This window comes from Pseudoalteromonas nanhaiensis (assembly GCF_051235485.1).
GTDB lineage: Bacteria > Pseudomonadota > Gammaproteobacteria > Enterobacterales > Alteromonadaceae > Pseudoalteromonas > Pseudoalteromonas lipolytica_C.
On sequence record NZ_JBPNYQ010000001.1, the window covers coordinates 467,358 to 512,336 of the forward strand.

38 protein-coding genes and 1 tRNA gene are annotated in these 44,979 nt (G+C 41.6%); 26 read left to right on the forward strand and 13 right to left on the reverse strand.

All coding sequences use genetic code 11. The features are described 5' to 3' along the window. Positions 1 to 265 precede the first annotated feature (265 nt). From ACSFVZ_RS02110 to ACSFVZ_RS02120, 3 genes are all read left to right on the forward strand, one after another. The gene (locus tag ACSFVZ_RS02110; RefSeq protein WP_435557975.1) at positions 266 to 967 is read left to right on the forward strand and encodes a DUF3581 domain-containing protein; all 702 of its coding nucleotides are present in this window, start codon (positions 266 to 268) and stop codon (positions 965 to 967) included. Positions 968 to 1,061: 94 nt separating this feature from the next. Beyond that, positions 1,062 to 2,297, forward strand: coding sequence for a DEAD/DEAH box helicase (locus ACSFVZ_RS02115; protein ID WP_253038337.1), 1,236 nt, complete (start codon positions 1,062 to 1,064; stop codon positions 2,295 to 2,297). Between the two features lie 48 nt (positions 2,298 to 2,345). Beyond that, complete coding sequence (locus tag ACSFVZ_RS02120; protein WP_435557976.1) at positions 2,346 to 3,314, forward strand: sensor domain-containing diguanylate cyclase; 969 nt, start codon at positions 2,346 to 2,348, stop codon at positions 3,312 to 3,314. Here ACSFVZ_RS02120 and ACSFVZ_RS02125 read toward each other — a convergent pair. Next, positions 3,311 to 4,267, reverse strand: a complete 957-nt coding sequence (locus tag ACSFVZ_RS02125) for a methylenetetrahydrofolate reductase (protein WP_138558361.1) — start codon at positions 4,265 to 4,267, stop codon at positions 3,311 to 3,313. The genes ACSFVZ_RS02120 and ACSFVZ_RS02125 overlap by 4 nt on opposite strands. Before the next feature lie 247 nt (positions 4,268 to 4,514). Here ACSFVZ_RS02125 and ACSFVZ_RS02130 point away from each other — a divergent pair, with 247 nt between their 5' ends. Then, positions 4,515 to 7,400, forward strand: a complete 2,886-nt coding sequence (locus ACSFVZ_RS02130; protein WP_435557977.1) for a M16 family metallopeptidase — start codon at positions 4,515 to 4,517, stop codon at positions 7,398 to 7,400. Positions 7,401 to 7,403: 3 nt separating this feature from the next. Here the strand turns inward: ACSFVZ_RS02130 and ACSFVZ_RS02135 are convergent, their stop codons facing one another. The 3 genes from ACSFVZ_RS02135 to ACSFVZ_RS02145 form a co-directional block, all read right to left on the reverse strand. After that, complete coding sequence (locus ACSFVZ_RS02135) at positions 7,404 to 8,360, reverse strand: sensor domain-containing diguanylate cyclase (protein ID WP_135926309.1); 957 nt, start codon at positions 8,358 to 8,360, stop codon at positions 7,404 to 7,406. A 346-nt stretch (positions 8,361 to 8,706) separates the two neighbouring features. Next, positions 8,707 to 9,024 (reverse strand): helix-turn-helix transcriptional regulator, encoded by a 318-nt coding sequence (locus ACSFVZ_RS02140; protein WP_135925951.1) that lies wholly within the window; start codon positions 9,022 to 9,024, stop codon positions 8,707 to 8,709. 3 nt (positions 9,025 to 9,027) lie between these two features. Next, on the reverse strand, positions 9,028 to 9,429 hold the full coding sequence (locus ACSFVZ_RS02145; RefSeq protein WP_435557978.1) for a hypothetical protein: 402 nt from the start codon (positions 9,427 to 9,429) through the stop codon (positions 9,028 to 9,030). A 341-nt stretch (positions 9,430 to 9,770) separates the two neighbouring features. Here ACSFVZ_RS02145 and cysE point away from each other — a divergent pair, with 341 nt between their 5' ends. Together cysE and ACSFVZ_RS02155 are read left to right on the forward strand one after the other, a co-directional pair. Then, positions 9,771 to 10,595 carry a serine O-acetyltransferase gene (gene cysE / locus ACSFVZ_RS02150; protein WP_135925949.1) on the forward strand — a complete coding sequence of 275 codons (825 nt, stop codon included), beginning with the start codon at positions 9,771 to 9,773 and terminating at the stop codon, positions 10,593 to 10,595. 86 nt (positions 10,596 to 10,681) lie between these two features. After that, positions 10,682 to 11,263 carry a hypothetical protein gene (locus ACSFVZ_RS02155; protein WP_435557979.1) on the forward strand — a complete coding sequence of 194 codons (582 nt, stop codon included), beginning with the start codon at positions 10,682 to 10,684 and terminating at the stop codon, positions 11,261 to 11,263. A 2-nt stretch (positions 11,264 to 11,265) separates the two neighbouring features. On the opposite strand, the gene xseA is transcribed toward ACSFVZ_RS02155, so the two are convergent. Beyond that, positions 11,266 to 12,600, reverse strand: coding sequence for an exodeoxyribonuclease VII large subunit (gene xseA, locus ACSFVZ_RS02160; protein ID WP_138558358.1), 1,335 nt, complete (start codon positions 12,598 to 12,600; stop codon positions 11,266 to 11,268). A gap of 134 nt (positions 12,601 to 12,734) precedes the next feature. On the opposite strand from xseA, the gene guaB reads away from it, so the two are divergent. Both guaB and guaA read left to right on the forward strand, forming a co-directional pair. Then, complete coding sequence (guaB, locus tag ACSFVZ_RS02165) at positions 12,735 to 14,204, forward strand: IMP dehydrogenase (protein WP_235383282.1); 1,470 nt, start codon at positions 12,735 to 12,737, stop codon at positions 14,202 to 14,204. Positions 14,205 to 14,304: 100 nt separating this feature from the next. After that, complete coding sequence (guaA, locus tag ACSFVZ_RS02170) at positions 14,305 to 15,882, forward strand: glutamine-hydrolyzing GMP synthase (RefSeq protein WP_135925945.1); 1,578 nt, start codon at positions 14,305 to 14,307, stop codon at positions 15,880 to 15,882. 480 nt (positions 15,883 to 16,362) lie between these two features. Here the strand turns inward: guaA and ACSFVZ_RS02175 are convergent, their stop codons facing one another. Beyond that, complete coding sequence (locus ACSFVZ_RS02175; RefSeq protein ID WP_235383283.1) at positions 16,363 to 17,454, reverse strand: NADH:flavin oxidoreductase/NADH oxidase; 1,092 nt, start codon at positions 17,452 to 17,454, stop codon at positions 16,363 to 16,365. 464 nt (positions 17,455 to 17,918) lie between these two features. On the opposite strand from ACSFVZ_RS02175, the gene ACSFVZ_RS02180 reads away from it, so the two are divergent. From ACSFVZ_RS02180 to rimI, 3 genes are all read left to right on the forward strand, one after another. Then, positions 17,919 to 17,995 (forward strand) — tRNA-Trp (locus ACSFVZ_RS02180). Between the two features lie 68 nt (positions 17,996 to 18,063). Beyond that, entirely contained in the window at positions 18,064 to 18,366 is a 303-nt protein-coding gene (locus tag ACSFVZ_RS02185) for a hypothetical protein (RefSeq protein WP_135925943.1), read from the forward strand. After that, positions 18,353 to 18,799 (forward strand): ribosomal protein S18-alanine N-acetyltransferase, encoded by a 447-nt coding sequence (gene rimI, locus ACSFVZ_RS02190; RefSeq protein WP_171040450.1) that lies wholly within the window; start codon positions 18,353 to 18,355, stop codon positions 18,797 to 18,799. The genes ACSFVZ_RS02185 and rimI overlap by 14 nt, the downstream gene beginning before the upstream one ends. On the opposite strand, the gene ACSFVZ_RS02195 is transcribed toward rimI, so the two are convergent. Continuing rightward, complete coding sequence (locus ACSFVZ_RS02195) at positions 18,800 to 21,454, reverse strand: ATP-binding protein (protein ID WP_435557980.1); 2,655 nt, start codon at positions 21,452 to 21,454, stop codon at positions 18,800 to 18,802. It abuts the gene before it with no gap. Between the two features lie 250 nt (positions 21,455 to 21,704). On the opposite strand from ACSFVZ_RS02195, the gene prfC reads away from it, so the two are divergent. The 4 genes from prfC to ACSFVZ_RS02215 all read left to right on the forward strand — a co-directional run bounded on the left by prfC (position 21,705) and on the right by ACSFVZ_RS02215 (position 26,841). Further along, positions 21,705 to 23,288: a peptide chain release factor 3 gene (gene prfC, locus ACSFVZ_RS02200; protein WP_199526275.1), complete on the forward strand. Its 1,584-nt coding sequence runs from the start codon at positions 21,705 to 21,707 to the stop codon at positions 23,286 to 23,288. A 61-nt stretch (positions 23,289 to 23,349) separates the two neighbouring features. Further along, positions 23,350 to 25,092, forward strand: coding sequence for an arginine--tRNA ligase (gene argS, locus ACSFVZ_RS02205; RefSeq protein WP_435557981.1), 1,743 nt, complete (start codon positions 23,350 to 23,352; stop codon positions 25,090 to 25,092). Between the two features lie 336 nt (positions 25,093 to 25,428). After that, positions 25,429 to 26,067: a pyridoxamine 5'-phosphate oxidase gene (gene pdxH, locus ACSFVZ_RS02210; protein WP_135925887.1), complete on the forward strand. Its 639-nt coding sequence runs from the start codon at positions 25,429 to 25,431 to the stop codon at positions 26,065 to 26,067. Next, positions 26,068 to 26,841, forward strand: a complete 774-nt coding sequence (locus tag ACSFVZ_RS02215; protein WP_435557982.1) for a TatD family hydrolase — start codon at positions 26,068 to 26,070, stop codon at positions 26,839 to 26,841. Here the strand turns inward: ACSFVZ_RS02215 and ACSFVZ_RS02220 are convergent. Continuing rightward, complete coding sequence (locus tag ACSFVZ_RS02220) at positions 26,808 to 27,428, reverse strand: AhpA/YtjB family protein (RefSeq protein ID WP_135925885.1); 621 nt, start codon at positions 27,426 to 27,428, stop codon at positions 26,808 to 26,810. The genes ACSFVZ_RS02215 and ACSFVZ_RS02220 overlap by 34 nt on opposite strands. 134 nt (positions 27,429 to 27,562) lie before the next feature. On the opposite strand from ACSFVZ_RS02220, the gene serB reads away from it, so the two are divergent. Then, positions 27,563 to 28,582 carry a phosphoserine phosphatase SerB gene (gene serB / locus ACSFVZ_RS02225; protein ID WP_135925884.1) on the forward strand — a complete coding sequence of 340 codons (1,020 nt, stop codon included), beginning with the start codon at positions 27,563 to 27,565 and terminating at the stop codon, positions 28,580 to 28,582. Here the strand turns inward: serB and ACSFVZ_RS02230 are convergent. After that, positions 28,565 to 31,045 carry a PilZ domain-containing protein gene (locus tag ACSFVZ_RS02230; RefSeq protein WP_435557983.1) on the reverse strand — a complete coding sequence of 827 codons (2,481 nt, stop codon included), beginning with the start codon at positions 31,043 to 31,045 and terminating at the stop codon, positions 28,565 to 28,567. The genes serB and ACSFVZ_RS02230 overlap by 18 nt on opposite strands. A 354-nt stretch (positions 31,046 to 31,399) precedes the next feature. Between ACSFVZ_RS02230 and radA the strand changes: the two genes are divergently transcribed. Together radA and ACSFVZ_RS02240 are read left to right on the forward strand one after the other, a co-directional pair. Continuing rightward, complete coding sequence (gene radA, locus ACSFVZ_RS02235) at positions 31,400 to 32,785, forward strand: DNA repair protein RadA (RefSeq protein ID WP_235383290.1); 1,386 nt, start codon at positions 31,400 to 31,402, stop codon at positions 32,783 to 32,785. A 50-nt stretch (positions 32,786 to 32,835) separates the two neighbouring features. Then, the gene (locus ACSFVZ_RS02240; RefSeq protein WP_235383291.1) at positions 32,836 to 33,768 is read left to right on the forward strand and encodes an aq_1923 C-terminal domain; all 933 of its coding nucleotides are present in this window, start codon (positions 32,836 to 32,838) and stop codon (positions 33,766 to 33,768) included. A gap of 19 nt (positions 33,769 to 33,787) precedes the next feature. On the opposite strand, the gene ACSFVZ_RS02245 is transcribed toward ACSFVZ_RS02240, so the two are convergent. Both ACSFVZ_RS02245 and srmB read right to left on the reverse strand, forming a co-directional pair. Continuing rightward, on the reverse strand, positions 33,788 to 34,126 hold the full coding sequence (locus ACSFVZ_RS02245; RefSeq protein ID WP_199526269.1) for a BON domain-containing protein: 339 nt from the start codon (positions 34,124 to 34,126) through the stop codon (positions 33,788 to 33,790). A 196-nt stretch (positions 34,127 to 34,322) separates the two neighbouring features. Next, complete coding sequence (gene srmB / locus ACSFVZ_RS02250; RefSeq protein WP_135925879.1) at positions 34,323 to 35,555, reverse strand: ATP-dependent RNA helicase SrmB; 1,233 nt, start codon at positions 35,553 to 35,555, stop codon at positions 34,323 to 34,325. 76 nt (positions 35,556 to 35,631) lie between these two features. Between srmB and ACSFVZ_RS02255 the strand changes: the two genes are divergently transcribed. Beyond that, complete coding sequence (locus tag ACSFVZ_RS02255) at positions 35,632 to 36,330, forward strand: tRNA1(Val) (adenine(37)-N6)-methyltransferase (protein ID WP_235383294.1); 699 nt, start codon at positions 35,632 to 35,634, stop codon at positions 36,328 to 36,330. 29 nt (positions 36,331 to 36,359) lie between these two features. Here the strand turns inward: ACSFVZ_RS02255 and ACSFVZ_RS02260 are convergent, their stop codons facing one another. Next, positions 36,360 to 36,791 (reverse strand): hypothetical protein, encoded by a 432-nt coding sequence (locus ACSFVZ_RS02260; RefSeq protein ID WP_235383295.1) that lies wholly within the window; start codon positions 36,789 to 36,791, stop codon positions 36,360 to 36,362. Positions 36,792 to 36,894: 103 nt separating this feature from the next. Between ACSFVZ_RS02260 and ACSFVZ_RS02265 the strand changes: the two genes are divergently transcribed. After that, on the forward strand, positions 36,895 to 37,323 hold the full coding sequence (locus ACSFVZ_RS02265; protein WP_235383296.1) for a DUF2147 domain-containing protein: 429 nt from the start codon (positions 36,895 to 36,897) through the stop codon (positions 37,321 to 37,323). Between the two features lie 42 nt (positions 37,324 to 37,365). Here ACSFVZ_RS02265 and fldB read toward each other — a convergent pair whose 3' ends face one another. Next, positions 37,366 to 37,887 carry a flavodoxin FldB gene (gene fldB, locus ACSFVZ_RS02270; protein ID WP_138558615.1) on the reverse strand — a complete coding sequence of 174 codons (522 nt, stop codon included), beginning with the start codon at positions 37,885 to 37,887 and terminating at the stop codon, positions 37,366 to 37,368. 168 nt (positions 37,888 to 38,055) lie between these two features. On the opposite strand from fldB, the gene xerD reads away from it, so the two are divergent. From xerD to ACSFVZ_RS02300, 6 genes are all read left to right on the forward strand, one after another. After that, a complete protein-coding gene (xerD, locus tag ACSFVZ_RS02275) occupies positions 38,056 to 38,943 on the forward strand; it encodes a site-specific tyrosine recombinase XerD (protein ID WP_435557992.1) in 888 nt (295 codons plus the stop codon). A gap of 59 nt (positions 38,944 to 39,002) precedes the next feature. Beyond that, positions 39,003 to 39,737, forward strand: coding sequence for a bifunctional protein-disulfide isomerase/oxidoreductase DsbC (dsbC, locus tag ACSFVZ_RS02280; RefSeq protein WP_138558617.1), 735 nt, complete (start codon positions 39,003 to 39,005; stop codon positions 39,735 to 39,737). A gap of 75 nt (positions 39,738 to 39,812) precedes the next feature. Beyond that, positions 39,813 to 41,534 carry a single-stranded-DNA-specific exonuclease RecJ gene (gene recJ / locus ACSFVZ_RS02285; protein WP_435557984.1) on the forward strand — a complete coding sequence of 574 codons (1,722 nt, stop codon included), beginning with the start codon at positions 39,813 to 39,815 and terminating at the stop codon, positions 41,532 to 41,534. A gap of 143 nt (positions 41,535 to 41,677) precedes the next feature. Beyond that, positions 41,678 to 42,776, forward strand: a protein-coding gene (prfB, locus tag ACSFVZ_RS02290; protein ID WP_135925871.1) for a peptide chain release factor 2 whose coding sequence is annotated in 2 segments (ribosomal slippage) — positions 41,678 to 41,752 and positions 41,754 to 42,776 — 1,098 coding nt in all. Because the reading frame shifts where the segments join, the coding sequence is not laid out codon by codon here. 26 nt (positions 42,777 to 42,802) lie between these two features. Beyond that, positions 42,803 to 44,338, forward strand: coding sequence for a lysine--tRNA ligase (gene lysS, locus ACSFVZ_RS02295; protein WP_135925870.1), 1,536 nt, complete (start codon positions 42,803 to 42,805; stop codon positions 44,336 to 44,338). A 254-nt stretch (positions 44,339 to 44,592) separates the two neighbouring features. Continuing rightward, the gene (locus ACSFVZ_RS02300; protein ID WP_135925869.1) at positions 44,593 to 44,790 is read left to right on the forward strand and encodes a hypothetical protein; all 198 of its coding nucleotides are present in this window, start codon (positions 44,593 to 44,595) and stop codon (positions 44,788 to 44,790) included. Positions 44,791 to 44,979: the final 189 nt, after the last annotated feature.

The window sequence follows — 44,979 nt, forward strand, 5'->3', positions numbered from 1 at the left end:
TGATTCATTAGTGTGTTGTTTTATCAAGAGAAGTGAATGTTTATCTAGTTTAAGTTAATAGTTTTTCACTACAGGCTTGTGAGGGGAAGTCTTTATTATTCGCATGGATTTGTTAATCACTTGCTACAAATTGATACAATGTTGCAGTGCTAAAATTTGCGTTATTATTATCAGTAACTTTGCTTAATTTTAACAGATTCGACCTCTCTTTATTTTTTTTCTGGTAGTATAGGCAGGTTATAAGTAGTTTAAGCAGTGAACAAATATGTTAAGTCCTTATTATCAGCAACATGCTGATTATGTTTCAATCTCGCGTGAGCAAGGCTGTCGTTTCGCCAAGTTAGTGGCTGATGATTTCAATCCATTACACGATAAAGACGCTAAAAAGTTTTGTGTACCGGGCGATTTACTTTTTTCGCTGGTTTTAAACCGTTATGGCATAAGTGAAAAAATGGAATTCACATTTGCTGGTATGGTTGATGAAAATTCAAAGCTCACTTTCCCTGAAGGTGCTGATGAGTTTGCTATTACTGATGGCGAAAAAGTCATGCTAAAAGTGAAACGAGAAGGGGCTGTTAGCCAGTGCACTGAGTTAACAAATAGCTTAATTAAAAATTATGTTGAGTTTTCTGGCACCACTTTCCCGCATGTGATCATTCCACTAATGGGTAAGCAAGACGTGATGATTAACCCCGCGCGCCCAATGGTGATTTACGAGTCAATGCTAATCAACCTTGACCGCCTAGATATCAGCTCACCTGAACTGCAGTTTGCTGAGCCTGATTTTGAATTTTCAGGTAAGCGCGGCAAAATTACGCTCCGCTTCAACTTGTTAGAAAATGGCGAGAAAGTAGGTTCAGGTGAAAAGCACATGCTTGTTTCTGGCATTCGTGACTATTGCCAAGCAACCGTTGATGATTTAATTAGTTTTTACAATCAGCGCAAAGAATCATTAAAACCAGTGTGATTTTTTCGGTTGATAGAAAAGGCGCTAATTGCGCCTTTTTTGTTTATTGTGTTAAGCGTACAATAGCGCTTTTATAGTAAACGTACCTCATATCATGTCAGCAGCGACCTTTTCAGAGTTAAATCTTGCACCAGCGCTTTTAGAAGCATTGCAAGCCGAAAATTATCACACCCCAACGGCTATTCAAGCGCAAACTATTCCTCTTATTTTGGCTGGTGCTGATGTAATGGGCAGCGCACAAACGGGTACTGGTAAAACAGCAGCATTTGTTTTGCCTTTATTAGATAAGCTATTGTCCTTAGAAGCGCTACCAAGTGCCGTCAAAGTGCTTATTCTTACGCCAACCCGCGAACTTGCCCAACAAGTTTTTGCAAGCGTAGAGCGCTACGCTGCGCACACTGATATCAAAGCCGCGCTTGCTTATGGCGGGGCTAGTATTGGTCCGCAAATTAAAGCCATTAAAGGGGCGCAGGTTGTAGTTGCAACACCAGGGCGCTTACTTGATCACCTGATCAAAGGCAGTATTAAACTCTCAAGTATTAGCACCTTGGTATTTGATGAAGCTGATCGCATGCTTGATATGGGTTTTATTGATGAGATTAAACGCATTTTGCGTCATGTGCCAAAAGAGCGCCAAACCTTACTTTTTTCAGCCACATTTGATGACAGTGTTTTTAAACTCAGTAAGCAGTTATTGAATGATCCTAAATTAGTTGAAGTGAATAAGCGTAACTCAGCTGCGGTTGAAATTGAGCAGCTAGTTTATGCAGTTGATGAAGATCGTAAGCGAGAGTTAGTTTCTCATATGATTGGCATGAAAAATTGGCAGCAAGTACTGATCTTCACTCGCACTAAACAAACAGCTGATTTGCTCGCTAAAGAAATGTGTAAAGATGGCTTAAAAACAGAGTCTATCCATGGTGATAAAAGCCAAGGAGCGCGTGATAAAGCACTACAAAACTTTAAATCAGGTGCAACAAGGGTGCTGGTAGCAACGGATGTTGCGGCGCGTGGTCTTGATATTGCTTCACTAAAGTATGTGATTAACTATGAGTTGCCTTATGTAGCTGAGGATTACGTACATCGCATTGGTCGCACAGGGCGTGCAGGCGAAAAAGGCGTTGCGATGTCATTAGTTAGCATAGATGAGCAGTGGTTACTGGACGAGATAGATATATTGCTCGACACAAGGCTCACGCCGCAGTGGTTACCAGGTTATGAGCCGGACTTAACAAAAGAGCCAAAACAGGTTCGTAAAAATACGAATAAAGCACGACGTTCCCGCGATAAAAAACGTATTTTAGGGCAAAAAAGTAGGAGACGTTCCTAAATTTGGCGTATATTTATACTATCCTCTGGCTAAAGATGAGAGTTTAGTATGTTAGAAGAGAATAAATGGACGTTTCGCCGCGCTGATAAGCAATTCTCCTTAGCAAAGTGGCAGAAAACAATAGATCTCATGACTGAGCTGTTTTCTGCACCCGCGGGCTTTATAGTCCACAAAACTGATAATGTTTATCGCATTATCGTCTCCAGTGAGCAGCAAGAAAACCCCTATGAGGCGGGGGCCGAGTTAAGTGCTGACGATAATATTTTCTGTAAAAAAGTACTGCGTGACATGGCACCGCTGTATGTTGATCATGCTAGTCAAGACCAGCAATGGGATGACTGCCCGCTAGTAAAAGATGGCTTTGAGTCTTATCTTGGGGTGCCTATTAGCTGGCCAAGTGGTGACCCGTTTGGTACTTTTTGCGTAATGGATTTTAAACAAACCCATTATCAACAGAGCTTTTTAGAATTGATAGAACAGCTTCGCGATATGGTCGAAGATGACCTTGCGCTTTTAGACAACTTCACACAGATGCGTGAAATTGCCATGCTTGATTCACTCACTAATATTTATAACCGCCGTGCAATAGACCTACTTTGCCAACATAAATTGAATATATCGAAGCGTCTTGGTTTTGATATTAGTTGTTTATTTATCGATATAAATAGCTTTAAACCACTCAATGATACGTATGGCCATGAAGTGGGCGATCTCGCACTGATTTGTTTAGCCGACACCATGAAAGAATGCCTACGTGAAACCGATATTATCGGTCGCTTAGGCGGTGATGAGTTTATTGCCTTATTGCAAGTTCAGCCCGGTGATTGCATAGACAGTATCGCTGATAAGCTTAATACCGCTTTTCAGATAAATTTAGAGAAGCGGGGCATTCCTGTCACGAGCTTAAGTATTGGTTCAGGGGTAATAGCTCAGCCAAAAGAAAACTTTGCTGAGCTATTAAAGCGGGCAGATGAAGATATGTATGAGAAAAAGCAAGCCTCGAAGGCGGCACGCTAAGCTATTTGCTTCTCAGCTAGGTTTAATTCCATGATTGCTTTTAGTAAACGGTAAAGATTGATTGATGCATCAATTTCTTCTTTACGGTTAGTTAAGCTCTCAATATTTAAACCTAGCGGTACATCTAAATGTGCGCAGCTTTGTAAAATTAAGTCGAGATTTTCACGGCAGATGCGCACTGATTCGCTTAAAGTATTTGCAGCATCGAGCATACGGTACTTAGTTGCCTCAGGTACAGAAATACCCAACCATTCCATAAACTCTAAAGTTTTTTCACCACCACAAGGGGTAAACGTTAAAATAATGCGTTTTGGTATTGAGCCTTGTGCTTTACAGCTACGAGCATAACTGGTGATCAAGTCGATTGTCGCTTGGGCATTATAGACGGCTTGCGAAATAAAAAATTGACAGCCTTGCTGTGTTTTTTTAAGTAGTCTTTCATGCTCATTTCGCTTGCTCGCATGGCGCTCAGCAATCGTAACACCACCTAAAAATACATCACTATCTTGCTCTGCTAAGGTTTTGTATGCATCAGGTAGGCTTAATTTGATATCACCATCAGATGATGGACTACCGACTAGCACTAAGTTTTTTAACTCAAACTCATTACGAGTTTCGTTTAGCCATTCGGTAAATTCAGCTTCGCCACGCTGGGCAACACTTTTATAGGTGATAACATCTTGCTGAGATAAGTTACGTAATAACTTAGAATACTCACGCGGGTCGACAGTCTCTTTGAATGGGAAAGGGCGCGGAATCGCTGTACGGCTGCTTTCATCTTGAATGTCATAAATGATTACACCATCGTATTCAATTTCGTGTAAACGACCAAGAAGCTTCTGCGCAATAGTTTCTAATGTGGCTTTATCTGTGCCTGATTTTGGTGGTGTAGTACCAATTAGGTAGACGCCTTGATTGGTGTCTTCAATTTTCTCTTGTAGTGATAAAGCCATAATCCTCATTCCAGCTCGTGCTCATGTCTATGACAAACAATATAGCAGCCATTTAGACGTCTAGATAGATTTTTTTCATGAAAGTTTTTCAATGACTATGAATTTTACTCATATTGAAAGCCGAGCGTTTCGCTAAATTGACACACCTGTTTACATAAATTATTGCACTGGCTCTCATATTTTCTGGCACTTTGATGCATAATCAATCAGCAATGATCATGAAAAAAATAACTAACAAGGGAACATTATGAAATTTAGATTACTAGCAACCAGTGTTGCTGTAACGCTAGCACTAAGTGGCTGCGCGAGTAATTCACAGTCAACTATGGTTAAAGAAGTCGAAATTGAGCAGCTAGCAAGCCAAGACGATAGTCGTGTATTCAGCCAAGACTACCTTTTAGAAGAGCTTGATAATGGCCTTCGCGTGATGGTGGTAAAAACCGATTACCCAGATGTAGTTTCACTGCAAATTCCGGTATCGGTAGGTTCACGTAACGAAGTTGAAGCAGGTAAAACCGGTTTTGCACACTTCTTTGAGCATATGATGTTTAAAGGCTCTGAAAAATTCCCGCAAGATGTGTATTCAGATATTTTAAAGAATTCAGGTGTTGATAATCGCGCGTACACGACCAACGATTACACTAACTATCACTTAAACTTTTCAAAAGAGCACTTAGACAAAGTACTCGAAATCGAAGCCGATATTTTCCAAAACCTCACATACAGTGAAGAACAGTTCCGCACTGAAGCGCTTACTGTTAAAGGTGAGTATCTAAAGAATAATGCCAGCCCAATTCGCAAGTTACTTTCTGCTGTTCGTAACGAAGCATTCGAGAAGCACACGTATAAGCATACCACGATGGGCTTTTTTGAAGACATTGAAGCTATGCCTGATCAAATGGCATATGGTAAAGAGTTCTTCGCTAAATTTTATAAACCTGAGTATGTATCTTTAGTCATTGTTGGTGATGTTGATCCACAAGAAACCATGGCAATGGTGAAAAAGCATTGGGGTAACTGGAAAAAGGGCGATTACCAAGCAGATATTCCTGTTGAGCCAAAACAACAAGCTGCAAAATATGTACATGAAAAAAATGATGGTTTACCAGGTCACTGGTTGCTTGTGTCTTATAAAGGCACGGCATGGGATCCTACCCAAAAAGACCGTGCAGCCCTTGATTTAATCTCGCAGCTTTATTTCTCTAACAACTCGGCACTTTATCAAGAGCTTGTTGTTGATAAACAAATTGCTAGTCAAATGTTTACCTATAACCCAGATACTAAAGATCCGGGTTTATTACATGTGTTTGTAAAAGTCGAAAACGAAGCGGACCTTGCTAAAGCCCGTGATGCGATTAACCGTACTTATGCACAAGCACGTACTGAGTTAGTTGATGCACAAAAGTTAGCGGATTTGAAATCAAACCTAAAATACAGCTTTATTAATGGTCTTGATTCATCGCAGTCAATTGCGTCAACGCTTGCAAGCTACATGCATTTTGAGCGCGACCCTGAGGTTATTAACCAACTGTACGCAATTGCTGATAGCATCACTCCTGAAGATATCAAAGCGGTAGCAAACAAGTATTTTGTTGATTCAAGCCGCACTACTGTGACAATGTCGGCGCTTGATAAAGTGGCTGGTTTTGAACAAGAGGTTGATTTAAACGCGCTGGTTGCAAGTATTGAACAAGCCCCAACAGAACGTCACTTTAAAGTACTTGATAAAACCAATAGCTCACCTTTAGTTGATGTTAACTGGTTATTTAATACCGGTGCAGCAGCTGATCCACAAGGGAAAAAAGGTTTAGCTGCACTCACTGCTGCGATGTTAGCGCAAGGTGGCTCAGAAACTATGAGCTATAAAGATATTCAAAAAGCCTTATACCCATTGGCGGGAAGCTTTGGGTATCAAATCGATAAAGAAATGATTTCACTACGTGGTCGTGTGCACAAAGACAATGCAGCGAAGTGGTATGCACTTGTTAGCGATCAGATGTTAAACCCTGGCTTTAGAGAAGATGATTTCAAGCGTCTGAAAAAAGAGCTTATCGATAGCATTAAAGCAGGCCTTAAAGCATCAAATGAGGAAGAGTTAGGTAAAGAAGTGCTTTATCATCAGCTTTATAAAGGTCACCCATACGAAAGCTATAACTATGGTGATTTATCAGACCTTGAAGCGTTGACACTTGACGATGTGAAAGCGTTTTATGCTAAGCAGTTTACTCAATCAAAATTAACGGTTGGTTTAATTGGTGCTATTCCAAGTGAAGTTAAATCAGCAATGATGAAAGATTTAACATCGCTTCCACAAGGTAAAGAAAGCCGCTTAATGATCCCAGATGCACCAGCGCTAAAGGGTCATCATGCGACTATTGTTGAAAAATCAGCGCAATCTACCGCTGTATCATTTGGTTTCCCAATCGATACTATTCGTAGCAGCGATGACTGGACAGCGCTTTGGTTAGTTCGCTCTTACTTTGGCGAACACCGCAGCTCAAACAGCTTCTTGTATCAGCGCATTCGTCAAACACGTGGTATGAACTATGGTGACTACGCGTATATTGAGTACTTCCCGCGTGGTATGTTCCAAACAAAACCTGATGCTAATTTAGGTCGTTCAGAGCAAATTTTCCAAGTATGGTTACGTCCGCTTCGTTCTAACAACGATGCGCACTTTGCAACGCGTACAGCGTTATTTGAGCTTGATAAGCTAATTAAAAATGGCATCAGCAAAGAAGATTTTGAAGCGACTCGTAACTTCTTAATTAACTTTGTGCCACAAATGGTTGCAAGCCAAGATCGCCAATTAGGCTATGCGCTTGATAGTGAGTTCTACAACACTGAGAGCTTTGTTGACTATGTGCGCGGCAAGCTTGAAAAGCTAACCCTTGATGATGTTAACCGTGTTATTCGCGATAACCTGCAAACTGAGAATATTCACTATGTGTTTATTACCGGTGATGGCAAAGACATGCAAAAACGCCTAGCCTCAGAGCAAACATCACCTATGGTGTATAACGCTGAAAAACCAGCAGAGCTTGTTGCTGAAGACAAACTGATTGCTGACTATAAACTTGCGATACCTGCAAAAAATATCAGCGTACTTGATGTTGAAAAGGTATTCCAATAACCGCTATTCAATGCCCCTAGTTAGGGGCATTTTGCTCACAATGTCAGTTTGTGTTTGTGCAACAACTAGCTTGTTTCGACCTGTTTCTTTTGCTTGATAAAGCGCTTTGTCAGCCATGTCAATTAACGTGGTCGCATTGTCTAAAAAACCAGGCACTAAAGTTGCTAAACCAATACTTACGGTTAGTTGTTGATTATGCAACTCTTCAATATGTAGCTCGGTTAATTGCGTCATAAACCGAGAGAGTAGTTGATAGGCCTGCTCGCTATGTGTGTTACCCAAAACTAATACAAATTCTTCTCCCCCGTATCTTGCACATAAATCACTGGGTCTGCGGGCAAATTGTGTAAGCAAGTTTGCTAGACTTTTTAAGCAAATATCGCCGACTAAATGGCCAAAGTTATCATTAAGCAACTTGAAATGGTCAAGATCAATCATGGCAATAGAAATGGGCTGTTTTAAACGTAAACAGCGACTCCATTCTTGTTCAAAGAAATTGTCGAAATGGCGACGATTCGCAAGTTGTGTAAGGCCGTCAATGTGAGCGAGCATTTTTAATTGCTGTTCTGCTCGCATTCTTTCAGTAATGTTTAAGTGGCTAATAACGACATAGCGCTGTGATTGATATTCTAGTGGTACTGCACGCATCAAAAACCAGCGGCTTTCAGTATCACTGTGGCAAGGGTATTCTAAATAGTATTCTTGCTGTTGACTGTTGATGACTTTTTGTAGACCTGCGAGTGCTTTTATACCAAATTCATCACCTTGTTTTGCAGCTGATTCACAAATTGCTAAATAGTTTTGTTGGCGCCACTGCACGTCACAACTGCAATTATTATCTTGGCCAAAAGTCTGCCAACTGCGATTAACAAAGATGATATCACCTAGTTCATTGATAACTACGATATGCTCAGAGATGCTATCGAGTATTAATTTTAAGAATTCTTTTGACTCAACCACATTATTACCCAGCCAATACCACTTATGTAAGATTAGCAACAAATGATAAGTTTTCACTGTTATGGTCGTAAAAAATAATCCTAAATGGCTAGCTTTTCTGTGCTGCTGCTTTTTAAGAATATATGGATACGTCTGATAATAGCGAGGAAGGTGGCAAAACGTATTTTAGAAAATTACGTCGTTTTGGGATGCAGCTTCGTGTCAGAATCAAGCCCGAGGCTCAACTCTGACAGAGAACTTATTAAAATAAAGAGGCAATTTTCACGGCAATGCCACACAATATTGCTACTTTCATGAAGGCTATAAGTGTTGCATAGCCACGTTGTTCCTTGGTCATTGGCTGCTCCTAAAAAATAACTAATACCGTCGCCATACCAAGAGCAAAACTAATAAACGAAGAAGCCGCTACGATTGCAGCGAGATTTTGCTTACTCACTGCGTGTGTTGCGCTTTGTTCAGATACATCGTCATCGAGTTTAATTAGCTCACCTTGGCGTACTTCAAACACAGCGCATAGGCTCATGGTGGTTTCTTTTGATGCCGCACCTTCTTTTTCAACTCGCTGAATGGTACGTAGGCTTACATCACAGGCATCGGCCAATTGCTGCTGCGTCCAATCGAATTTAAGTCTAAGCGTCTTGATTGTATTGGGATTCAGCTGCATCAGTTACTTCCCAAGAAACGGTTCAATGAAAGTAACGACTGCGTAACCAAATATTGCACCACCAATAAAACAGCCTAAGGTAACCATAGCCACTTGTTTTGGGTTATCATTAAGCGCGGTTTGTGTGCTTTGTTTTACTAATTTACCAGCTTTGTAAAACGAACATTCAAGCTTGCCTGTGAGTATATTTTGCATCTCAAAATCGACAGCATAAGCAGTATCTTGGTAGTTAAAGTCGTGATGACTTTTAAAGCCGAAGCTGCGCTTTTCACTAACCAATTCGTCGTTTACATATATTTGTTCTTTACCGCTCATGATGTGACCAAAGCATGCGATTTGGTTATCACCATCTTGAAAGTAAAATTTATAACCTAGTTTATGTGAGTTTAGTACGTCGTTTTTCATCATCGTTTCCTTGTTAAGTTGATGATGTAAATTTAATGATTATTTTTGTTTTTTACGCCGTCAGCGATATGCCAGTGCCTATTTTGGCATATGACAGGTAAGATGTCATATCTGTTTTGTTATTGAAATATAAGAAGTTTAATTTAACTGTTGGCTTCAGCTCTGAGTTTGCTTCTGTCATATGAGATAGCCTTAAAACTCCCTTAAAATGAGCAAAAAGTGGTTTTGCTACTCTGGTTATTAGATATAACCAGAACAAATAAACAACGGGTTAGTACATCTTGCTACAAATCCGTTAAACTTAAGCCTTAGCAGTTAGGTACAACCAGAAAGGCAATATTATGCGTCATGAAATTTGGCAAAAGCTCCGTGAAGAAGCAAACGAAGTCGTTTCCCGTGAACCGCTTTTAGCAAGTCACGTTTATTCGTGTGTGTTAAATCATGAATGTTTAGGTTCAGCGCTGAGTTTTATTGTTGCTAATAAACTCGCTGATGCGGTGGTTTCGGCGTTTACTATTCGTGAATTATTCGACCAAGCCTTTGTTAAATGTGACTTAATGCTAACGCATGTTGCTCATGACATAAAAGCAGTTAAAGATCGCGACCCTGCAGCCGATAGTTACTTAACTGTCATTCTTAATTTAAAAGGCTTCCATGCAATTCAGGCTCATCGACTCGCAAACTGCTTATGGCAACAAAACCGAAAAGAGCTTGCTCGCTTCATTCAAAGTAGAACCTCAGAGGTTTTTGGCGTTGATATCCATCCTGCTTGTAAAGTTGGCCATGGTATTATGTTTGACCATGCAACTGGGATTGTAATTGGTGAAACAGCGGTTATCGAAGATAACGTATCGATTCTTCAATCAGTAACCTTAGGTGGTACAGGTAACGAGCAAGGTGATCGCCACCCTAAAATTCGTGCCGGCGTATTAATTGGCGCGGGTGCAAAAGTACTGGGTAACATCGAAGTAGGTGAGGGGGCGCGTATTGGTGCCAATTCTGTGGTGCTGAGTGCGGTTCCAGCACACACTACGGTTGTTGGTGTACCAGCTAAAGTTGTGGGTAAACCAAGCTGCCCTTGCCCAGCAGAAAGCATGAACCAAAACTTTTTAGATGATGGTACGACTACCGCTAGTAATGCATCGCACACCAGTGCTATGTTGTAGTTTTACACCAATAAAGTGCAATGGAATTGTCTAAATTATCTTTTGGATTAGCTGTTATAGCGTCATTTATTTGTGGCGCTGTAACCATGTCATTTTTTCAACCTGACCCACAGCATCAGCCGCAAACTTATCAGCAAGAATTTGTTGAAATGCAAACAATGGAAGCCCCTGAGCAGCAAGCCACTGCTGTAGCGCCTGTTATTAAAAAACAAGTCGCTGAAGTTAATTCAGTAGCTGTTAGCAAAAGCGAGCTTGAGCAACAAGTCGCAGAGCTGAAGTTACAAGTCGAAAACCAACAAGCGGTGATTGCCAGTTACCGTTCAAGTGCGATACCTCCGCAGCAAATCAACTCACATCTAGAGGATCTTTATACTTTATTAGAAGAGCAATCTCGAGATGAGGCGTGGGCTTACCAAATTGAAACAGCCATGAGCGACTTTTTAATTATGGCAGACTTACCCGTGCAGCCAGAATTGAGTATCTCTAGATGCAAAAGCTCAGTTTGTCAGTTTAAACTGCTGCAACCAGAGGGGGTTGATGAGTTGCCAAGCCATTATTGGCGTAACATGACCGATAAAATGGTGGAGCAAAGCTGGTGGAAGCAATTTAAATTTACTTCCACCACCTCAAGTGACGATAGCCTAACCATTATTGCAAGCACGGAGTAATTTTATACAACTTTTGATTGCAGTTGACCATCGGCAAGTTCAGTAGTTATAAGCTCACCAGAACTTACATCGTTAACCGATTTCACCACCCCACCTTGTTGGTTTTTAGTAATGCTGTAACCACGCGCCAACACACTGAGCGGGCTCACAGAATCTAAACGACTCGCCTGTAATGAAAGCTTGTTTCGAGAACCTGAAAGCTGTTGTTGCATTGCCTGTGTAAGCCTAGCATGTAATTGCGCCAGCTGATGCTCGCTCTTAGCTAACTGCTTTTCAGGAGAACGTTGCATTAAGCGTGGTGTTAAGTTAGCAAGTACTCGCTCATATCGCTGAATTTTACTATTCATCGCGCCGTGTAAGGCTAAACTTAGCTCATCTAATTTTTGCGCTTGTTGATTGAGTTGATTACGCGGATGACAAAGCTGTAAGCGGTGCTCAAATTGCGTTGCGGTACTGCGTTTTACTGCCAATGAATGTTTAAAGGCATGATTTAAGTGTCTAACTAACTGCTTAACTTTGTTGTGCAGCTCTTCGCTGTTTGGGCTAACAAGCTCCGCAGCAGCTGAAGGAGTGGCTGCGCGAATATCGGCGACATAATCACTAATCGTGGTATCGACCTCGTGACCAACGGCGCTAACGATGGGTAAGTGACTTGCAAAAATGGCACGAGCCAATTGCTCATGGTTAAAGCACCACAAATCTTCGAGTGAGCCACCACCGCGACCTAATATAAGAACATCTACTTCGTTACGCTGGTTGGCGATGTTTATTTTTTCTATTAGTTGGCTATGGGCATCTGCACCTTGCACCATTGCTGGGTAAATCACGACTTCAAGCTGCGGAGCGCGGCGTTTTAATACAGTAAGAATATCGCGAATAGCAGCCCCTGTGGCAGAGGTGATCACCCCAACACGATTTATATTGGTTGGTAATGGCTTTTTGTGGGCTGAGCTAAATAGACCTTCTGCAGCTAAGCGCATTTTAAGGGCGTCAAATTCTTGTTTTAATAAGCCTTCACCGGCAGGGGCCATGTGTTCAACAATCAGCTGATAATCACCGCGGGGCTCATACAATGACACGCGAGCGCGAACGGTCACTTGTGCACCATTGCTCGGGCGGAACGTTTGACCGCGATTATTGCCACGCCACATCGCTGCTTTTACTTGTGCTCGGTCGTCTTTTAAAGTGAAGTACCAATGTCCTGAGGCTGGGGCAATAAAGTTAGAAATTTCGCCGTTTAATACCAGCGACGAAAAGCCTTGCTCTAAAACATGACGAATTTCTTTATTTAGTCGCGAGACTGTATAAACAGGCTGTGTTGATTGCGTGAAAGCCATTAAAAACCCCAGTAAAAAAATCTGTGTGTACTTTAACACAAATAAATGAATAATTTTATTTACTCGTGCCGACAACGCTGATAAAATTTGGCCGCAATTCCTTATACTCAGATCCACATGTGAGAAGTTGCACTATGCTAAGAATCGCTAAAGAAGCTCTTACCTTTGACGACGTACTTTTAGTACCAGGTCATTCTACTGTTTTGCCACACACGGCAAATATTTCAACTCGTTTAACGCGTGGTATCAATCTTAACTTGCCGCTAGTTTCAGCATCTATGGATACTGTTACAGAAGCTCGCTTAGCGATTGCTTTAGCGCAAGAAGGCGGGTTAGGTTTCATCCACAAAAACATGACAATTGAAGAGCAAGCTAAAAACGTACGCAAAGTAAAAACGTACGAAGCAGGTATTGTTTCTTTCCCTGTTACTGTGACTGCGGATCTTACAATTGCTGATGCTATCGCGCTTTCAGAAGAAAAAGGTTTTTCAGGTTTCCCTGTAACCGATGCTGACAATAACCTTGTAGGTATTGTTACAAGCCGTGATATGCGTTTTGAAACTAAGCTTGAACAGCCAGTTTCTACAGTAATGACGAAAAAAGAATCGTTAGTTACTGTAAAAGAAGGTGCAGACCGTGATGAGATTTTAGGTCTAATGCACGAGCACCGTATCGAAAAAATTCTTGTTGTTGATGATGCATTTAAATTAAAAGGCATGATCACTGTAAAAGATTACCAAAAAGCACAAGACAAGCCACACGCATGTAAAGATGAGCAAGGTCGTCTTCGTGTAGGTGCCGCTGTTGGTGTTGGTCCTGGTACTGACGAGCGTATCGCAGCCCTTGTTGAAGCGGGTGTTGACGTATTACTTATCGATACATCACATGGCCACTCACAAGGTGTAATCGACCGTGTTGCTCAAACACGTCAAACATACCCAGATTTACAAATCGTAGCAGGTAACGTTGCAACAGCTGAAGGTGCGATTGCCCTTGCTGATGCAGGTGTTGACGCTGTTAAGGTAGGTATTGGCCCTGGTTCTATTTGTACTACTCGTATCGTAACAGGTTGTGGTGTACCACAAATTACGGCTATTTCTGACGCAGTTGAAGGCTTAAAAGGCCGCGATATTCCTGTTATCGCTGACGGTGGTATTCGTTTCTCTGGTGACATCGTAAAAGCACTTGTTGCCGGTGCATCATGTGTAATGGTGGGTTCAATGTTAGCGGGTACTGAAGAAGCTCCGGGTGAAGTTGAGCTATACCAAGGTCGTTACTACAAGTCTTACCGTGGTATGGGTAGCCTTGGCGCTATGAACCAAAAAGAAGGTTCATCAGACCGTTACTTCCAAAAATCGAACGAAGCAGACAAGCTTGTTCCTGAAGGTATCGAAGGCCGTGTTGCTTATAAAGGTCCTATCGCGACAATTATTCACCAACAGGTGGGCGGTCTTCGCAGCGCAATGGGCTTAACGGGCTGTGCAACAATTGAAGAGTTAAATACTAAACCTCAATTTGTTCGCGTTACTTCAGCTGGTATGGGTGAGTCACACGTTCACGACGTGCAAATTACCAAAGAAGCGCCAAACTACCGCTTAGGTTAATTACCTTAAGGTATTGAAATTACATGGGCTAGCATTTGCTAGCCCTAATTTATTGATCATCTCCCTTTTTGGGAGCAGTTCCTGACTAACGAGATACTCCATGAGCAAAGACATTCACGATTCACGAATTCTCATTTTAGATTTTGGTTCGCAATACACACAGTTAATCGCACGTCGTATACGTGAGATTGGTGTTTACTGTGAGCTATGGGCATGGGATGTAACTGAAGAGCAAATCCGCGAATTTAATCCACAAGGTATTATTTTGTCGGGTGGCCCTGAGTCTACAACACTTGAAAACAGCCCACGTGCTCCTGAGTATGTATTCAACGCAGGCGTTCCAGTACTTGGTATCTGTTACGGTATGCAAACAATGGCAACGCAACTGGGTGGTAGCGTACACAGCTCTGATAAGAAAGAGTTTGGTTATGCGCAAGTTGAGAAAGTAGGTAACTGTGCGTTATTCGATGCTATCGAAGACCACATTACTGACGGCGGTGCTGGCGTACTAGACGTTTGGATGAGCCACGGCGATAAAGTAATGGAAATTCCAGATACTTTCAAAACTACTGCTAAAACATCAACATGTCCACATGCTGCAATGTCTTGGGAAGAAAAGCGTTTCTACGGCGTACAGTTCCACCCAGAAGTAACTCACACTCATCAAGGTCAACGTTTACTTGAGCGTTTTGCAATTGATATCTGTGGCTGCGAAAAGCTATGGACACCAGCTAAAATCATCGATGATGCTATCGAGCGTATTAAAGAAACTGTGGGTGATGACGAAGTTATCTTAGGCTTATCAGGTGGTGTTGATTCATCTGTTGTTGCTATGCTTATTCACCGTGCAATCGGCGACAAGCTAACGTGTGTATTCGTTGATAACGGTCTACTTCGTTTAAACGAAGGTCAGCAAGTTATGGACATGTTTGGCAACAAGTTTGGCCTAAACATTGTTAAAGTCGATGCTGAAGATCAATTCTTAGCAGACTTAGCTGGCAAGTCAGACCCAGAAGATAAGCGTAAAGCGATTGGTCATACTTTCATTAAAGTATTTGACGAGCAAGCTAAAAAGCTGAAAAGCGCTAAATGGTTAGGTCAAGGTACTATCTACCCAGACGTAATCGAATCTGCTGCATCAGCAACAGGCAAAGCACACGTAATCAAATCTCACCACAACGTAGGTGGTTTACCAGACGACATGGAAATGGGTCTTGTAGAGCCATTACGTGAGCTATTCAAAGATGAAGTACGTAAAATTGGCCTTGAGCTTGGTCTACCTTACGACATGCTTTACCGTCACCCATTCCCGGGTCCTGGTTTAGGTGTTCGTGTTCTTGGTGAAATCAAGAAAGAGTACTGTGACTTACTACGTCGCGCAGATGCTATCTTCATCGAAGAGCTACACAAAGCTGAGCTTTACCATAAAGTAAGCCAAGCATTCACTGTATTCTTACCAGTTAAATCGGTAGGTGTAATGGGTGATGCGCGTAAATACGACTGGGTTGTATCACTGCGTTGTGTTGAAACAATCGACTTTATGACGGCACGTTGGTCACACTTACCTTATGAGTTCTTAGGTGTGGTTTCTAACCGTATCATCAACGAAATCGATGGTATCTCACGTGTTGTTTACGATATTTCAGGTAAGCCACCGGCAACAATCGAATGGGAGTAGGGCTGGCTAGCAATAGCGCATAAAGCCTCAAGCCAATAAAAATGCCAGTCAGTTTTCTGACTGGCATTTTTTATAGGGATAATGACTGTAGGTTTTCAGAAATCAGCATATCCAGAAATCGACAACAGCTCTAACTCTGCATAAGCGTGCCAAATCTGAGTAAATAGCCAACCAAAGAGGCTGAACACAGCACACATTTGTGCTGATAAGAGTTTGTGATTAAGTGACAAGGTCTTCCTGTTAACACTTTTGTCAGCCATGAAGCTTAAACTCTCGTGACAAATGTGACGGTTAATGAGTTAGCACCAATAGCTATTTAGTCTTCGATTACACAGAATATGTGGCACAGTACGAGTTTTATTGGTGAGCTGCAGATACTTCATAACAGTTTCCATCTTGGCGCAAAGAAAATGGAGAAGTATCGATAGCCCACCGTTTGAATTTTGTGCGCGTTGTAGTCAGCCTGTTAAATATTTAAGGTTAAACAAGCGTACCTTTCGAGCCATGTGGTTCAGAACGCAAATATTGAGGCGGAGCCTGAACCTGAGCACCTAGCGCAACGGCAGCTTGCCAAGGCCAATGCGGATTAAAAAGTACAGAGCGACCTAATGCAACCAAATCGGCATCCCCTTGTTTCAGCGCTTCTTCAGCCTGCTGTGGCTCGGTGATTAAGCCTACACCTATTACCGGTATTGTAACTTGTTGGCGAATGGCACTAGCAAACGGAAGCTGATACCCTGGTTTTACATCAATGGATTGCTGCGGCGAAAGCCCACCACTGGAAACATGCAGATAGTCACAACCCAGCTGTTCTAGTTGCTGACCAAACACAATCGATTGCTCAACATCCCAACCGTCATCAACCCAGTCAGTTGCTGAGAGACGAACTCCAACAGGGACTGAAGAAGGGATGGCTTTACGCACAGCTTCAAATACTTCAAGAGGAAAGCGTAGGCGATTTTCTAGCGAACCACCATATTGGTCCTGCCTTTGGTTACTTAGTGGAGAAAGAAATTGGTGGAGTAGGTAACCATGCGCCGCATGGATTTCTATTAGATCAATTCCTACACGTACTGCACGAATTGCGCTGTCAACAAACGCTTGTTTAATACGCGCAAGACCCGCTAAGTCGAGTGACTCTGGCGTTTCGTCTTGCTCATTGAAGCCCAACGCAGAAGGAGCAACCGTTTGCCAGCCACCTTCATCCATCGTCAATTTATGACCTCCCTGCCATGGCACATGACAAGAAGCCTTTCGCCCGGCATGACCAAGCTGAATACCTATACGAATGGGAGACCAAGCGCGAACATCAGACAAAACACTGTCTAATGCGGCTTCTGTTGCGTCATCCCACAGTCCTAAATCTCCCGCAGAAATACGGCCAATAGGTTCAACAGCTGTGGCCTCCAAAATTAGCAACCCAGCGCCAGACGTTGCCAGCGAACCATAGTGCATGCGGTGCCAGGAACTAGCCTGTCCAGATTCGGCGGAGTATTGACACATTGGTGCGATAACTATGTGGTTTGTAAGATTGAGCTCTCCGATCTTCGCGGCACTAAATAATTGGCTCATTTTAACCTCTCAATGTTGTTTTCAGCAGAATGCCATAGGATGGCCTCACCCCCAATTTTTCTGAGCAAAGTAGGGGAGGCTGAATCCCTCCTGCTGGTACCTATTTTTTGTATTTGCTTATTCAGTTGTTATTTATGAATAGCATGAATATGAAATGTGATTACTGTGTCTATTAATCATAAGGTTAAAGTGGTCATCACATGTTCCTTTTTCAAGGGCGGTCACTGTTGGTACTCAATAAATTGCGAATAAGTAACATTGGCTTTAATTTTAGTTAATTAATGGCTTCCTATTTTCTCATGCCTTGTGCATTTCAATATTCAAAGCGACGAGTCGCAAAATAATCAACACGGCGAATTAGCATGCTAATTCGCCGTTTTGTTTATTTAAGAAGCAGTTAAACTAAAAACTGTGTTTTTTTACTTTACCTTTGAAAAAAGCTCTATATAATTCGTCGTCATTGCAGGGGCGTAGTTCCAATTGGTAGAACAGCGGTCTCCAAAACCGACGGTTGGGAGTTCGAATCTCTCCGCCCCTGCCATTTCTTCCTGCTTTACTTTAATCGCAAATCTTCCTATATTACTTGCTCTTAATCATGATTGAGTTGTTATGAATCCAAGTTACGCTGCGATATTCTCTGTACAATCACTCGAGTTAAAACAACATTATCGAACTGTGCCTGAAACTCAGGATGAACAAGTCACTGTAACAGCACAAGCACCTTTAGTACTTCCACTGCAGCTACATCAAGACCTTGAAAAAGCGTTTGCTCCAATAGTGATCACACAGGTAGTAAAAGCTGAGAATATTAGCTGGCAGGATGGCTGTTTAGCCTTGCCGAGTGAGAAGCTCACAGCTGAGCAGAAGAAACAACTTTGGTCTTTAATTGGTGAACAACTTGATAAGCTTTAAACCTGTAGATGCAACCTATATTAGCCAGTTAATGGCTATTGAAAATGCCTGTCATAGTCATCCGTGGACAGAAAAGACCATGCTGTCGTGTTTAGCTGGTCGCTATTTTAACCTTGCAGCCTTTAGTGATGATGAAATGCTTGGCTTTTACATCGGTGAACAAGCAGGGCCTGACTTTACTCTAATGGATATTTGTGTAGCGCCAGCGTATCAAGGGCAGGGTATTGCAAAACAATTATTAAATGCATTTATTGAGCATGGTGAGCAATACCAAGCAGAGAACTTATTTTTAGAAGTGCGAGAATCAAACAAACCTGCAATTGGTTTGTACGAGAGTGCAGGCTTTAGCTCAATGTCAGTGCGTAAAAATTACTACCCAACTGCGACAGGTAATGAAGATGCTATTTTGATGGGGCTAACTTTAAGGCTTTAGTTAAGCGGCCTCTTTTAGAGCACTAATGAGTGCTTCATAACAGTCTGCAACTTGTGCCATTTGGTTCGTGCTCAATGCCGTTTCTAGTTGACCTGCCGTTTTGTGGATTTCTTCAAAGCTAAAACACCCTGCGCTGCCTTTAATACTGTGTGCAAGAGAGCGTAAGGCCTCCCACTCTTTTGCACGATACAGTCGTACTACTTGGCTTAAATAATCAGGTAGTTTAGAACGGTAGTTATCATTGATCTGTTGGAATTTCTCACTTTTCAGTAAGTTTTCCCATTTATTTTGACTGTCTTTTTCAATATTCAAGTAGCTAACTAGTACTTTCTCGAGAGCGTGTTTATCGATTGGTTTAGCCAGCGCCTCATCGCAACCAGCTTCTAAATAAGTATCAACGTCATTTTTCATAACGTTTGCTGTTAAGGCTATGATAGGGCCATCGTATGCAGCATGACGGAGCATTTGCGTTGCTTCTAATCCACCCATTACTGGCATTTGCATATCCATGATAATCAACTGATAGTCATTAACCAGAGCCATTTCTACGGCTTCAGCGCCGTTTTTCGCAATGTCAGGCTCGAGCCCCCAAGTTTGTAGCAATAGTTTTATCAATAATTGATTATCTGGATTATCCTCAGCCACTAAAATATGAGCATCAAAACTATTTTCTGCGAAGGATAATTGTGTATCTGAACCCGGAGACAGTTGTTCATAGTTGTGAATAAACGCATTACGTTGTAATTGTTCAGGGTTTAAATGACAGGCCACTTGCACGGTAAAGCTACTACCTTTACCTAGCTCGCTGACAAGCTTTACATCTCCCCCTAATAGCTGGGCCAAGTTCTTTGAAATACATAAACCTAGGCCTGTTCCACCAAATCGGCGAGTTGTTGTGGCATCGGCTTGTTCGAACGGTTTAAATACTCGTTCTACTTCACGCTCAGACATACCAATTCCGGTATCTTCAATGACAAATTCTAATAGCTGTCGCTCATCGTTATAGTGAATATCAAGCGAGATAAAGCCTTGCTCAGTAAATTTAACGGCATTGCTAGCAATGTTTATTAATATTTGTTTTAAGCGTGTGGTATCACTGTTAATGCTTTGAGGAATTGGTAAGTTGTAATTAATATTAAACTGCAGTTGCTTTTGATTCGCTAATGGGCGAATGATTGAATCAATATCATGAATTAATTGAACAACCGAGCAAGGGCTTCGTTCGACAGCCAGTTTTTCTGCTTCAATTTTAGATAAATCGAGAATGTTATTTATGAGCTCTAAAAGGTGTTTAGAGTTTCGCAAAATTGTACTTAAATGCTGCTCATCGTTCACCGCATCTTTGTTGTGTAGCAGTTGCTCAGTAAAACCCATGATTGCGGTAAGTGGGGTGCGAATTTCATGGCTCATATTTGCTAAAAAGCGGCTCTTTAATTGGTTTGCTTGTTCAGCTTGGGCAATAGCCACTTCAAGTTTGTTATTCATAGCTTCAAGCGCTTTAGTTCGGCTTTCTACTTTTTCTTCAAGGTGGTGTTTGTACTCTTCGAGTTCATCTTGGTAGTCACGAATTTGATTTACCATGTGATTAAAATCGTTAAATAAGACACCCACTTCATCGTTAGTATGCGCAGGTAAATAAACTGATAAGTCACCATCACCTACTCGGTGACTTGCAGCACCTAATAATTCGACAGGGGTTAACAGTAAATTACGAACAACGATATAAATTAAAATTGGTAACGAGATCACTGAGATAATTACAATCAGTGCAGTTATTAAGCTAATTGCTTTACCTGACTGATAGAGTAAATCTTTGGGAGTTGTTGAAATGAAATAGTCGCCGTCCGTCATTTGCACAGCGTAGATAATTCGCTCTTCTTTATCGATACTTGATAATTCAATATCGGCCAGTTTTCCGTAATCAGCTAATCTCTTTATTTGCTCGAGCTCATATTCACTCAAGTAGTTGCCGCGCAGGTCATAATCAGAGCTAAATAAAATTTGCCCTTTAGTCGTTAAGAATAAATTTAGGGTGTTATTAAATGGGGCTTCTAAAATACTGGCGTTTAAAATAGATGGTTCAACATGTACCACAATAAAGCCAAGCTGCTGAGGCTGTTTTAGGTAGTAATCAATGTTATAAATTGGATGCACAAAATAGAGGCTGGTCGAACCGTCTTCTTTGGGGATCATAAATTGCTGTTGACGCAGGTTTGATTTGAGTACTTGTTTGAAAAACGGGTAGCTCTTTGGCGGTGGGGTCAATTGGCTTGAATAAAAAGCATCACTTCTGCCGTCTGGGGCAACATAATTAATACTAATTATATCTGGGTAAGCTTCTGAATAACTGGCAAATACATTCATTAATTCGCCAAGTCGCTCGATATATTGATTTTTAGAGCCCGGCTCTCGAGACAAAAAGTCGGCAAGTACAGGAGAGGTTGATAATAAACGCGTAATAGAATGAAACGAGTCGATGTAGTTAAAGATCTTCTGTTGTTGTTGTTCAACAAAGCGACTCACAATCAGCTCAGCTTGTTTTTTTGTTGAATTGGTCACATTGGTTAACGTAAAGCCACCTAAAAACAACAAAGGTAAAATCACTAATGGGGTGATATACCATAATAATCGAATACTGAGCTTACTGGTTTTCATGACCTAAATTAATATCCTCCGTGCAATTTATCCATAGTATGCGTTACAACTTGATTACACAAGCTTAGCAAAAAAGTGAACAACGAAAATCCCTAACCCAAGGTGAATAATTACTTACAATCGCTGCTTTTTTGGCTAAGACAAACAAGGTATAATACTCGGCAATTCTATTTTATTTTTACAGTGCGCACCGAGCTTTATAATTTATAAGGCAGTTAAGTGCGCTTTGTTATGACTAAAAGCAGCTTACATGTCTAATTTAACTACCGAAATTAATAAACGACGCACCTTTGCGATCATCTCGCACCCGGATGCGGGTAAAACCACCATTACAGAAAAAGTTCTCTTATTCGGACAAGCGATTCAAAAAGCGGGTACCGTAAAAGGTCGTGGCTCAAACCAGCACGCAAAATCAGACTGGATGGAAATGGAAAAAGAACGTGGTATCTCGGTTACTACGTCAGTTATGCAATTTCCTTACAATGAGCGTCTGGTTAACTTACTTGATACTCCAGGACACGAAGACTTCTCTGAAGATACCTACCGTACATTGACAGCGGTTGACTCTTGTCTAATGGTAATCGACGCTGCGAAAGGTGTTGAGGATCGTACTCGTAAATTAATGGAAGTAACACGCTTACGTACTACACCTATCGTCACCTTTATGAATAAGTGTGACCGTGATATTCGTGACCCAATGGAGTTATTAGACGAAGTTGAAACCGAGCTTAATATCGCCTGTGCACCTATCACATGGCCGATTGGTTGCGGTAAAGAGTTTAAAGGTGTGTATCACATTCACCGTGAAGAAACGATTTTGTATAGCACAGGCCAAGGCCACACTATTCAAGAAGTTCGAACAATCAAAGGACTCGATAACCCAGAGCTTGATCAAGCTATTGGTAGCGAACTGGCAGAGCAGCTTCGTGAAGAGCTTGAGCTAGTTGTCGGTGCATCACATGAATTTGATTTAGATCTGTTTTTAGCGGGCGAGCTATCACCTGTGTATTTTGGTACGGCATTAGGTAACTTTGGTGTTGACCATGTACTTGATGGCTTAACAGAGTGGGCGCCTGCACCACTACCACGCGAAACAGAAGACCGCCAAGTTGTTGCAACCGAAGAGAACTTCTCTGGCTTCGTATTTAAAATCCAAGCGAACATGGATCCTAAACACCGTGACCGTATTGCCTTTATGCGTATTGTATCAGGCAAATATAGCCAAGGTATGAAGATGAGCCACGTGCGTATTGGTAAACAAGTGAGTATCTCTGATGCGGTAACCTTTATGGCCGGTGACCGTGAGCGAGCGCAAGATGCTTACGCGGGTGACATCATAGGTTTACACAACCACGGCACGATTCAAATTGGTGACACCTTCACACAAGGTGAAAAAATGAAGTTTGGTGGTATTCCTAACTTCGCACCAGAATTATTCCGTCGTATTCGCTTAAAAGATCCACTTAAGCAAAAGCAATTATTAAAAGGCTTAGTTCAGCTATCTGAAGAAGGTGCTGTGCAAGTATTTAGACCACTTATTAACAACGACCTTATCGTTGGCGCGGTCGGTGTACTACAGTTTGATGTGGTTGTTGCGCGCTTGAAAGCAGAGTACAACGTTGACGCCATTTACGAAGGTGTCAGCGTAAACACTGCCCGTTGGGTAAGCTCTGACGATGTTAAAAAGTTTGAAGAATTTAAGCGTAAGTGCGAGAGCAACTTAGCATTAGATGGCGGCGATAATCTTACTTATATCGCACCAAGCCGTGTTAACTTGAACTTATCGATGGAACGCTATCCAGACATCAAGTTTAATCATACACGCGAAAACTAATACACTAAGCTTGCATCAAATTTAAGTGCCCGTACTGCGGGCCATAAAGGTAAAAATTACAATGAATATTCGTACTCTTTTAATCGAAAAAGCAATTGCAGCTATGGTTGCAGCTGGATTACCAGAAGACACAAATCCAGCGGTTACACAAAGTACACGCCCGCAGTTTGGTGATTACCAAATCAATGGCGCAATGGGCGCGGCTAAAAAATTAAAATCAAACCCGCGTGAACTAGCACAAAAAATTATCGATAACCTAGATCTTGCTGATATCGCAGAAAAAACAGAAATTGCAGGCCCTGGTTTTATCAACATTCACTTAAAGCCTGAGTTTTTATCAGCTAGCTTAAAAGCAGCAAACGAAGACGAAAAGCTGGCTGTTGCGCCACATGCAACAGCACAAAAAGTAGTTGTTGATTATTCATCACCTAACCTTGCTAAAGAAATGCACGTAGGTCACTTACGTTCAACTATCATTGGTGATGCGGTTGTTCGTGCCCTTGAGTTCCGTGGTGATGAAGTTGTTCGTCAAAACCACATGGGTGACTGGGGTACTCAGTTTGGTATGTTAATCGCGCACTTAGAAGATCAAATCAACCAAGGTGTTGATTTAGAATCTGTTGCACTTGCGGATTTAGAAACCTTCTATCGTGATGCGAAAAAACGCTTTGATGATGAAGAAGGCTTTGCCGATAAAGCGCGTAACTACGTGGTTAAATTGCAAAGCGGCGACGCGCACTGTGAAAAACTTTGGAAGCTATTCATTGCCACTTCTGTAAAGCACTCTGAAGAAGTTTACAAACGCCTAAACGTAACGCTTACGCAAGATGACATCATGGCAGAAAGTGCTTACAACAGCGAACTTGCAAACATCATTGCGCTATTAAAAGACAAAAACATTGCTGTTGAATCTGATGGCGCACAAGTGGTGTTCTTAGATGAGCTTGCTAACAAAGACGGCGAGCCTTCGGTGTTTATCGTACAGAAATCAGGTGGTGGTTTCTTATATGCGACAACTGACTTAGCGGCCTGTGATTACCGTTCAAATAAACTCGGTGCTGATCGTATCTTAATCTTTGTAGATGCACGTCAAAGCTTACACTTCAATCAAGTTGAGCTAACAGCACGTAAAGCGGGTTTATTACGTGATGAAACAAGTTATGAATTCTGCCCATTCGGCACCATGATGGGTGAAGATGGCAAGCCATTCAAAACACGTACAGGCGGTACTGTTAAACTTGCAGACTTACTAGAAGAGTCAATCACTCGTGCAGCAGCTAAACTTGCTGAGCGTGAGTCAGATTTAAGCGACGAAGAGCGTAGCGAAATTGCCCGTAAAGTAGGTATTGGCGCAGTAAAATATGCGGATCTTTCTAAGCACCGTACCAGCGACTATATCTTCAACTGGGACACAATGCTGAGCTTTGAAGGTGCGACAGCGCCATACTTACAATATGCATATACACGTGTTCGCAGTATTTTCCGTAAATCAGGTATCGATGCAGCGTCATTAACAGCAGATGTTGCAATCAACGAGCCACAAGAAAAAGCGCTGGCACTTAAACTTCTACAGTTAGAAGAAGTACTTGATCTAATGATCAGCGAAGCGACACCGCACGTATTATGTGGATACCTATACGAACTAGCAAGCCTATACATGACGTTCTACGAAGCATGCCCAGTTCTTAAAGAAGGCGTAGAGCCAAGTGTTCGTGACAGCCGTTTAGTACTGTGTAATTTGGTAGCGAAGACGCTGAAGTCAGGATTGGATCTTTTAGGTATCGAAGTAATGGAGCAAATGTAATCTGCTTCGTGTAGTTCTCTTTAGCTGCGTTAATGAGTTTATTTAGCCTAAGTCACATACAAAACACGTATGCTCCTAGGCATAAATAAACTCATTGCCTTGCTAGCACTCCTACACTTGCAGAAAGTTTAAGAACTCAAAGGGATAAGTCGGTTTTCCGCCTTGTCTTAGGCTAAACTACTTAGGTAAATTCTGCTTCGTGTAGTTCGCTTTGAAAGCACTCCTATACTTGCAGATGATGCGCTTTGTAGGTTGGGTAGAGCGTAGCGAAACCCAACAAATTGACAGCTCAACAACCTTGATTAATCTTTAGCTGATAGCGATAGAGGGAATTTTATGAAACTTGAAGATATTCGCCGTGAATATTTACAGGATGGTTTATCTGAAGACATGCTTGATGCGTCTCCGATCAAGCAGTTTGAAAAATGGCTTGAGCAAGCTGTTGCCACTAATTTGCCTGATCCTACGGCGATGGTAGTCGCAACGGTTGATGAACATGGCCAGCCTTCGCAGCGTATCGTGCTGTTAAAGCATCTTGATGAAAATGGCTTTGTGTTTTTTACCAATACCGGCTCGCGCAAGGCGCAGGAGCTTAAAGGTAATAACAAAATCTCTCTGCATTTCCCATGGCACCATATGGAGCGACAAGTCATTGTTTATGGTGAGGCTAAACCCTTACCAACAACTGCTGTTGCTAAGTACTTTTTATCGCGTCCTAAAGAAAGCCAATTAGCTGCATGGGCATCTCAGCAAAGTCGTCCTGTGTCATCACGTAAGGTGTTAATGGAAACATTTGCGAAAATGAAGCAAAAGTTTTCTGATGGTGAAATCCCATTGCCTGATTTTTGGGGTGGCTATTGTGTTGAGCCTACTAAAATTGAGTTTTGGCAAGGTGGTGCGCACCGCCTGCACGACCGCTTTATGTATCAACGCCAAGCCGACGGTAGTTGGCAGTTTGGTCGTTTAAATCCGTAAATGCGTTTCATCGATTCCCACTGCCATCTTGATTTTAGCGAATTTGATGAAACTCGCATAGAGCTCATCAAAGCATGCAAGCAAGTAGGAATTGAGCATTTTATTGTGCCAGGTGTGAGCTTGGCACAATCTACAGCACTTCTTTCTTTTGCCAAATCAGAGCCAAGTATTTCTGTTGCTTTAGGCTTACATCCTTATTTTTTATCTGACCACCAAGCTCATCACCTCGCAGAATTAGAGCAGTTAGCAAAAGCCAATTTAGGCCAGTTTATTGCCATTGGTGAGTGCGGTCTTGATCGCAGTATCGACAACCTCGATAAACAAACGCTGCTTTTTGAAGGGCAGATAGAGCTTGCCAATCAACTTGCTTTGCCACTGATTGTGCATCACAGACAAAGCCATGATTTAATTGCCCGCTCATTTAAGCGCTGCAAACCCAAATATGGAGGGGTTATTCATGCTTTTTCAGGCTCAGAACAACAAGCCTCAAGTTATATAAAACAAGGTTTTAAGCTTGGAGTTGGTGGCGTGATAAGTTATCCACGCGCGGCGAAAACTCGTAAAGTCTTAAGCGCTATAGAGCCACAGCATTTAGTGCTTGAAACCGACTCGCCGTCAATGCCACTTGCTGGCTTTCAAGGGCAGGTAAATACGCCGCTTAAGGTGCGTGATGTATTTGCACATTTATGTGAGCTTAAAGGCGTGATAGGTGATGCAAAGCAGCAACTTGCTGCCGAACTTTACGATTCTTGCTCTGCGCTTTTTTTGATATAGCGATTAAATTGCCAGCGTTTTAGGCCACGGCCAAGTTGCCACGTAAAAATACAAGTAATTACGAGCATAAGTAATACTTGTCTGCCTAAGTCATGAAAGCTACTGTGGCTGGTGGCTATCGATGCTTGCGTAAGATACGTTATTGCCACAAACCCCAGTGGTCTCTCGTTATCACTTATAACGGGCTCAACAAATGGTGTTTTTAATTTACTAATGCCCGGCGTTGAATCCGGTAACAAACCAAAGGTATGGTGACTTTGCCAGTTATCACTGGCAGCTACTTGAATACCTTGTTGGTCGTAAATTATTGCAGCTAACACATACTCATCTGCAGCTATGTGGTTACATAGCGCTTTTAATTCTGGTTTGTTTTTTTCTAGTAGTGGGGTTTTAGCGTTTAGGGCCATAAACTTGGTTAAGCTTATCGCTGTGCTGTCTGCACTATCATAAAGTAACTGATGACTTTGAAAACTACTATTAACGGCAACCCAGCTCAGCAGCACAAAACAGGCAGCAGCTAGACTTAAACGCACCAAACGTTGGCGGTATGTAGCCGAAAATGGAGTTTTTAGTTGGTTATTTTTCATAGTCACCGTATACGCTGCTGACAGCTTTTCAATTTGATGGTACAACTAAACCAGTATAATAACCTTATTAGTTCATTGATTGCGAGTAGCTCATGCGCGCGCAAGGACAGACATAAGTCTAATGTGGAGCCACTATGTCACAGCTTAGCTTAGCTGCTACACCTTCAGCAAATTTAGCTGAACAAATCAGCCTAAATTGCTGGTATAAAATTGAAAACAAACACCTTATTACAACAGACTTTACGCCAAAAGCAAGTCAGGGAGTATTTAGCGTAGCATTCGGTAAAGTACTTGATGCTGAGCAAATACTGGCTATTAGTGAGTTTTTAGCGGCACAAGGGTTTAGCAATTTATCGCTATGTTGTTATCAGCCAATTGCAGACATGCCAGTGGCATGGAGCTTTCATAGCGATGCAACAACAACACTCAGCCCACTGGTATTAGTTGAGTTTGCCAAGCAAATTGGTATTCAACTGGTGCAGTTGACTAATCCACCAACGGTTGATGAGCCTGGTCTATTATTAATGGACATGGACTCTACCGCGATTACTATCGAGTGTATAGATGAAATAGCACGACTTGCTGATGTATATGATGAAGTGGCTGCTGTGACCGCCCAAGCAATGGCTGGGCAATTAGATTTTGCACAAAGCTTAAAACAGCGTGTTGCTAAGCTTGAAGGTATTGATGTTGATCTAATCGATGGCTTAAAAGCACGTTTACCACTTATGCCGGGTGTTAGTGAATTATGCCAATACTTAAAACAACATAATTGGCATTTAGCCATTGCATCAGGTGGTTTTGTACCATTTGCTGAGCAAGTGCAAACACTAATAGGTTTAGATGAAGTGCACGCTAATACCCTTGAGTTCAAAGATAATCGTTTAACAGGTAAAGTGATTGGCACTATTGTTGATGCTGAAGAAAAAGCCCGTGTACTTAAACGAATCGAAGCAAAGCTTGCCTTAAATAATCGTCAAACTGTTGCCATGGGTGATGGAGCTAACGATTTAAAAATGATGGCTGCGGCAGGGCTTGGTGTGGCTGTTCACGGTAAACCTAAAGTGGTTGAGCAAGCACAAACGGCTATTAACGAAGGTTCGTTGCTGCAAGTTGCTTACTTGTTAGGCCTACCGTTAGATTACTCGCTTTAACCAGATTGCTTTGCGTTTACTCATTTCGTCGATCAGCCTTTGGTCAATATCAAAATGGGTAAGCGCTTCTTCGGTTATATCAATTAAATCTCCCACACCAGCAACAGCCCATAATGCTTCCTCTAAATCTTTTGCTTTGTGTAAAGCATATTGACTGATGTACTTAAGCTCATTCGATAAGTAATCAATATCAGGTCGGCCTGTACGTGATACATATAAACGAAATACAAACACTAAGTCGTTTTTCAGTGCTTTTTTTACAAATAGTGTTTGTGATGTGTAATCCTCATCGCTGATGCAGCGGCTGGTTATTGAGTCAGCAATTGTGCCTAAACGTGGGTTAAAACAAACAAAAAGTGTAAATGGCAAAGGAGCATCTTGACGACTGCGATCTTTGATAAGTGGGGTGATCACTTCGGTTATTTGGTCTGTCGACAACAAGCCATCAATGCTGGTGCTTTCATTAAGTAGTGCAAAATTTTGTAAAAGCACATGTAATGGACTTAGGTATAAGCCTTGCCCAATAGCACCTATTTTAAAATGCGCTGATTCTTTATGGAGATAAAGCGGAAATTGGCAAACACTTTTTGTTACCATGTTTCTAAGTGCAGTAGAGAGCCCAGGAATCTTAGGGGTTTCTTCACACACTTTTAGTTTATCTTTATTATTATCAATCAACACCGTGAAAAAGGTTATTGCCATATGAGGCAAATCGGTTACTCGATGTACTTTTAAATTCACAGTTGTAAGCGACTTACTTATTGCCATAACTTCATAGCTAAGATCACTTAGGTCGTGTTTTTTGGTGATTTTCTGTAGCTCAGGCAAGCTTAACTTAATGATATCGCCCTTTTTAAAGTCTACAGGTTTCTCACATTCAATTTGTAACCCCATAACTGAAAGATCACGTGTGTAGCCCTGCACAAGTTGCTCTTTATGCTTAACCGTGACAGATGTTTTATATAAGAATCGCTTATGCGCTCTTAAATTCACATACTCTAAGGCAACAGGCTCTAGATGAGGCGGTGTCTTGTGTTTACTGTGGCCAAATTGTTTTAGTTGATTAACCGCAGTTTTATCAAATACACGTTGTTGGTATTTTTTCTGCTCATACTCACTACCCACTGAAGTCAAAATCAACAAGTATTTAACGTCTTTTAGCATGCCTTGCACACGTGGAGTCGGTGGCTTATTGAGCTTTTCGATGTTTTTACCTGCGCTACTTGGTAACGTCAATGGAATGTATGAATCTTCTGGATGGCTTGGCATTAGCTGAAGCTTAAAACACTGCCAGCTATCTTTTTGACTACCAAACCCTAAAAACAAATCTTTTAAATGAGGCTGATTATTTAACTCAGAGCGAGTTGCTGAATAGTAATATATTCTGCCAGATACTGTATGAGTAAAAGTGTAAATATAGTCTTCTTTTACGGCATCAGGGCTACTGAGTAAGTGAGCAATGCGCTGCTGATTAACAATACTGTATAAACATGACACTTTTCGCTCATCACAAAAGTAACGCTGAATAAATATATTGTTTTCTGTTGTTAAGGCGAGACTTGGGTAAAGCTTGTCACCCTGCAAACTTAAAAACGTATAGAGCGAAGTCACTCGAGGAATATAGTATTGCTCATATCCTTTAGAGACAACAGCATCTAAGGTATTGTCTAAATTAACTTTATAGCGTCGTTTATTGCCGTGGATAAAGCTATTTAAAAAGTCGTCAAACTGCTTGTTATTTTCTATAAAGGTACGTTTTAAGCGCACATGATTATATTCACGCGATACCTTTTCGACGGCAATGACTTCATATTGAATACCATTTTTCAGACCCAGCTCAAAGTCCTGCTCGAGACCAACCAAGCGTAAGCCAATTAATTGGCCTTTTTTTAATTTATATCGGGGGGCAAGTTTGATTTTTGCACCGCTTAACGAGATATCAGAAGTTGATGCTGAGACTTTCGTTTCTTTATCAATTTCAACCGAGATCTTGATGGAGTAATTCATGCGCTCTTCAGAGCGGCTTTCATAAGAAGCAAATTTGATAACTTTTGCGGTTAACTGATTACTACTGTCATCGCTAATGAGGTCTTGCTCGGCGGCTTTTTTTTGCATCACTCGGTGATTGTTTTCGGTATTCATTACCGCTTCATAGACTGCAAGGGTATAGCCACCGTGGCGTTTAATCGCATCTTCAAACACTTCAATGGCGGTGTCATCCATAAAGTGCTGTTTGCCTTCATACTCGTAAGGTTTTACTTGTCCAGTGACTTGACCACGCAAATCGATAAAGCGTGCTACAGGCTGAGATAAACGCGACATCTCCATTTTGATCAAAAACTGCTCTGGCTTAGTTAAGCTGGCTGTTTTTGCTTTAAATAGCTTGTCGAATTGAGGTGTGCCTAAATTCGCCTTTAGTTCTTCAACTAGACTTTCGTATTTAAGCAAGATATCTTCAGGCATTTATAAAACCATCACTGTCTATCAAATAACGTAGTATTACTCGGCGGTGTTTTGCAGCTCACTACGCGAGTAGTAATTACTTTGTTGTTTTATTAGTTATTGTTATAAGTACTAGCCAATAAAATGGCAAGTTCTCTGGTATTTATTATTAAGCAAAAACTGTGCCCTTAACTTGTTCTTTAGTCAACAGTTAACATATAAGAAGGTCGATAGGGAGCAAGTTACCATGTATTATCTTCGATGTTTTTAAATCTACTATACATCAATTACCTTAGTAGTCAGTTTTACTTTGTCTACTAGATGCTTGAAAATAGTGGTTCAGTAAATACCAGCTATCCAAACAGGTAAGGCCGAATGGCAAAATCAGCAAAAATCGAATTTGTCTGCACTGAGTGCGGCATGAATTATCAGCGCTGGCAAGGGCAGTGTAAATGTGGTGCATGGAATACCCTTGCAGAGTTTAAACCGTCAGCAGGGCAGTCAAAGCAAGCTGCAAGTCGAGCTGCAATTGCAGGCTATGCCGGTAATGTGGGCGGCGGTTCAAAAAAAATAAATGAAGTTGCAACCACTGAAGCTGAAAAGCGCCTCACAGAAATTGGTGAATTAGACAGGGTATTAAGTGGCGGCGTGACCACAGGCTCAGTGAATATTATTTCTGGGGATCCAGGGGCAGGTAAAACCACCTTGTTGTCAGATTTAGTTGCACGTATGTCAAAAGTAATGCCGTCTTTATACTGTACAGCAGAAGAGTCATTATCACAGTTTAAAAATCGGGTTAACCGCTTACGTCTAGATTACAACGAAGATGAGCTGTACTTACTATCTGAAACCAGCGTTGAAGCAATCATTGAAGAACTTGATAAACATAAAATAAAGTTTGCTGTTATCGACTCAATTCAGGCTGTTTTAACAGAAACGGCAAATGGTACTCCAGGGTCACCCTCACAAGTGAAAAGTGCGGCTCAGGCGCTCACGCAATATTGTAAGCAAAATGATGTGACCATGTTTATTATCGCTCACGTAAACAAAAATAACGAAATTGCTGGGCCACAGACCTTAGTACACATTGTTGATGCGTTATTACACATTGACACCAATGATGGGCAAGTAAGGACATTACGTGCCAATAAAAACCGTTTTGGCGATATCGACACTGTGGGCATTTTTAGAATGTGTGAGCGAGGTATGCTGAGCGTTGATAATCCTAGCGAAATCTTCCTATCAGGCTCAACGACTGAGTCGCCGGGCTCTGCGATTACTTGTATTCGTAAAGGCAATCGTAACTTACTACTCGAAATTCAATGTCTAACCACAGAAACCGAAGCTGAATTCCCTCAACGAGTGTGTGTTGGTTTAAACATGAATCGTATCAAGATGCTCACGGGGATTTTACGAAAACACACTAAAACTAAAATCTTCCATGATACGTTTTTTAATATAGTTGGTGGTTTAAAAATTGATGAGTCAGAAACCTGCATTGATTTAGCGTTAGTTACAGCACTTTTAAGTAGTTTGAATGAGTTTGTGGTGCCACGGACTACTTGTATTATGGGCGAGTTGAGTTTAAATGGTGATGTAAGACCAATAGACAGTGGCGTACCTCGAGTTAAAGAAGCGGCGCAACATGGCTTTACTGAAATCTTTATTCCTTATCGTAATTACCATAAATCAATGGAAGGCTTAGGTGCAAAAATTACCCCAGTGAAAACTGTGCATGAATTACTGTCGTTAATTAACTAAACACAATTTGATACACTGATAAAAAATTTACACCAATTAAAGGAAATAAAATGAAGAAGTTAATTATTGCGGCGGTTGTTGCTGCGGCAGTCGGTGGCGTAGCTTACGCAAACTATGCTGTGACACAGGAAGTGAAAACAGTGGTTGATCAGCAGCTGAGTGCTTTATCAGCACAAAGTGGTGTAGATATTACTTATAGCGATATTTCAGCGAGTGTTTTTGATAGCAGCATGGAGCTTTCGGGTATCAAAGTACAAAGCCTTGATAGCAATGAAGCTATTGCAACCATAGATACGATTGAAGTATCAGGTTATGAGCAAGACAGCATTCCACCTCATACCGGGTTTGTGATGACAAACTTTCGATTCAGTGATGATTTCCTCGCTCAGTTACCGCAAAACGCCAACAACAAATTAGCGTCTACAAGCTATAACGTTAAGTCTTCGCTAGATTACAATAAAGACTCTGGTGATAGTGCGTTTGCAGTTAACGTGACTGCAAATGAAGTGGCCGATGTTCACTTTAATTTAGGGTTGGCGAAATCAACTCCTTTAATGGAAGCGTCATTGGCTATCAGCAAGATGCAAAACTCAACACAAAATGGCCAGCTCACATTAGAGCAGCAACTGCAACAGCAATCAAAAATGATGGCGGCCATGAGCCAGTTAGAGCCACGAAGTATTTCAATGTCAGTTGCTGATGAAGGTGAGTTAAAAGCGGTTGTAGAGAGCTTCTTGCAAGCGCAAGGTATGACTCATGAACAGTTCCAGCAGGTTGTTGCTATGCAGTTACAACAAGCGCCGGTTAGCACTGACTTAGAGACTGCTATTACTAATTTTGCTCAAGGCTTATCATCATTATCGGTTTCGGCAAACTTGCCAGAAGGTCAGTCTATGATGCAAATCAATCAGCAAATTATGGCGTTAATGGGACAACCTGAAGAACTTGCCAAATTTATTAACCTTCAAGCAAGCGGTAAATAAGGCTAAGGTGCAGACAACCTTAAAGTGTTGCTCCGTCTTGTGAGCTTACTTTAAGGTTGTTTTTAACTTTTCGGATGCCTCGGTTATGCTCCAAAAACTTTTGTGCTAAAGCACGTTGAAATCCTGTCTTGGTAGAGCCGATAAGCTCAACCGTATCACCCTCTACAATCACCTGTAGATTAGAAATAGTAAAGTTAGGGTTGCTGGTAAGTTTCTGCAAAGCATATTGTTGCAATCTAGGTTGTGCTGATGTGCTTGATGTTAAAACACTGGTATTTGCACTCACCTTTGTCGCACAAGCTAGTAAAAATAAACAACTTAATGAGATCAGTACTACGGTTAATTTAAAGCGGTTCATACGATTCCCTCGCGAAGACTCTGTTGCAGAACCAGTTACAATTATCATTCCAATTTTAAGTTTCTGATTATAAAGTGATTTTATGCTTGGTAGGTTAAAAGGTATGAACTAATTACACAGTAATTAGTAAAAAAGTACATGCAGCAGAGAGCAAAATGCCGAGACGAGCTCGGCATTTTCAAGTAAAGATATTAAGCTATTTTTTCTTTTTTACTTTTGCTTTGGCTTTTTTCTTCGCCTTGATCTTTGCAGGATCTTTTTTCTTTTTAGATGGGATCTTTGCTTCTTTGTGTTGAGGCTCAATACCTTTAATTACGCGACGTTTAAGCTTTTGCTCAATGTAGCGTTCAACCTTGCCCAGAATAGCCACATCGTGAGCTTCAATAAATGAAATCGCAATCCCTTTTTTGCCAGCGCGGCCAGTACGGCCAATGCGGTGTACATAGATATCTGCAGTACGCGGCATATCAAAGTTAATAACATGACTAATATCGGCGACATCAATGCCACGTGCAGCAACATCGGTTGCCACTAAGATATTATTGCGACCAGAGTGAAAGTTCTCCATCGCTTTCATGCGTTTGTCTTGTGGCATTTCACCACGTAGCCATGCAACGCGTAACCCTTCGTTGTTAAGCTCACCAATCAAGGTTTCTAAGCGTTCACGGGTTTTAACAAACACGATTGCTTTATGTATGTCTTCACCGTTTAGGATCTCGACCAACATTTTTAGTTTATGGTTATAGTCATCAGCTAGGTGAACCCACTGATGAATTTTAGCTTTCTCTTTTCGGGTTGACTCTGCTTCAAGTAGTGCAGGGTCATTTAAAATTCGTTCTGCAAATAACTCAACGCTGTCGCCTTCAAGTGTTGCTGAGAATAAGAAACATTGGCGACGATTACGTGCTTCGTCACAAATTCGCAGCATTTCTTTACGAAAACCCATGTCTAGCATGCGATCAGCTTCATCAAGAATAAGCAGTTCAACATTCTCAGCATGGAAATTCTCAGTTTCGAGGTATTCCATTAAGCGCCCTGGCGTGGCAATTAAAATGTCGTTATTACTCTCGAAAATTTCTTTATGTGTCCCGTAGTTAATACCGCCGGTCACTACACCAATTTTGAGGTGTGTTTGCGCAGCAAGTAATTCACATTGTTCATGGATTTGATAAGCCAATTCACGAGTCGGTGTCATGATCAGCACGCGAGCAAAGCCTGGATCGCGACGAGGGAAATCAAGCAAGTATTGAATTGCAGGGATCAAAAAAGCGGCTGTTTTACCAGTACCAGTTGGCGCAGATGCTAAAATATCGCGGCCTCTTAGCGCTTCAGGGATCGCTTGTTGTTGAATACTGGTTGGTGTATCAAAACCCATTTTATTAATGGCATTTAACAGCTTGTTATCGATATCAAATTCAGAAAATTGCATAGAGTGACGTAAATAGAGGACAATTAGGCCTAATTATACGCGTTAACGCGGCTGTGGTGAATGAAAAGGTGAAAAAATGTCAGGCTTTGTGTTTAAACAATTTTCGGTGGAGCAAACTCGTGCTGCAATGAAGGTGTCAACGGATGGCATTTTGTTAGGCGCATGGGCCACTCTTACTAACGCCACTCGTATATTAGACATAGGGACTGGAACAGGGCTGCTGGCCTTAATGGCAAAACAGCGAGCGCCACAAGCAACAGTGATGGCGATCGAGATTGATCATGATGCCTGTATTGACGCCCGCGCTAATTTTACCAATAGTCCGTGGTCAGATATCCGTCTTTATCAAGGTGCCGTGCAGTCATTTGATTCACCAGAGCCCGTTGATGTTATCATCACTAACCCGCCATATTTTAACGCCAGCCTCAAAGGAGAGAATGCGCCACGTAATGCTGCACGTCATACTGATGGCCTTAGTTTTAACGAATTAATAGCTGCATGTAGCAGGCTTAGTCATGACAAAACGTTGTTGAATGTTATTTTGCCTTGTCCGGAAGCTGAGCAATTTATTGCTATTGCAAAGCAATTAGGTTGGCATTTAAATCAACAATGTTTGATTCAAACAACACCCAAAAAAGCGCCGAGCCGCTGCTTAATGTTATTTAGCCAACAGGCTATAGAGTGCAAAAAATCGCAGTTGGTTATTCATGCTCAGGATGGTAGTTACAGCGCCGATTATCAAAGGCTTTGCAAAGCCTTTTATTTGAAAATGTAACGCTAATATAAGATTTTTGGCGATTCTAATTACTGTTCGGGGATCGCAGGTGGACGTAACTGTATCACCTCATCAAGTTGAATTTGCTGAACATATTCAAGTTTAAGTAAAGCATCTAGTACTCTTTTACAATGTTGTTTATCAATATCAGCACTACAAAAGTTGATGATATTAAATTGCCGTTTGATGTTCAGTCCCGTTATGTCAGGCAGTGGTTGCGTGGTTTCAACTAAAACACGAATGCTGGGATAGGGATCGGCATAACCAGAGTGTAATAATTTTTCGATGTTAAATAGGTTATCTTTAAGTTTGCCTAGTTCATTCGCTGTTTTCACGCTTTGTGGTATAAATACTTGTTCGTTAAGGCTATTTATTGTAATTTCGCCTTTGGCGTGAAGTGGGTTAATTTGATGATTGTCATATTGAATAACATCACCAGTCACTAAAGTGAATTGTTTCATTGTGTATCCTTTCAATTGGTTATCCATCCACCTCAAGCATAACAAAATGATGCGTCTAAAAAAATTAATTGTAGTAATAAATTCTTAATAAAGTAGGTGATCTATGTTCCGTTTAGCGTTTGTACTCGCTGCGATGTTATTTTCTCAACTATGTGCTGCAGCAACCAGCCCGGTAGGGCTTTGGAAAACAATTGATGAAGAAACGAATGAAGCGAAATCACTCGTGCGTATTAGTGAACAAAACGGCGTGCTGGTTGGCAATGTTGAAAAAATATTGAATCCAGCTAAGCAAGATGCACGTTGTGAAAAATGTAAAGGTGATAAGAAAAATCAGCCTATTTTGGGGTTGCAGATTATTGAAGGCGCAAAGGATGCCGGAGATGGAAGTTGGCAAGATGGTGAAATTCTTGACCCTAATAATGGCAAAACCTACACTTTAAAATTGACACCACAACAACAAGGTAAGGTGCTTGAAGTGCGTGGTTATATTGCTTTTTTCTATCGTAATCAATATTGGCAACGCGTTGAATAAAAAAAAGCCAAGCATTGCTTGGCTTTTCCTTACAAGTGACTTTTACAAACTTTCGCTGTATTCAGTCATTATTTGCTCAACCCAGTTGGCAATACGCTCATCGCTGAGTTCGTATTGACTGTCTTCATCAAGGGCTAAGCCAACAAATTGTTTGCCATCTTCAGTCAGCGCTTTTGATGCTTCAAACTCGTAACTGTCATCGTTTGGCCACTTTCCTAATAAGGTGATGCTTTGATCACAAATTTCATCGTGCAGCATGCCAAGAGCATCTTGGAACCATTGACCATAACCTTGTTGATCACCCATGCCAAACAGAGCCACTGTTTTGCCATTTAGATTAACATCTTTGATATCATCCCAGATAGACTCCCAGTCTTCTTGAAGCTCACCAAAATCCCATGTAGAAATGCCGAAGATAACGAAATCGAATTGTTCTGCATTTTTTAATGGTTCATCTTTGATGTTATGCAAGCTCACAACGTCTTGCCCAATAATATCGCGAATTTTCTCTGCCGCTATTTCTGTATAGCAGGTAGTCGAACCATAAAATAAACCAATCTGCATCGTATTTATCACCGTGTGTTTGCCTGATATGATAGCTACTCAAGCCGCTTGAAGTATCTACCTTCATGTAGTTTGGTAATATTTTACCGTAAGGCCTATTTAATTGATACCTTGATAAGGATGAGAGTAACCGTGGCGGATAATACTTCACAAGCACAAGCAGGTGTCATGACTGAACAAAATGCAGAGCATTTAGAGGTTTTTTTAGATACCTTGTATTTAGAACAAGGAGTCAGTGAGAATACTCTTGCCGCTTATCGAAGTGACCTCGATAAGTTTTGCCATTTTATTAAAGACACAGACTTACTTGCAGTAACAGCAGAAGATATAGAAGCTTATTTAGCATACCGTGTCGATTTAGGACTTAAGTCTCGCAGCACGGCTCGAAGTATCAGTGCGCTCAAGCGTTTTTATCAGTATTTTGTGCGCGAAAAAGCAATCCCCGACTCACCAATGGTTAATATTGCGCAACCTAAGGCGGGGCAATCGTTACCAAAAACCCTCTCTGAAGCCGAAGTAGAAGCATTGCTTGCAGCTCCTAATATTGAAGATCCAATGGGGCTTCGCGATAAAGCCATGCTTGAACTGTTATATGCCACCGGGCTGCGTGTTACTGAGCTGGTAGGGCTAAGAATGGAGCAAATAAACCTGCGCCAAGCAGTCGTATTTGTAAAAGGTAAAGGTAATAAAGAACGATTAGTCCCTTTGGGTGAAGAAGCAATGTACTGGCTTGAACAGTTTTTAAAAGTAGGGCGCTCGCAGATGATTAAACACGCTACCGACTTTGTGTTTCCGTCTAAGCGGGGCATTGGCATGACCCGACAAACTTTTTGGCATCGCATCAAACACTATGCTATTTTGGCAGCAATAGAGTCACCATTATCACCGCATACGCTCAGACATGCTTTTGCGACGCACCTTTTGAATCATGGGGCAGACCTTCGTGTTGTGCAAATGATGTTAGGTCATAGTGACTTATCAACAACACAAATTTATACGCATGTAGCGAATGAAAGATTAAAGTCGGTACACGAGCAGCATCACCCTCGTGCATAGTGCAACTTTTTTTAAGATGTACCGGTCTATGTAAAAAATGTTCAGGATATAGGATAGTTATGAAAAAGTTAGTTTTAGCCACGGCACTATTTGGCACAAGCTTAAATGTTTTTGCAAATGGCGTATCGACGACAGAAGCCGCTGACGCACCAATTGTTTCAAAATTTGCCGAGTTAGGTGTAAAGGTTAAGCAAGTTAACCCAAGCCCTGTGGCTGGTCTTAAAGAGCTAATTACCGATAAAGGCGTGTTATACGCAAGCCCTGATGGCCAATTCTTAATGCAAGGTACGTTGATTGACCTAAACAACCGTGTAAATCTAACCGAGCATGCGTTAAGTGATGTGCGTAAACAAGGCGTTGCAGAGTACGAAGACTCGATGATTGTTTACAAAGCAAAAAACGAAAAGCATTCAATCACAGTATTTACAGATATCACTTGCGGGTATTGTCGTAAATTACACCGCGAATTAGACGACTTTTTAGAGGCGGGTATTACTGTTAAGTATTTAGCTTTTCCAAGAGGCGGTTTAGCGGGCAAAGGTTATCAAGACTTAATGAATGTGTGGTGTGCTAAAGACCCAGCAGAAGCGTTAACAGAAGCTAAAGCGGGCGCAGAAGTAGCTGCAGTCCCAGGTTGTAACGCCCCGATTGCAGAGCATTACCAACTTGGTCAAAGCTTTGGTATGTCAGGTACACCGGCAATTATTTTAGAAGATGGTACGATGATCCCAGGTTATCAATCAGCTGCGCAAATCAGCCAAGCACTTGATGCTTTACCAAAAACATCGTCATAACTATTTTTAAACGAAAAGGCCTATTTGTCGTAGGCCTTTTTTATTCGCCTTAAGTTAAGAAGTACACTTTCCAACATGGAAAAAATAATTCAAGTTCGTCCTCGGGTTGATGACTCACACCTGCCAAATCATTTACATCCAGTCATTAAACAAATTTACGCATCAAGACAGGTGCAAGACGCAATAGAGTTAGATAACAGTGCAGCAACGTTACATGACTTTCGGTTGTTTAAAGACATCGACAAAGCCGTGTTGTTGTTGCAAGACGCATTAAAAGCACAAAGCCGCGTGTTAATCGTGGGAGATTTTGATGCTGACGGTGCAACCAGTACAGCAACCTTGATGCAAGGTCTTGCCATGTTTGGTTTGAAAAACCTTGATTACTTAGTGCCAGATAGATTCAGTTTAGGGTATGGCCTAAGTCCTGCGCTTGCAGAGCAAATTGTGGCCATGCAGCCTGAGCTTGTGATTACCGTTGATAACGGTATTTCATGCATAGATGGCATTGCAATTGTAAAGCATGCGGGTATTAAGGTGCTGGTGACTGATCACCACTTGCAGGGCGAGGCATTACCTAATGCCGATGCCATTGTGAACCCGAATCGTCATGACTGCCAATTTCCATCGAAATCAATAGCAGGCGTTGGGGTGGCTTTTTATCTGCTTATCGCTTTACGTAGTCACTTACGTGATCAAGGGTATTTTCAACATCAGCCAATGCCGAATTTGGCCGAATTACTTGATATTGTTGCCCTTGGTACTGTTGCCGATGTGGTCGCCCTTGATGCCAATAACCGTACCTTAGTGCATCAAGGTTTAGCTCGTATTCGTAGCGGTAAAACACGTCCAGGTATTAGTGCTCTCATTGAAGTGGCAAATCGTAATGCAGCGCGCTTAAGTGCCAGTGACTTTGGCTTTTCATTGGCGCCACGCTTAAATGCAGCAGGGCGCTTAGATGATATGAGTTTAGGTATAGCCTGTTTATTATCGAGCGATATTAATCAAGCCCGCCGCATTGCCAGCGAGCTCGATAGTCTCAATCATGAGCGCCGTGAAATAGAGCAGGGCATGCAAACTGAAGCGCAAGCTGTGCTTGACCGTTTAGCCTTTAAAACAGATTCAGTGCCTGATGCCATTTGTTTGTATCAAGCTGATTGGCACCAAGGTGTTATTGGCATTTTGGCTGGTCGCTTAAAAGAAAAGTATCACCGTCCTACGATTATTTTTGCAGCCGGCGATAACGGTGAAATTAAAGGCTCTTGCCGCTCCATTGAAGGGCTGCATATGCGTGATTTACTTGAGCGCATAAATACCTTACACCCTCATCTGATCAGCAAGTTTGGTGGTCATGCTATGGCGGCAGGTTTAAGTATTAACGAGCAATGTTTTAATGAATTTAAAACAGTGTTTGAACACATGGTGGCACAAACACTCAGTGAAGAGCATAAGAAGAGTATTTTACTTACCGACGGTGAACTGCCAAATGATTGCTTCTCGATGGAGTTTGCCAACCTGTTAAAAAATGCAGGGCCTTGGGGACAACAATTTCCAGAGCCAGTGTTTGAACATGTGTTCGAAGTGGTGCAGCAGCGTATTGTTGGTGAAAAACACTTAAAACTAGTTTTAAAACATCAATCTGGAAGGTTAGTTGACGCAATAGCATTTGCTGTTGACGTGCGTGCCTGGCCCGACACCGAAGTACGCTATGTAAAAGCGGCATACCAACTCGATATAAATGAATTTCGTGGCAAATTCTCGTTACAACTAATTATCCGAGAGCTACAAAAAACCACATAAAAATATCGTTATAATCGACATAAAAGGCTAATAAAACGCTCGGTTTTTTGTTAAAATCGGGCGTTTTTAATATTTGTAGATAATTTACCGTAATTATTGTCGAAAGCGGTGCGCGGTAAATCAGCCATTTTGGAGTAATGTACATGTTTGAAGTGAATCCTGTGATTAATCAAATCAAGGAAATTCGCGAACGTACTGAACTGCTTCGGGGGTATCTTTGACTACCCTCTTAAGAAAGAGCGGTTAGAAGAAGTTAACGCAGAACTTGAAGATTCAGCAGTGTGGAATGAGCCAGAGCGAGCTCAAGCCCTAGGCCGTGAAAAGTCGGCACTCGAAGCTATCGTTGAGACCATTGATAATTTAGTGGCCGGTACCGAAGATGTTGAAGGCTTAGTTGAGCTTGCTGTTGAAGCAGAAGACGAAGAAACCTTTGCCGAAGCAGAAACTGAATTAGCCGATTTAAACGCACAGCTTGAAAAGCTAGAATTCCGTCGTATGTTCTCGGGTGACCATGACCAAAACGATGCGTACCTTGATTTACAATCAGGTTCTGGCGGTACTGAAGCGCAAGACTGGTGTAACATGTTGTTGCGTATGTACTTACGTTGGGGTGAAGCGAAAGGCTTTAAAGTTGAACTAGTTGAAGCAACTGATGGTGATGTGGCTGGTATCAAAGGCGCAACAGTGCGTTTTGTTGGCGAATATGCATACGGTTGGTTACGTACAGAAACCGGTGTTCACCGTTTAGTACGTAAGAGCCCATTCGACTCAAGTGGTCGTCGTCATACCTCGTTTGCATCGGCATTCGTTTACCCAGAAATCGACGATAATATCGAAATTGATATTAATCCGGCTGATTTACGTATTGACGTTTACCGCGCATCTGGTGCGGGTGGTCAGCACGTAAATACAACAGAGTCGGCGGTTCGTATTACGCATATACCAACCAACACTGTTGTACAGTGCCAAAATGAGCGTTCACAGCATAAGAATAAAGACCAAGCAATGAAGCAGTTAAAAGCGAAGTTGTTTGAACTTGAAATTCAAAAGCAAAATGCCGAGAAGCAAAGCCAAGAAGATGCTAAATCTGATATTGGCTGGGGTAGTCAAATTCGTTCATACGTACTTGATGACTCGCGCATTAAAGATTTACGTACCGGCGTTGAAAACCGTAATACTCAAGCGGTTCTTGACGGCGACTTAGATAAATTTATTGAAGCCAGCCTTAAATCTGGCCTATAACCACCGAGCTAAAAAAGAGCTAAAAAATGACTGATCAAATCCAAGACGAAAATAAGTTAATCGCTGAGCGTCGTGGCAAATTAGACGCAATCCGCGAAAATTGCCCAGCCAACGGTCATCCAAACCAATTCCGTCGTGAACATTACACGGCTGATTTGCAAGCTGAGTTTGGTGATAAATCGAAAGACGAATTAGTTGCTGAGCAGCACGTTGTATCAGTAGCGGGTCGTATTCTTGCAAAACGTGGTCCTTTCCTTGCGTTACAAGATATGAAAGGCCAAATTCAAGCGTACGCGTCAAAAGACGTACAAAAAGAATTAAAAGCAAAATACGGTCAACTTGATATCGGTGACATCATCGGTGTTAAAGGTGCACTAAATAAATCAGGTAAAGGTGACCTATACGTAGAAATGACAGAGTACGAGTTACTAACTAAGTCATTACGTCCGCTACCAGAAAAATTCCACGGTTTATCTGACCAAGAAACTAAATACCGTCAACGTTATGTTGATTTAATTACCAATGAAGCGACGCGTGAAACCTTCCGTATTCGCTCAAAAGTTGTTGAAGGTATCCGTCGTTTCTTAGCTGATCGTGACTTCATGGAAGTTGAAACACCGATGCTACAAGTGATCCCTGGTGGTGCGTCTGCTCGTCCATTCGTAACACATCACAATGCACTTGATATCGATATGTACTTACGTATTGCACCTGAGCTTTACCTAAAACGTTTAGTGGTAGGTGGTTTTGAGCGTGTATTCGAAATCAACCGTAACTTCCGTAACGAAGGTTTATCAACACGTCATAACCCAGAATTCACAATGATCGAATTCTACCAAGCATACGCTGATTATATTGACCTGATGAACATCACTGAAGACATGTTACGTACTGTTGCTACAGATGTACTAGGTTCACCAATTGTTGTAAACACAACTAAAAATGAAAACGGTGAAGTGGTAGATTCAGTAGAGTACGATTTTGGTCAACCTTTTGCTCGTTTAACAATGAGCGAGGCTATCCTTAAGTACAACCCAGACTTTGATGCTGCGGTATTTAATGACCCTGAAAATCATTTTGAAGAGCTTAAAGCGTACGCTAAGCAAGTACACGTTAAGATCCCAGAAAACTGTGTATGGGGCCCTGGTAAGTTCTTATGTGAAATCTTCGAAGAGACTGCAGAGCATAAGCTAATTCAACCTACTTTCATCACAGCTTACCCATGGGAAGTGTCACCACTTGCACGTCGTAACGACGAAAACCCATTTGTGACTGACCGTTTCGAGTTCTTCGTAGGCGGCCGTGAATTAGCAAATGGTTTCTCTGAGCTTAATGATGCGCAAGACCAAGCAGAGCGTTTTTCTCGTCAAGTTGAAGAAAAAGACGCAGGTGATGATGAAGCAATGCACTACGATGAAGATTATATTCGCGCGTTAGAGTACGGCTTACCACCAACAGCAGGTGAGGGTATTGGTATCGACCGTCTTGTTATGTTATTCACTGACTCACCAACAATTAAAGACGTGATTTTATTCCCGCATATGCGTCCTCAAGCTGATTAATCAGTTTTTAGGATTAGAAAACGCCGCTTTTTTAGCGGCGTTTTTGTTATAGGAAATTTCTGATTTTTTCTTCGCTAGTGTTTTTATTTTTAATTTAAATTATTGATATATAGTGTATTTGTTGTTTTTGTTTGCTACGTAATTATTGCTTTGTTCGTTTTTAATACAAACTAAGGTTGATAAAGTCATTTTTCTAGTCAGAATGTTAATGTACTAAATAAAATCCGTTCACTGCTTAAATGGAATTAATTAAAATGACAACAAAACCAGCGCAGTTACCAACAGATGTAGCAAAAAGTGATGAACAACGTGAAAGCTTTTACCGAGCATGTATCTTTGAATTTCAAAAGTTAGGATATCAAGACCAATACCTAGCAGAATTAACTGATGAGCATATTCCTTTAACTGGTCTCGATTTATTGGCTGATAAAGAAAAAACGCCTAAAGCTTAAGCGATTTTAGGGAGTTTGAGTCAGTTGTGCACAATCTCTAACCATCTACTCGAAATTCCTTGAAAAGTGTTTGACTTATTTTCTGAAATCTTTATTATACGCCCCACAAGACGGAGAGGTGGCCGAGTGGCCGAAGGCGCTCCCCTGCTAAGGGAGTATAGGGTTTGTAGCTCTATCGAGGGTTCGAAT

Coding starts and splice junctions, on each gene's coding strand:
- ACSFVZ_RS02110 (WP_435557975.1), top strand. CDS start 266: ATGTTAAGTCCTTATTATCAGCAACATGCTGATTATGTTTCAATCTCG.
- ACSFVZ_RS02115 (WP_253038337.1), top strand. CDS start 1,062: ATGTCAGCAGCGACCTTTTCAGAGTTAAATCTTGCACCAGCGCTTTTA.
- ACSFVZ_RS02120 (WP_435557976.1), top strand. CDS start 2,346: ATGTTAGAAGAGAATAAATGGACGTTTCGCCGCGCTGATAAGCAATTC.
- ACSFVZ_RS02125 (WP_138558361.1), bottom strand. CDS start 4,267: ATGGCTTTATCACTACAAGAGAAAATTGAAGACACCAATCAAGGCGTC.
- ACSFVZ_RS02130 (WP_435557977.1), top strand. CDS start 4,515: ATGAAATTTAGATTACTAGCAACCAGTGTTGCTGTAACGCTAGCACTA.
- ACSFVZ_RS02140 (WP_135925951.1), bottom strand. CDS start 9,024: ATGCAGCTGAATCCCAATACAATCAAGACGCTTAGACTTAAATTCGAT.
- ACSFVZ_RS02145 (WP_435557978.1), bottom strand. CDS start 9,429: ATGAAAAACGACGTACTAAACTCACATAAACTAGGTTATAAATTTTAC.
- cysE (WP_135925949.1), top strand. CDS start 9,771: ATGCGTCATGAAATTTGGCAAAAGCTCCGTGAAGAAGCAAACGAAGTC.
- ACSFVZ_RS02155 (WP_435557979.1), top strand. CDS start 10,682: ATGTCATTTTTTCAACCTGACCCACAGCATCAGCCGCAAACTTATCAG.
- xseA (WP_138558358.1), bottom strand. CDS start 12,600: ATGGCTTTCACGCAATCAACACAGCCTGTTTATACAGTCTCGCGACTA.
- guaB (WP_235383282.1), top strand. CDS start 12,735: ATGCTAAGAATCGCTAAAGAAGCTCTTACCTTTGACGACGTACTTTTA.
- guaA (WP_135925945.1), top strand. CDS start 14,305: ATGAGCAAAGACATTCACGATTCACGAATTCTCATTTTAGATTTTGGT.
- ACSFVZ_RS02175 (WP_235383283.1), bottom strand. CDS start 17,454: ATGAGCCAATTATTTAGTGCCGCGAAGATCGGAGAGCTCAATCTTACA.
- ACSFVZ_RS02185 (WP_135925943.1), top strand. CDS start 18,064: ATGAATCCAAGTTACGCTGCGATATTCTCTGTACAATCACTCGAGTTA.
- ACSFVZ_RS02195 (WP_435557980.1), bottom strand. CDS start 21,454: ATGAAAACCAGTAAGCTCAGTATTCGATTATTATGGTATATCACCCCA.
- prfC (WP_199526275.1), top strand. CDS start 21,705: ATGTCTAATTTAACTACCGAAATTAATAAACGACGCACCTTTGCGATC.
- argS (WP_435557981.1), top strand. CDS start 23,350: ATGAATATTCGTACTCTTTTAATCGAAAAAGCAATTGCAGCTATGGTT.
- pdxH (WP_135925887.1), top strand. CDS start 25,429: ATGAAACTTGAAGATATTCGCCGTGAATATTTACAGGATGGTTTATCT.
- ACSFVZ_RS02215 (WP_435557982.1), top strand. CDS start 26,068: ATGCGTTTCATCGATTCCCACTGCCATCTTGATTTTAGCGAATTTGAT.
- ACSFVZ_RS02220 (WP_135925885.1), bottom strand. CDS start 27,428: ATGAAAAATAACCAACTAAAAACTCCATTTTCGGCTACATACCGCCAA.
- serB (WP_135925884.1), top strand. CDS start 27,563: ATGTCACAGCTTAGCTTAGCTGCTACACCTTCAGCAAATTTAGCTGAA.
- ACSFVZ_RS02230 (WP_435557983.1), bottom strand. CDS start 31,045: ATGCCTGAAGATATCTTGCTTAAATACGAAAGTCTAGTTGAAGAACTA.
- radA (WP_235383290.1), top strand. CDS start 31,400: ATGGCAAAATCAGCAAAAATCGAATTTGTCTGCACTGAGTGCGGCATG.
- ACSFVZ_RS02240 (WP_235383291.1), top strand. CDS start 32,836: ATGAAGAAGTTAATTATTGCGGCGGTTGTTGCTGCGGCAGTCGGTGGC.
- ACSFVZ_RS02245 (WP_199526269.1), bottom strand. CDS start 34,126: ATGAACCGCTTTAAATTAACCGTAGTACTGATCTCATTAAGTTGTTTA.
- srmB (WP_135925879.1), bottom strand. CDS start 35,555: ATGCAATTTTCTGAATTTGATATCGATAACAAGCTGTTAAATGCCATT.
- ACSFVZ_RS02255 (WP_235383294.1), top strand. CDS start 35,632: ATGTCAGGCTTTGTGTTTAAACAATTTTCGGTGGAGCAAACTCGTGCT.
- ACSFVZ_RS02260 (WP_235383295.1), bottom strand. CDS start 36,791: ATGAAACAATTCACTTTAGTGACTGGTGATGTTATTCAATATGACAAT.
- ACSFVZ_RS02265 (WP_235383296.1), top strand. CDS start 36,895: ATGTTCCGTTTAGCGTTTGTACTCGCTGCGATGTTATTTTCTCAACTA.
- fldB (WP_138558615.1), bottom strand. CDS start 37,887: ATGCAGATTGGTTTATTTTATGGTTCGACTACCTGCTATACAGAAATA.
- xerD (WP_435557992.1), top strand. CDS start 38,056: ATGACTGAACAAAATGCAGAGCATTTAGAGGTTTTTTTAGATACCTTG.
- dsbC (WP_138558617.1), top strand. CDS start 39,003: ATGAAAAAGTTAGTTTTAGCCACGGCACTATTTGGCACAAGCTTAAAT.
- recJ (WP_435557984.1), top strand. CDS start 39,813: ATGGAAAAAATAATTCAAGTTCGTCCTCGGGTTGATGACTCACACCTG.
- lysS (WP_135925870.1), top strand. CDS start 42,803: ATGACTGATCAAATCCAAGACGAAAATAAGTTAATCGCTGAGCGTCGT.
- ACSFVZ_RS02300 (WP_135925869.1), top strand. CDS start 44,593: ATGACAACAAAACCAGCGCAGTTACCAACAGATGTAGCAAAAAGTGAT.